Below are 55495 nucleotides of genomic sequence, written 5' to 3'. Positions count from 1 at the left end.
GACCCGTCCGGCAGGGTGGTTCGCGTTCAACCTCGGCAACCTGGTCTCCGGTGACACGGACAAGGACGGCCGCGACGACGTCTCGGTCATGTACAACACCTCCAACGGCGCGACCTTGGCCTACACGTTCAAGGCCCGTCCCGACGGTGGCTTCAACGGCCACCTGAGGAGCTGGGAGGCGCCGGCGGGCACCTGGTAGTCGGGTCCCGCACATGACGCGGCCCCCAGGACCCGTTCGGGTCCTGGGGGCCGTTCGCGTCATGCGGACCGCGGACGTCAGTCCTTGATCTCGCAGATCGTCGCGCCCGAGGTGAGGGACGCGCCGACCTCGGCCGTCAGGCCGACGATCGTGCCCGAGCGGTGGGCGTTGAGGGGCTGCTCCATCTTCATGGCCTCGAGTACGACGACCAGCTCGCCCTCCTCGACACGCTGGCCCTCCTCGACCGCGACCTTGACGATCGTGCCCTGCATCGGGGAGGCGAGGGTGTCGCCGGAGGCGGCCGGGCCGGACTTCTTGGCCGCGCGGCGCTTGGGCTTGGCGCCGCCCGCTGCGGCCGTGCGGGCCAGGGTCATGCCCAGGGACGACGGCAGCGAGACCTCGAGGCGCTTGCCGCCGACCTCGACGACCACCGTCTCGCGGCCCGGCTCGTCCTCGGTGTCCTCCGCGGCCGGGGCCGTGAACGGCGGGATCTCGTTGACGAACTCGGTCTCGATCCAGCGGGTGTGGACCGTGAAGGGTCCCTCCGCGGGGGCGAAGGCCGGGTCGACGACGACGGCGCGGTGGAACGGGACGGCCGTGGCCATGCCCTCGATCTCGAACTCGGCGAGCGCGCGGGCGGCGCGCTGGAGCGCCTGCTCGCGGGTGGCGCCGGTGATGACCAGCTTGGCGAGCAGCGAGTCCCAGGCCGGGCCGATGACCGAGCCGGACTCCACGCCCGCGTCGAGGCGCACGCCCGGACCGGACGGCGGGGCGAACTTCGTCACGGTGCCCGGGGCCGGCAGGAAGCCGCGGCCCGGGTCCTCGCCGTTGATGCGGAACTCGAAGGAGTGGCCGCGCAGGACGGGGTCCCCGTAGCCGAGCTCCTCGCCGTCGGCGATGCGGAACATCTCGCGGACCAGGTCGATGCCGGTGACCTCTTCGGTGACCGGGTGCTCGACCTGGAGGCGCGTGTTGACCTCCAGGAAGGAGATCGTGCCGTCGGTGCCGACGAGGAACTCGACGGTGCCGGCGCCGACGTAGCCGGCTTCCTTCAGGATCGCCTTGGAGGCGGCGTACAGCTCCGCGTTCTGGGCCTCGCTGAGGAACGGCGCGGGGGCCTCCTCGACCAGCTTCTGGTGGCGGCGCTGGAGCGAGCAGTCACGGGTGGAGACGACGACCACGTTGCCGTGGGTGTCGGCCAGGCACTGGGTCTCGACGTGCCGCGGCTTGTCGAGGTAGCGCTCGACGAAGCACTCGCCGCGGCCGAAGGCGGCGACGGCCTCGCGGACGGCGGAGTCGTAGAGCTCCGGCACCTCTTCGAGGGTGCGGGCGACCTTGAGGCCGCGGCCGCCGCCGCCGAAGGCCGCCTTGATGGCGATGGGCAGGCCGTGCTCCTTGGCGAAGGCGACGACCTCGTCGGCCCCGGAGACCGGGTCCGGGGTGCCGGCGACCAGCGGCGCGCCGGCGCGCTGGGCGATGTGGCGGGCGGCGACCTTGTCACCGAGGTCGCGGATGGCCTGCGGCGGCGGGCCGATCCAGGTCAGGCCGGCGTCGAGCACGGCCTGGGCGAATTCGGCGTTCTCGGAGAGGAAGCCGTATCCGGGATGGATGGCGTCCGCGCCGGAATCGGCTGCGGCCTGGAGGACCTTGGAGATGTCCAGGTAGCTGGCGGCCGGGGTGTCACCGCCCAACGCGAAAGCTTCGTCTGCCGCGCGGACGTGCAGAGCGTCCCGGTCCGGATCGGCGTAGACGGCTACGCTCGCGATCCCGGCGTCCCGGCAGGCCCGAGCAACGCGGACAGCGATTTCGCCACGGTTGGCGATGAGCACCTTGCGCACGATGGCTCCCTCCTTGAAACAAGCTGAGTTTAGGGACAGCCCACACGGCCTTACGACCCTTCCCCGGTGGTGAGCTTGCCCACACAGAGTGTGATTCGAGGTTCGCTCTACCGGGGAACCCTTATGGCGCCCCAGGTCAGGGGGATCCCCGACTGCACAGTAACCCCGTATTACAGCCCGGGTCTCTGTCATGCCGGTCAGCGGCCCCGGGTGATTCTTTGTCGAGTCCCTACGAACGGCCCACACGTTCCCCGCGTGATCCCTGTGCGCGGCCCCTCCCGTAACGAAGCGGCCCGCACCCCTTGTCCGTACGTTTACCCGTTAGTAGCCTCCAGGCGTCGAACAGGCTTGTGACGCGTGGGGGGTGGGGGCATCGTGTTGCGAAGACTCGTGGCCGGACTGGCCGCGATCGTACTGGTGGCGGAAGCGGCCGTACTCGTGTTCGTCCACATCGTGCTGGGCAGGACCACCGCCAACCAGTCGATGTCGATCGCGGGCAGCGATCCGGATGTCATGTCCAAGGCAACCTACGCCCTCGGGGCGGGCATGGGCGCCTTCCTCGTGCTGTCCGCCGTGCTCGCCGCCCTGACGGCCGTACGCGACCGCGCGCCCGGCGGTTTCGCCCGCGTCGTGCTCGTCTCGGCCGCCGTCACCCACGGGGTGCTCGGCATCCTCGCCGTCGTCCTGATCGGCTGGGGCGCCTTCGCGGCGACCACGCTGATCCTGTGCCTGCTGGTCCTCACCCTGACCCTGTACGCCGCCCCGCGCGGGGCGGGCGCGCAGGACGCCCCGCCGCCGCTCGGGGAGCTCAAGCCCACAAATCCGTGATGGACACGCCCAGTTCGCCCAGCAGGGAGCGCAGCAGCGGCATCGACAGCCCGATCACGTTGCCGTGGTCCCCGTCGATGCCCTCGATGAACGGCGCCGACAGCCCGTCCAGGGTGAACGCGCCGGCCACGTGCAGCGGCTCGCCGCTCGCCACGTACGCGGCGACCTCCGCGTCCGTCGGCTCGCCGAAGCGCACCGTCGTGGAGGCCGTCGCCGAGACCTGACGGCCGCTCACCGTGTCGATCACGCAGTGCCCGGTGCGCAGCACGCCGGCCCGCCCGCGCATCGCCTTCCAGCGGGCCGTGGCCTCCGCGGAGTCCGCCGGCTTGCCCAGCGCCTCGCCGTCCAGCTCCAGTACGGAGTCGCAGCCGATCACCAGGGCGCCCGCGGCCTCCTCCAGGGCCGCCACCACCCCGGCCTTGGCCTCGGCCAGGGCCAGCGCCAGCTCGGCCGGCTCTTCGTGGTCCAGCGTGTCCTCGTCGAAGCCGCTGACGATCACGTGCGGGGCGAGCCCGGCCTGCCGCAGCAGGTTCAGCCGGGCGGGGGAGGCGGAGGCGAGGACGAGCGGGCGCGGTTCGGCAGTCATGCCCGCCATCGTAGGGCGGCGCACGGCGGCCCCGGCAGCCGGACCGGGACCGGCATCCGGCCGCGGGCGGCGGCCGGATCAGAAGTGGCCCACGCCCAGCACGTAGACGCCCACGAGCATCGCGAGGGCGATCACCACCGTCAGCCGCCGGATCATCGCCTGCGCGTCGCGCATGTCCTTCGGCGGCTCGTTCTCAGGGTCGGACCAGAGCATGCTCCGATCCTGTCCCCGGGACGGGAGGGGCGCCTGAGTACCCGTACTCAGGCGCCACCGTCCGTTCGCGTCATATTCCGCCGTGGGGACCGGGCCGGGCCCTAGCCGGGCCAGTACGTACGGCCCCACGCGCGCGGCCCCGGCTGCGGCAGCCGGCGGCGCGCCACCCGGGCGGGCGTCGACCACTCGTCCGCCACCCGGGGCGCGCCCGGCGGCACCGAGGCCAGCGCCGCCGCGCGCGCTTGGACCACCGCCAGTGCGGCGGCCAGCTCCTCCGCGGTCGGATTGCCCTTGACGACCTTGATCACCACAGAGACCTCCTGGAGGGGCTAGAGGGGGATGTTGCCGTGCTTCTTCGGCGGCAGGGACTCGCGCTTGGTGCGCAGCTGCCGAAGCCCCTTCACCACGTGCGCCCGGGTCTCGGACGGCATGGTCACCGCGTCGATGTATCCGCGCTCGGCGGCCGTGTACGGGTTCAGCAGCGTGTCCTCGTACTCGGCGATGAGCCGTGCCCGGGTCTCCTCCACATCATCCGCCTCCGCGATGGTGCGGCGGTGCAGGATGTTGACGGCGCCCTGCGCTCCCATGACGGCGATCTGCGCGGTCGGCCAGGCCAGGTTGAGGTCCGCGCCGAGGTGCTTGGAGCCCATGACGTCATAGGCGCCGCCGAAGGCCTTGCGGGTGATCACGGTGATCAGGGGGACCGTGGCCTCCGCGTACGCGTAGATCAGCTTCGCGCCGCGCCGGATGATTCCGTTGTACTCCTGGTCCGTGCCCGGAAGGAAGCCCGGGACGTCCACGAACGTCAGCACCGGGATGTTGAAGGCGTCGCACGTCCGGACGAACCGCGCCGCCTTCTCCGAGGCGTTGATGTCCAGGCAGCCGGCGAACTGCATCGGCTGGTTGGCGACGATGCCCACCGGGTGGCCCTCGACCCGGCCGAAGCCGGTCAGGATGTTCGGCGCGAAAAGGGACTGCGTCTCCAGGAACTCCGCGTCGTCGAGCACGTGCTCGATCACGGTGTGCATGTCGTACGGCTGGTTCGCGCTGTCCGGGATCAGCACGTCGAGCTCGCGGTCGCTGTCGGTGACCTCGGTGTCGGCCTCCTCGGGGAAGGCGGGCGGCTCGGAGAGGTTGTTCGACGGCAGGTACGCGAGGAGCGACTTCACGTACTCGATGGCGTCCTTCTCGTCGCCCGCCATGTGGTGCGCGACGCCGGACGTGCTGTTGTGCGTCCGGGCCCCGCCCAGCTCCTCGAAGCCGACGTCCTCGCCGGTGACCGTCTTGATGACGTCCGGGCCGGTGATGAACATGTGCGAGGTCTGGTCGACCATGACGGTGAAGTCGGTGATGGCGGGCGAGTACACCGCGCCGCCCGCGCAGGGCCCCACGACCAGGCTGATCTGCGGGATCACGCCCGACGCGTGGACGTTGCGGCGGAAGATCTCGCCGTACATGCCGAGCGCGCTCACGCCCTCCTGGATGCGGGCGCCGCCGGAGTCGTTGATGCCGATCAGCGGGCAGCCGGTCTTCAGGGCGAAGTCCATGACCTTCATGATCTTCTGCCCGTAGACCTCGCCGAGGGCCCCGCCGAAGACGGTGAAGTCCTGCGAGAACACGGCCACCGGACGGCCGTCCACCGTGCCGTAGCCGGTGACGACGCCGTCGCCGTACGGGCGGGTCTTCTCCAGCCCGAAGGCGGTGGAGCGGTGCCGGGCGAACTCGTCGAGCTCGACGAACGAGCCCTCGTCCATCAGCAGGGCCACCCGCTCACGCGCCGTCAGCTTGCCCTTGGCGTGCTGCTTCTCCACAGCACGCGCGGATCCGGCGTGGGTCGCTTCGTCGATGCGGCGCTGCAGATCCGCGATCTTCCCCGCGGTGGTGTGCATGTCGATCGGCTCTGACGGTTGTGACATCGGGGTCGCGGCTCCCTGCGTGGTGTCAACGGCCTGGTCAATTGATTGACTACTGCTGGCTACTGGTGCGTAGCGTATCGGCGGGCATGGCGCTCGGCAGTGCGGCGTTTGACACACCTAATGTGGCTTGCATGACGCCATCAGATGCCTCAGCAGGTGCTTCCGCGGGTCGCTGGTCGAATCTGGACCGGCCGCCCCTCAACGCCGCCGCGCTCCAGCGGGCCCTCGTCACCGAAGGCGGCCTGTGGACCTCCCTGGAGGTCGTCGCCGCCACCGGGTCCACCAACACCGATCTCGCGGCCCGGGCGGGCCGGCTGCCCGAGGGGGCCGTGCTCGTCGCCGAGGAGCAGACCGCCGGGCGCGGACGCCTCGACCGGAGCTGGGTCGCGCCGCCCCGGTCCGGGCTGTTCTTCTCCGTGCTGCTCAAGCCGGGGGAGGCCGTGCCGCAGGAGCGCTGGGGGTGGCTGACCCTGCTGGCCGGGGTGGCCGCCGCGACCGGGCTCTCCCGGGCCGCGGGCGTGGACACCGCCCTCAAATGGCCCAACGACCTGCTGGTCAGCGTGGACGGCGAGGAGCGCAAGACCGGCGGGATCCTCGCGGAGCGGGTGGCCGACGGGGTCGTCATCGGGATCGGGCTCAACGTCACCCTGACCGAGGACGAGCTGCCCGTGCCCGCCGCCGGCTCCCTCGCGCTGGCCAAGGCCACCGTGACCGACCGGGACCCGCTGCTCAGGGCCGTACTGCGGTCGCTCGAGCAGTGGTACGGGAATTGGCGCGCGGCCGGGGGCGACCCCGCGTCGAGCGGCCTCCAGGAGACCTACGCGGCGGGCTGCGCGACCCTCGGCCGGCACGTCCGCGCGGAGCTCCCGGGCGGACGCACGCTCACCGGAACGGCCGAAGCGGTCGACGCCGAGGGCCGGCTCGTGATCCGTACCGCCGCCGACGAGCACGAGGCGGTGGGCGCGGGCGACGTGGTGCACCTGCGGTCGGTGCACTGACCCCCGTTCAAAGACGGGGAGGGGGAGTGAGCTACGGCACACCTGCCGTATGGTTTAGGCGATCCCGGTACTCGTGGCGATCAACCGGTTCGGCAGGGCAGTGCGCACGGAATGGACAGGAGGCGGCTCTTGACCGTCGACGACTCTACGTCCAGCGCGTCCGCCCCCGGGCCCACGGGTCCGGGCACCCCGATCGGGCGTGACCAGCACACCCCGCACCACGAGGTGGACCACACGGCCCAGCCCACCGCGGACCCCCTCGCGATCCGGCTCGAGCAGCTGATCCTGGGCGCCGAGCGCCGGTACACGCCCTTCCAGGCCGCCCGCAGCGCCGGGGTCTCGATGGAGCTCGCGTCCCGCTTCTGGCGGGCCATGGGCTTCGCGGACATCGGCCAGGCCAAGGCCCTCACGGAGGCGGACGTACTGGCGCTGCGCCGCCTCGCCGGCCTGGTCGAGGCCGGGCTGCTGTCCGAGCCGATGGCGGTGCAGGTGGCGCGGTCGACCGGGCAGACCACGGCGCGGCTGGCCGAGTGGCAGATCGACTCGTTCCTGGAGGGGCTGACGGAGCCGCCGGAGCCGGGAATGACCCGTACGGAGGTCACGTACCCGCTGGTCGAGCTGCTGCTGCCGGAGTTGGAGGAGTTCCTCGTCTACGTGTGGCGGCGCCAGCTGGCGGCGGCCACCGGGCGCGTCGTGCAGGTGGCGGACGATGAGGAGATGGTCGACCGGCGGCTCGCGGTGGGCTTCGCGGACCTGGTGGGCTTCACCCGGCTGACGCGGCGGCTGGAGGAGGAGGAGCTCGGCGAGCTCGTCGAGTCCTTCGAGACGACGTCGGCGGACCTGGTCGCGGCGCACGGCGGCCGGCTGATCAAGACGCTCGGCGACGAGGTGCTGTACTGCGCCGACGACGCGGCGACGGCGGCGGAGATCGCGCTGCGGCTGATCGAGACCATGGAGGCCGATCCGCAGATGCCCGAGCTGCGGGTCGGGATCGCCTTCGGCACGGTGACGACCCGGATGGGCGACGTCTTCGGGACCACGGTGAACCTGGCGAGCCGGCTGACGTCCATAGCGCCGAAGGACGCGGTGCTGGTGGACGGGGCGATGGCGGAGGAACTGGGCCGGACCGGGGCCGCGCCGGTCTCCGAGAAGGAGGCCGAGGCGGAGGGCGGCGGCGCGTACCGCTTCGCGCTCCAGCCGATGTGGCAGCGGCCGGTGCGCGGGCTGGGCGTGGTGGAGCCCTGGTCGCTGACCCGCAGGAAGCCCAAGAACCCCGCCTGAGGCCGCGTACGGGCTGTCCTGAGGCCGCGTACGGGCTGTCCTGAGCCGCGTACGGGCTGCCCGAGGCCCGACTGAGGCCGCGTACGGGGCTGCCCGAGCCCCGCCTGAGGCCGCGTACGGGCTGTCCGAGCCCCGACTGAGGCCGCGTACGGCCTGCCCGAGGCCGCGTACGGCCTGTCCGAGCCCGGCCGATGCCCGGACCCCGGCCGAGGCCGGGTGCCGGCCTGCCCGGGGCCCTTGACCGGACGGTTGCCCCGCGCACTAGAGTGCGGCGATAACGCTCGTTAACCGAGAGGGTCGCAGGCATGTCTGAGCAGCGCTTCGGAGAGTTCGTCGCGGTACGCCGGGAGGGCGACGGGCACGTCGCGGAGCTGGCGATGGACCGCCCCAAGGCGATGAACGCGGTGTCCACGGAGATGGCCCGGTCCATCGGCGCGGCCTGCGCGGCGCTCGCGGCGGACCCGTCGGTGCGGGTGGTCGTGCTCACCTCCACCGCGGAGCGGGCCTTCTGCGTGGGCGCGGACCTCAAGGAGCGGAACTCGCTGTCGGACGCCGAGCTGGTGCGGCAGCGGCCGACCACGCGCGGCGCGTACGGGGGCGTACTGGAGCTGCCGGTGCCCACGATCGCCGCCGTGCACGGCTTCGCCCTGGGCGGCGGCTTCGAGCTGGCCCTGGCCTGCGATGTGATCGTCGCCGACGAGAGCGCCGTGGTCGGGCTGCCCGAGGTGTCGGTGGGGGTGATCCCGGGCGGCGGCGGCACGCAGCTGCTGCCGCGCCGGGTGGGCGCGGCGCGGGCGGCCGAGCTGATCTTCACGGCGCGCCGGGTGGAGGCGGCCGAGGCGCTGTCGCTGGGGCTGGTGGACTCGGTGGTTGCGGCCGGGCAGGACAGGGCCGAGGCGCTGGCCCTGGCGGCCCGGATGGCGGCGAACTCCCCGGTGGGCCTGCGGGCGGCCAAGCGGGCGCTGCGGCTGGGGCACGGGATGGACCTGGCGGCCGGTCTGGAGATCGAGGACGCGGCCTGGCGGACGGTGGCCTTCTCCGGCGACCGGGCCGAGGGAGTGGCGGCGTTCAACGAGAAGCGCAAGCCGAACTGGCCTGGGCAGTAGCCCGCCTGCCGCGCCGTTGCCGGGGGCGCTGCCCCCGGACCCCCGCGCAAACGCCGGCGGGGCCAAGTGGTGTCGCGGCGATTATCACCAAATCGGACAAAACTCCCTAACCTGGGGTGATGGGAGTGGACGGGCGGCTGCGAGCCGTGGTGGGCCTCGCGCAGGCGATGGCCGCGGCGTGCGCGCCGCGCGACAGTGTGCGGGCGGCCGCGCGGGGAGCGCGGGTGGCGCTGGACGGCTCCTTCGCCGCGATCTCCGCGTGGGAGCGCGAGCGGGGCAGCCTGCGGGTGCTCGTGAACGAGGGGGAGCTGCGGCCGGGGGAGGAGGAGTTCCCCGAGGACGAGTCCTATCCCGTGCACGACTTCCCCGAGATCACCGAGTTCCTGCACGAGCGCTGGGTGGGCGGCGGCGGCCCGCACGCCTGGGTCGAGAGCGCGGCCGGCGACCGGCCCGGGCGGCGCGGCGAGGCCCTGCGCCGCCGCGGGCGCGGCACCTGCGTGGTCGCCCCGATCGTGCTCAGCGGGCGGGCCTGGGGCGAGCTGTACGTGGCCCGGGACGAGGGGATGCCCGACTTCGACGAGGACGACGCCGAGTTCGCGACCGTCCTGGCGGCCGTGGTCGCGGCCGGGCTCGCCCAGAACGAACGCCTGGAGGAGGCCCGCCGCCTCGCCTTCACCGACCCGCTGACCGGCCTCGCCAACCGGCGGGCGGTCGACATGCGGCTCGACGAGGCCCTGGAGGAGCACCGGCGGACCGGAGCCGTGGTCAGCCTGGTGGTCTGCGACCTGAACGGGCTGAAGAAGGTCAACGACACCCTGGGCCACGCCATGGGCGACCGGCTGCTGGAGCGGTTCGGGTCGGTGCTGAGCCTGTGCGGGGCCATGCTGCCCGGCGCGCTGGTGGCGCGCCTCGGCGGCGACGAGTTCTGCCTGGTCGGGCTCGGCCCGACCGCGGACGAGGTGGTGCGGGTGACCGAGGAGCTGTGCACCCGGGCCGCCGAGCTGGACCTGGGCGAGGGGGTGGCCTGCGGGGTGGCCTCCACCGGGGACCCGATCGGGCTGGTGAAGTCCTCCCGGCGGCTGTTCCGGCTCGCGGACGCCGCCCAGTACAAGGCCAAGGCCGCGCGCTCCCCGAAGCCCGTGGTGGCGGGCCGGGACACCGCCGTGGTCCGGCTCGCGGACGCCGCGGCCGAAGCCGCCTCGGGTGAGCGGCGCCGCTTCCGGGGCCGCCCGTGAGCGCACCCCGGGCTCCGGAGGGGCCGGATACGCGGCCCGTTCGGAAGGGGTGACATGAAGCGATTCAATCCGTAGGGTGCTGAATATGGATATGCACACTGTCGTGGTGGGGACGTCCGGGACCACCGCCGAGGACGTCATCGCCGTGGCCCGCGGCAACGCGCGGGTCGAGCTGTCCGGCGAGGCACTGGACGCCCTCGCCCGCGCCCGGGAGATCGTCGACGCGCTCGCCGCCAAGCCCGAGCCCGTCTACGGGGTGTCCACCGGCTTCGGCGCGCTGGCCTCCCGGCACATCAGCCCCGAGCTGCGCGCCCAGCTCCAGCGCAACATCGTCCGCTCGCACGCCGCCGGCATGGGCCCGCGCGTCGAGCGGGAGGTCGTCCGCGCGCTGATGTTCCTCCGGCTCAAGACCGTCGCCTCCGGGCACACCGGCGTACGGCCCTCCGTCGCGCAGACCATGGCCGACGTGCTCAACGCCGGGATCACCCCCGTCGTCCACGAGTACGGCTCCCTCGGCTGCTCCGGCGACCTCGCGCCGCTGTCCCACTGCGCGCTCGCGCTGATGGGCGAGGGCGACGCCGAGGGGCCCGACGGGGTCGTCCGCCCCGCCGGTGAACTGCTCGCCGAAGCCGGGATCGAGCCCGTCGAACTCCGCGAGAAGGAGGGCCTGGCCCTCCTCAACGGCACCGACGGCATGCTCGGCATGCTGGTCATGGCCCTCGCCGACCTCGGCAAGCTGTACACCTCCGCCGACATCACCGCCGCGCTGACGCTGGAGGCGCTGCTCGGCACGGAGAAGGTGCTCCAGCCCGAGCTGCACGCCATCCGCCCGCACCCCGGCCAGGGCGCCTCCGCCGCCAACATGGCCGCCGTCCTGAAGGGTTCCGGGCTCACCGGGCACTTCCAGGAGGAGTCCGCCCCGCGCGTGCAGGACGCGTACTCCGTGCGCTGCGCCCCGCAGGTCGCCGGCGCCGGACGCGACACCATGGCGCACGCCGCCCTGGTCGCCTCCCGCGAACTGGCCGCCGCCGTCGACAACCCGGTGGTCCTGCCCGACGGACGCGTGGAGTCCAACGGCAACTTCCACGGCGCGCCCGTCGCCTACGTACTGGACTTCCTGGCCATCGCCGCCGCCGACCTCGGCTCCATCGCCGAGCGGCGCACCGACCGGCTGCTCGACAAGAACCGCTCGCACGGCCTGCCGCCGTTCCTCGCGGACGACGCCGGCGTGGACTCCGGCCTGATGATCGCCCAGTACACGCAGGCCGCCCTGGTCAGCGAGATGAAGCGGCTCGCGGTGCCGGCCTCGGCCGACTCGATCCCCTCCTCCGCCATGCAGGAGGACCACGTCTCGATGGGCTGGTCGGCCGCGCGCAAGCTCCGTACCGCCGTGGACAACCTCACCCGGATCATCGCGATCGAGCTGTACGCGGCCACCCGTGCCATCGAGCTGCGCCACGGGCTCACCGCGGCCCCGGCCAGCCTCGCCGCGATCGGCGCCGCCCGCGCGGCGGGAGTGCAGGGTCCGGGCCCGGACCGGTTCCTCGCGCCCGACCTGGCCGCCGCCGACGAGTTCGTCCGTACGGGCGCCCTGGTGGCCGCGGTGGAGACCGTGACCGGCCCGCTGGCCTGACGGAGGGCGGCGCGGCGCACGACGCGCACGACGACGGCGAGGGGCCGCCCCGGTGGGGGCGGCCCCTCGCCGTCGTCGCGAACCCTCAGGCGGTGCGGGAGCGGCGTACGGAGAAGGCCACGAAGCCGGCCCCGACGCCCAGGCAGAGCGTGCCGCCCAGGAGGTAGGGGGTGGTGTCGACGGAGCCGGTGTCGGCGAGGGTGACGGGCACCTGCTGCGCCCGGCCCTGCGGTGCGTGGCCCGGCGGTGCCTGATCCGGCTGTGCGCGGGTGACCGTACGGCCCGCGTTCGCGGCGGCGGGCACCCCGGAGTCGCCCTGGGCGGGCCCCGGCGCGGTGGCTCCCGCCGAAGGCACGAACCAGAGGGCGGCGAGGAGGGTGGTCGCTCCGAGAGCGGTGAGCAGCGGTCGGCGTGCGGACACGGTGCGATCCCCCTTGTGGCAGCAGCGAATTGGCCGTGTGCCGTGATGCTACGGAAAGGGGCGGGTCGTGGGAAAGTCAGGGCTTCCACGGGCTTACTCTCCGTCGTATGAACCCTTCTGAGACATCACGATACGTCCGCCTTCGGGTGGATTTGGTACTCGAAGTGCAGGACGCCCAGGCCCTCACGGGAGCCGCGCTCGCGCACATCAAGGCCGACGAGTTCATGCCGGACGAGGAGCGCGGGCACGCCGAGTCCGCCGTGCGGGAGGACGAGTCGGAGGCGCTCGCCTACCTCGTCGACCCCACTGACCTGGTCGCCGACATCCCGGGCGTGGAGCTGGCGCAGGCCTCCTGGAGCAGCGAGCCCGTCGAATACGACCCCGAGTCCATGGAGTGGGACCTGGACGAGGAAGATGGTGACTTCGACGAAGAAAAAACCGACAACGCCTGACCGTGTGGTTGCCCACAATCCAGCGGAATGTGGAACCGATCCGCTGCGTTAACGCGTTGTCAGGACGAGGCAGGGGGCCATGTCCCCCTGCCCGGCCCAACCCCGGGACGGCAGCCTCGGGGTTTCCGGCAACGATGGAGTGGCGTGTGAGGACGGACAGCAAGCGGCGGAGAAGGTCCCTGGTGGCCGTATCCGCCGTGCTCGGCGGTGTACTGATGCTCTCGGCGTGCAACGGCGGGGGTGACAAGCCGAACGCGAGCGAGAGCAGCAAATCGCAGGCGGACGTCGACGCGGCGGCGGCCAAGGACACCTCCAAGGCCCGAATAGCCATCACGCCCAAGGACGGCGCCACCAACGTCGGCCTGAACGACTCGGCCAACGTGACCGTCAGCGACGGCACGCTCACCCAGGTCGAGCTGAAGACCGCCGAGGGCGCGGCCGTGGCCGGCAAGATCGCCGCGGACGGCAAGAGCTGGAAGCCGGACGCCGCCCTCAAGCGCTCCACCAAGTACGCCCTGTCGGCGACCGCGAAGGACGCCGACGGCCGCGAGGCGCACGAGAACGCCTCCTTCACCACCGTCTCCCCGGAGAACAGCTTCATCGGCTCGTTCGTCCCGGACGAGGGCCAGACGGTCGGCGTGGGCATGCCGGTCTCGATCACCTTCAACAAGCCGATCAAGGACAAGAAGGCCGTCCAGGCGGCCATCTCCGTCTCCTCCAGCAGCAACCAGGAGGTCGTCGGCCACTGGTTCGGCTCGCAGCGGCTGGACTTCCGCCCCGAGCAGTACTGGCAGGCGAACTCCACCGTCACGCTGAAGCTGGCGCTGGAGGGCGTGCAGGGCGCGCCCGGCATCCAGGGCGTCCAGAGCAAGACCGTCACCTTCAAGATCGGCCGCAGCCAGGTCTCCACGGTCGACACGAAGACGAAGAAGATGACGGTCACCCGGGACGGCGCGGTCCTCAAGACCATCCCGATCTCGGCGGGCTCCCCGGAGAACCCGACGTACAACGGCCAGATGGTGATCTCCGAGAAGTTCAAGGAGACCCGGATGAACGGCGCCACCGTCGGCTTCACGGACGACGACGGCAAGGGCGAGTACGACATCAAGGACGTCCCGCACGCGATGCGGCTGTCCACCTCGGGCACCTTCATCCACGGCAACTACTGGGGACCGGACTCGGTCTTCGGCAGCGCCAACACCAGCCACGGCTGCGTCGGTCTGAACGACGTGAAGGGCGCGGGCGACCCGAACCAGCAGGCCGCCTGGTTCTACGACAACACGCTCATCGGCGACGTGGTCACCGTGGTCAACTCCCCGGACAAGACCATCGCCCCGGACAACGGCCTCAACGGCTGGAACATGAACTGGTCGGAGTGGAAGGCGGGCGCCGCCGTCTGACGGCACGTCCGACTCCCCTCCCTCCGAGGGCGCGCAGTACATCCGGCGGACGGCCGGGAACCGCAACGGTTCCCGGCCGTCCGCCTTTTCATGCGACTCTCAGCGGCCCCTTGTCCCAGGCCCCGCCGGAGGGGGGCGCCACCGCGGCCCGGCCCCGCTTCCGGTTCGACGCCGAGGGCGAGGGCGAAGCCCTCGTCAACGGCCTGATCGGCGGCGCCCTCGGCATCGGCCTGGGCCTCGGCGCCGCCTCCGAGGGTGGCGACGATCAGACGCGGCCGGGTGACGGTGACCGAAAACGCCTGACCACAGGCCCTGGAGTCTGACTAGGGTCGGGGGATGGAGATCCAAGCCCTGCCCGTGCCCCCGACCAACACCCAGGTGGACGGCTGGTGGGCGGTCCTGGTCGCCGCCTCGGCCGCCGACCTGCCCCAGCTGCCCGCGCCCACCCGGCTGGAGGTCGCCGGGCGGCTGTGCGTGGCGCCCGCCCGCGGCCGGGCCGCGCTCTGGGCGGCGGACGGGGGACAGGGCGTGGCGGGCCTGCTGCTGTTCACCGACGAGGCCAACCGCCACACCGCGTTCCTGGACGTGCTGACGGTACGTCCGGACGCCCGCCGGCAGGGCGTCGGCACCGCCCTGTGGGAGCGGGTCCGCGAGGAACTGCTCGCGCAGGGACGGACCTCGGTCGGCACGATCGCGGACCTGGGAGGTCCGGGGCAGGCGTTCGCGGAATCGCTCGGCTTCGAGAACGTCCTGCCCATGGCCTGGTACACGCAGGACGTGCCGCCCGGACCAGCCGGCCCGGGCCCCGGGCAGAGCGCGGTCCCGGCCACGCCCGGGTACGAACTGCGCTCCTGGCACGGCCTGGTGCACGACGACTGGGCGGACGCGGTGGCCAGGGCCCACGGGGCGATGGAGGACGCGCCGATGGGGGACGTGGACGAGAAGATCGAGTCCTGGACGGCCGAGCGGCTGCACGCGGCGCACCGGCTGATCCTGGACCGGGGCGGCGAGCTGACCACGGTCGCCGCCGTCACCGCCGCCGGCGAGGTGGCCGCGTACACGGAGCTGGTGCTGCCGGACCCCGGCGGCGCCCGCGCCCTCCAGTACGACACGGTCGTCGTACCCGCGCACCGGGGGCACGGCCTCGGACGCGCGGTGAAGCTGCGCATGCGGGAGCTGGCCGCGCGGCGCTACCCCGCGCTGCGGCAGATCGCCACGACCGTCGCGGACGAGAACACGCCGATGCGCACGGTGAACGAGGCCCTGGGCTACCGCCGCGAACGAGCCGCCGCCTACTACCAGCTCAAGCTGTAGCGGCGGGGTCCCGGTCCGCCCCGGCCCCGGCCCCGGCCTCCTCGGACGGGGCGGACCACGACGACAGCAGGCGCAGCGCGTCCTCGGACGGGGAGCCCGGCGCCGCGTGGAAGGTGACCAGGAACTGCGCCGGATCGTCCGGCAGCGCCAGCCTCTCGAAGTACAGGTCCAGTTCGCCCACCAGCGGATGCCGCAGCCGCTTCAGCCCGTGCGTCTTGTCCGCCACCGTGTGCGCCGCCCACAGCCGCCGGAACTCCTCGTTCTTCACCGAGAGCTCCCCGACCAGCACCGACAACTGCTCGTCGTCCGGGTGCTGGCCCGCGTACATCCGCAGGTTGCTCACCACCTCGCAGGCCCGGCACTCCCACTCCGCGTACAGCTCGGCCGTCGCCGGGTCCAGGAACACCAGGCGCACGAGGTTGCGCTCCGCCACGGGCAGCGCCCCGAAGTCCCCGAACACGGCGGCCGCGAGCCGGTTCCAGGCGAGCACGTCCTGCCGCCGGCCCACCAGGTACGCCGGTACGCCGTGCATCGCGTCCATCAGCGTCCGCAGCTCCGGCCGGACCTGCTGCGGACGGTGGCTCTGGCGGCGCCGGCGCGCCCGCGGCCGGGCCAGATGGGTCAGGTGGGCGCGCTCCGTGCCGTCCAGCCGCAGCGCCTGCGCGAGGGCGTCCAGGACCTCCGCGGACACGTTGTGCCCGCTGCCCTGCTCCAGGCGCGTGTAGTACGCGACCGACACCCCCGCCAGCAGCGCCAGTTCCTCGCGGCGCAGGCCCGGGACGCGCCGGTGGCGTCCGTAGTCGGGCAGGCCCACGTCCCCGGGGCGCAGCCGGGCCCGGCGGCTGCGGAGGAACTCGCCGAGCTCGGCACGCTGATCACGCTGGTCCATACCGTCAGTATCACCGGACGGCCCGGCACGGCGCGGCGCTGTTCCTGACCCCGCCAGGGGTAGGTCCGCCAGTCCTAGGCAGGGCAGGGGGCTGGGTGGACGGGGCCCGGCGGGGCAGGCTGGCACGCACCGACCAGCACCACCGCCGAGGAGCCCCCACATGTCCGTGTCCGTCCCCGCAACCCGGGTCGCCGCCTACGCCGCCCCGGCTCCCAAGGCCCCGCTGGAGCGCACCACCGTCCCGCGCCGCCCCGTCGGCGAGCACGACGTCCTGATCGACATCAAGTACGCCGGCATCTGCCACTCCGACATCCACCAGGTCCGTGACGGCTGGCGCGAGGGCATCTACCCGATGGTCCCCGGGCACGAGATCGCCGGGGTCGTCGCCGAAGTCGGGCCGGGCGTCACCAGGTTCGCGGTCGGGGACCGGGTGGGCGTTGGTGTCTTCGTCGACTCCTGCCGTGCGTGCGCATACTGCCTGCGCGGGGACGAGCACTTCTGCACCGAGGGCAGCACGGGCACGTACAACGCGCTCGACCGGAACGGAGAGCCCACGTACGGCGGTTACTCCACCCGCATCGTCGTCGACGAGAACTACACCGTCCGCATCCCCGACGGCCTCGCCCTGGACACCGCCGCGCCGCTGCTGTGCGCGGGCATCACCCTGTACTCGCCGCTCCGCCACTGGCAGGCGGGCCCCGGCAAGAAGGTCGCCGTCGTCGGCCTGGGCGGCCTCGGGCACATGGGCGTGAAGATCGCGGCGGCCCTGGGGGCGGAGGTCACGGTCCTGTCCCGGTCCCTGAGCAAGCGGGAGGACGCACTGAAGCTGGGCGCCGCCCACTACTACGCCACCGACGACGAGACCACCTTCGAGAAGCTGGCCGGCACCTTCGACCTGATCCTGTCCACGGTGTCCGCGCCGCTCGGCCTGGACGCCTACCTCGCCCTGCTGAAGGTCGACGGCGCCCTGGTGAATGTCGGAGCCCCGGAGGAGCCGGTCGCGCTCAACCTCTTCTCCGTCATCGACGGCCGCAAGACCCTCGCCGGCTCGATGATCGGCGGAATCGCCGAAACCCAGGAGATGCTCGACTTCTGCGCCGCGCACGGCCTGGGCTCGGAGATCGAGCTGATCCGCGCGGAGCAGGTCAACGAGGCGTACGAACGCGTACTGGCGAGCGACGTCCGCTACCGCTTCGTGATCGACACCGCGACGATCTGACCGGCGACGATTGCGCGCGCGGGGGCCACGCCGATCGGGCAGCTGACGCCCGTGCCGCCGATGCCGCAGTACCCGCCGGGGTTCTTGTCGAGGTACTGCTGGTGGTAGGCCTCCGCCGGCCAGAACGGGCGCTCCGCCGCCGGGAGGACCGCCGTGGTGATCTGACCGTGGCCCGAGGCGGTCAGCACCTGCTGGTAGGCCTCGCGGGAGGCTTCCGCCGCCTGCTGGTGGGCGGGGGAGTGGGTGTAGACCGCCGAGCGGTACTGGGTGCCGATGTCGCCGCCCTGGCGGAAGCCCTGGGTCGGGTCGTGGGACTCCCAGAACAGCTTGAGGAGCGTGGCGTACGAGACCTGTGCCGGGTCGAAGACCACGCGGACGACCTCCGTGTGGCCGGTCTGGCCCGAGCAGACCTCCTCGTAGGTCGGGTTCTCGGTGAAGCCGCCCTGGTAGCCGGCCAGGGTGGTCCAGACCCCCGGGGTCTGCCAGAACTTGCGCTCCGCGCCCCAGAAACAGCCCAGCCCGAAGTCGGCGACCTCGAGGCCCTCGGGGTAGGGGCCGGCCAGCGGATTGCCCAGCACGGTGTGCTTCTCGGGCAGGTCGAACAGAGGCTGCGAACGGCCCTTCAGGGCCTCCTCGCGGGTGGGGAGCTCGGGCGTGCGGCGGTACGAGAACATGGATTCCCTCCTTGTATGCATGACAACGGGGACGGGCGGGTCCGGATTCCCGGCCCGGCCGTCCCGGCCCGCACGTTCCCGTTTCGTAAGATTCCGTGAACTTTCGAGGTCCCGGCGCCCCGCGCCGAAGCCGGTCCGCCCCGCGCCCCGCCCGCCCCGCGCCCCGTCAGTGCGGCAGCGTCGCCGGGGAGCCGCCGTTCGCCTCGTAGCCCGCCACCGCCAGCGCCCGGTACACCGCGTACTGCGCCGCCGGGTCCTCCGAGGCCGACCACGGCAGGGCCCCCACGTAGCCGTCCACGTGCCGGACCTGCTCCATCGCCTCCGCCCAGCGCTCCATGTTGACCAGGAACAGCAGCAGCAGGTGCCGTACGTGCGCCAGCATCGGGTCGTCCTGGCGTGCCGTGTGGACCGCGTACAGCGCGCCCTCCACCGCCCGCGTCACGACCGCGCTCTGGTAGAAGCTCCCGATCAGGACCACGTCCGGCAGGTTCTCGTACACCGCGAACAGCGGCAGCGCCGCCAGCAGCGAGCCCTGCGGGGCGCGGGCCGCGGCCGCGTGCGAGAAGGCGTCCGCGTGCTCCCGCGAGCCGTGCCACTTCCCGCACCAGTAGTGCAGGGCCGCCAGGTGCGCGCCCATGTGCGCCGGAGCCCGGTCCATGACCTTCGCCCACAGCACGTCGAACTCCGCCTCCGAGTAGGCGAGCCCCCGCGCGATCGCCAGCTCCGTGATGTACGGCACCGGGTCGCCCGGCGACAGCAGCGCCGCCTTGCGGCAGGCCTCCCGCGCCTCCTCCAGGATGATCCGGTGGTCATCCGAGCCGACCCCGCCCGAGCTCCGCCAGGCCTGCTGCACCAGCAGTTCCGCGTGCACCTGCGCGCCGCCCGCGTCCTTCTCCGCCTCCAGCCGCCACGCCTTCAGCCACTGCGCGCCCACCCCGGGCTGCTGTACCAGCTCCAGCGCCGCCGCCCCGCCGAAGGCCTGCACGCGCTGCCAGCGCTGCTCGCCGTCCTTCGGGGTCCCGGCGAGCAGCTGCGAGGCCGCCTGCCAGCGGCCGGTGCCGCGGACGTTGTCCAGGGCGTCCATCAGGTCCTGGTCCGGCCCGGGGATCCGGATGTCGAGATCCTCCTGCCGGTCGAATCCGTAGTTCGCGGGGTCGGCGGCGTCCGGGCTGCCCGGGGCGACCAGCCGGATACCGCCGCGCTTGCGCCGTATGTACGGACTGATGACGAACACGATCATGAGGATCGCGAACAGGAACAACAGAATCTCCATGCCTCAAGCGAACCAGACCGAGGGGCCCGCAGGCCAATGGCCGTCCGCGGGCGGTCCGCGGCCCGGCCGGGAGAGCGACGATCCCCAAGCGGGGCTTAGGCTCTGCCCATGAGCGACGACAGCCACGAGCACCAGAGCTTCGAGACCCGCGCGATCCACGCGGGCAACACGGCGGACCCGCTGACCGGCGCGGTCGTACCGCCGATCTACCAGGTATCCACCTACAAGCAGGACGGCGTCGGGGGCCTGCGCGGCGGCTACGAGTACAGCCGCAGCGCCAACCCGACCCGCACCGCGCTCGAGGAGAACCTCGCGGCGCTGGAGGGCGGCCGGCGCGGGCTCGCCTTCGCGTCCGGGCTCGCCGCCGAGGACTGCCTGCTGCGGACGATGCTCTCCCCGGGCGACCACGTGGTCATCCCCAACGACGCCTACGGCGGCACCTTCCGCCTCTTCGCGAAGGTCGTCTCCCGCTGGGGCGTGGAGTGGTCGGTGGCCGACACCTCCGACGCGGACGCCGTGCGCGCCGCCATCACCCCCAAGACCAAGCTCATCTGGGTCGAGACCCCGTCCAACCCGCTGCTCGGCATCACCGACATCGCCGTGATCGCCGACATCGCGCGCACGTCCGGCGCCCGGCTGGTCGTGGACAACACCTTCGCCTCCCCCTACCTCCAGCAGCCCCTCGCGCTCGGCGCGGACGTGGTCCTGCACTCGCTGACCAAGTACATGGGCGGCCACTCCGACGTGGTCGGCGGCGCGCTCGTCACCGCCGACGCGGCGCTGGGCGAGGAGCTGGCCTACCACCAGAACGCCATGGGCGCGGTCGCAGGGCCGTTCGACTCGTGGATCGTGCTGCGCGGCATCAAGACCCTGGCCGTGCGCATGGACCGGCACGCGGAGAACGCGGCCAAGGTCGCCGAGATGCTCACCCGCCACCCCAAGGTCACCCAGGTCCTCTACCCGGGCCTGCCCGAGCACCCGGGCCACGACATCGCCGCCAAGCAGATGCGCAACTTCGGCGGGATGATCTCCTTCCGGGTCGCCGGCGGCGAGGAGGCGGCGGTCGAGGTCTGCAACCGCGCGAAGCTGTTCACGCTGGGCGAGTCCCTCGGCGGCGTCGAGTCCCTGATCGAGCACCCGGGCCGCATGACGCACGCGTCCGTGGTCGGCTCGGCCCTCGAGGTCCCGGCGGACCTGGTCCGCCTGTCGGTGGGCATCGAGAACGCCGACGACCTGCTCGCGGACCTGGTTCAGGCCCTGGGCTGACCGCCGTTCCCCTGGAGGGCCGGGCTCACCAGCCCTCCAGGGGCGGTGAGACGTCCGCGGGCGGCGTGGCCCACGGCTGCGTCAGCACGGCCCAGACCGTGAAGGCCACCGCCGCCGCGAAGAGCAGCGCCCAGCCGAACCCGCGGAGCGTCCGGCGGCGGCGCAGCAGGCGGTCGCCGCGGGCCGCCGCGCCGGCCGCCAGACCCGCCGGGACCACCGGGTACGGGCCCTCCATCAGCTGCCTGACCCGGGCTTCCTTCCGGTCCGGGAACCCGCTCACCGCAGCTCCGCCACGGCCCGGTTGCACAGCACCCGCACCCGCTCGGGCGGCAGCCCCAGCTGCGCCGCCGTGACCTCCTCCGCGAGTCCCTCGTAGATCCGCAGCACGAGGACGAGCCGCTCCAGCGGGCTCAGCCGGGCCAGCACCCCGTGGCCGCCCTGGTGGCGGCGGCCGGTGCGGGCGAAGGCGGCGCACAGCTCCTGGCGGGTGAAGTCGTACGGATCGTCGCCGCGCAGCCGCTCCCAGTTCGCGTACGTACGGGCCAGCGCCCCCGCCAGCAGCCGGCGCGCGGCCTCCGGCTCACCGGTCAGCAGGATCGCGACGTGCAGCAGCCGCCCCGCCGCACCCGCGACGAAGGCCTGGAACTCCGTGTAGGAGCCCGCCCGTTGGTCAACCGCCCGCATGCCTCACATAGTGCGGGCAGCGGGTCCGTCCCGGTCAAGGGTCAGGACGCCGGGCCCGCGTCGGCGACGGCCGCCATCAGATCCGACAGCGACAGGTTGAAGCGGGTCAGCAGCTTCGTGAAGGACTCGCGCTCCTGCTCGCTCCACTCCTCCGTCACGCGCGCCATCAGCTCGCGCCGCGAGGAGCGCACCTCCTCCAGCCGCGCCAGCCCCCGCGGGGACAGCGCGAGCACCACGGCCCGCCCGTCCTCGGGGTGCGAGGTCCGCTTGACCAGGCCGCTGTCGACCAGCGGCGCGACCTGCCGGGTCACGGTGGAGGAGTCGATGCCCATGCCGCCGGCGAGCGCCTTGACGCCCATCGGCCCCTCCAGGTCGAGCCGGTTCAGCAGCAGGTACGCGGCCCGGTCCATGGAGTTGCGGGCCTGGCCGACACCGCCCAGGCGGGTCTGCTCGGCGCGCCGCGCGAAGACCGCCACCTGGTGCTGGAGCGCGTCGAGGAGACCGGCTCCGGCCGGCGCTTCGCCCGCCAAGGGCAGATCGGAATTGGCCGGGGATGAAGGCATGGCCGTGGGCTCTCTTCGCATGGGTCCGACAAGGATGGGGGACAGCGTACGCGGCCGTGCGGCGGCTCGTACGGCTCGTACGAGAACTGGTACGGCCGGTCCGCGAGGCCGCTCCGGGGCCGTCCCGGATGGCGTGATTTCGCCCCTCTCGCACCCCTCGCGCCCCGCTCGCGCAGCCTTCGCGCACCCCGCGCGCACCCCTCGCGCACCGCCGGCGCATCCCTCCCGCCCCTCCCGGGGCGTCCCGTCCGCCGCACCGAGCCCGCCCGCGCGCGTGCTGCGAGACTGGCGGCATGAACTACCGCGTGCCCGAGCCCGTCCCGCAGGTCATCCTCGACGACGTCCGGGGGGCTCAGAAGATGCTCTCCGGGGTGTCCCGGGTGACCGCGATGGAAGGCAGCCGGCACCTCTCCTCGCTCACCGGCTCCCCGGTCCACCTCAAGTGCGAGAACCTCCAGCGCACCGGCTCCTTCAAGCTGCGCGGGGCGTACGTGCGCATCGCCGGCCTGCGCCCCGAGCAGCGGGCCGCCGGCGTCGTCGCGGCCAGCGCCGGCAACCACGCCCAGGGCGTGGCGCTGGCCTCCTCCCTCCTCGGGGTCCGCTCCACGGTGTTCATGCCCCTCGGCGCGCCGCTGCCCAAGGTCGCCGCGACCCAGGAGTACGGCGCCGAGGTGCGCATGCACGGGCACGTCGTCGACGAGACCCTGGCCGCCGCCCAGGAGTACGCGGACCGCACCGGGGCGGTGTTCATCCACCCCTTCGACCACCGCGACATCATCGCGGGCCAGGGCACGGTGGGCCTGGAGATCCTCGAGCAGTGCCCCGAGGTGCGCACGATCCTCGTCGGCATCGGCGGCGGCGGCCTCGCCGCCGGTGTCGCGGTCGCCGTGAAGGCGCTGCGCCCCGACGTGAAGGTGATCGGGGTGCAGGCGGCGGGCGCGGCCGCCTACCCGCCCTCGCTGAAGATCGGGCACCCGGTGTCCATCGACAACCCGAACACGATGGCGGACGGCATCAAGGTCGGCCGTCCCGGCGACGTCCCCTTCAAAATCATCGGCGAACTCCTCGACGACGTGCGTACGGTGTCCGAGGACGCGCTCTCCAGTGCCCTGCTGCTGTGCCTGGAGCGGGCCAAGCTGGTGGTCGAGCCGGCCGGGTGCAGCCCGGTCGCCGCGCTGCTGAGCGAGCCCGAACGGTACGGCGGGGGCCCGGTGGTGGCCGTCCTGTCGGGCGGGAACGTCGACCCGCTGCTGCTCCAGCGGATCCTGCGCCACGGCATGGCGGCGGCGGGCCGGTACCTGTCGCTGCGGCTGCGCGTGGCGGACCGGCCGGGGGCCCTGGCCGGGCTCCTGGGGGTGTTGTCAGTGGTGGATGCGAACGTACTCGACGTGAGCCATGTACGGACCGACCCGCGGCTCGGGCTCACGGAGGTGGAGGTGGAGCTGCACCTGGAGACGAAGGGCCCGGAGCACTGCGCGGAGGTCGCGCGTTCGCTGCACAGCGCGGGGTACAAGGTCATGAGCTGAGGCTGGCGGCTCGCGATATAACGCGATAATGTGCGCCGGGTGGCGGGGAGGGCGGAGCCGTGTCCCCGTTGGGCCGGGCGAGGGATGTCCGGCGCCCATAAGCTTTGCCTGCGAATGACCGGATTTCAGCTGGCCGATTCACACTGGGAGAATCCATATGCCAGGCGCGATCTATGCCGAAGGCCTGGTCAAGACCTTCGGCGACGTACGGGCTCTGGACGGCGTGGACCTCGATGTTCCCGAGGGCACCGTCCTGGGTCTGCTCGGCCCCAACGGCGCGGGCAAGACCACGACCGTACGCGTCCTCACCACCCTGCTCCGCCCCGACAGCGGCAAGGCCGTCGTCGCCGGCATAGACGTACTCAAACACCCCAACGAGGTCCGCCGCGCCATAGGCCTGTCCGGCCAGTTCGCCGCCGTCGACGAATACCTCACCGGCCGCGAGAACCTCCAGATGGTCGGCCAGCTCTACCAGATGAAGGCCAAGGCCGCGAAGGCCCGGGCCGACGAACTCCTCGAGCGCTTCAACCTCTCCGACGCCGCCGACCGCACCGCCAAGACCTACTCCGGCGGCATGCGCAGGCGCCTCGACCTCGCGGCCGCCCTCGTCGTCAGCCCGCCCGTGATGTTCATGGACGAGCCGACCACCGGCCTCGACCCCCGCAACCGCCAGCAGCTGTGGGGCATCATCCAGGAACTCGTCGCCGGCGGCACCACCCTGCTGCTCACCACCCAGTACCTGGAGGAGGCCGACCACCTCGCCCACGACATCTGCGTGGTCGACCACGGCAAGGTCATCGCGCGCGGCACCTCCGACCAGCTCAAGGCCCGTACGGGCGGCGAGCGCGTGGAGGTCGTCGTCCACGAACGGGACCACATCACCACCGCCCGCGAGGTCCTCGCCGGCTTCGGCAAGGGCGAGACCACCGTCGAGGAGCACACCCGCAAGCTCACCGTGCCCGTGTCGGGCGGCGCCAAGCTGCTCGCCGAGGTCATCCGCGAGCTGGACGGCCGGGGCATCGAGATCGACGACATCGGGCTGCGCCGCCCGACCCTCGACGACGTCTTCATCTCCCTGACCGGCCACGCGGCCGACCGGAACACCGAAGAGAACGGCGACGGCGAACCGGTCGCCGACGCCAAGGGCCGCAAGGCGCCGCGGAAGGAGAAGGCGAAGTGACCATCACCTCCCCGACCCCGGGCTCCTCCCCGGTCCAGAACCTGGCCGCGCCCCGCCCGCGCGGCGGCGTGGTCCAGGGCGTCAACGACTCCCTCGTGATCGCCAAGCGCAACCTGATCCGCATGTCCCGGATCCCCGAGATGATCATCTTCGGTGTGATCCAGCCGGTCATGTTCGTCGTGCTCTTCAGCTACGTCTTCGGCGGCTCCATCAGCGTCGGCGGAAGCACCTCGCCTGCCGACTACCGCGAGTTCCTGATGGCCGGCATCTTCGCCCAGACCGTCACCTTCGCCACCGCCGGAGCGGGCGCGGGCATCGCGGACGACATGCACAAGGGCCTGATCGACCGGTTCCGCTCGCTGCCCATGGCCCGCGGCGCGGTCCTGACCGGCCGGACGCTCGCCGACCTCGTCCAGACCGCGCTGACCATCGTGGTCCTCGCGATCGTGGCCCTGATCGTCGGCTGGCGCACCCACACGAGCTTCGGCGAGGTGCTCGCCGGCTTCGCGCTGCTGCTCCTGCTCGGCTACGCCTTCTCCTGGATCGGCGCCCTGATCGGCCTGTCGGTGCGCACCCCGGAGGCGGCCACCTCGGGCGGGCTGATCTGGCTCTTCCCGCTGACGTTCATCTCGAACGCCTTCGTCCCCTCCGACAACATGCCGACGTTCCTGCGGCACATCGCGGAGTGGAACCCCTTCAGCGCCACCGTCCAGGCGGCCCGCGAGCTCTTCGGCAACCTCCCGGCGGGGTACGAGGCCCCGGACGCCTGGCCGATGCAGAACCCGGTCCTGGCGTCCGTCCTCTGGTCGCTGCTGATCATCGTGGTCTTCCGGACCCTGGCGGTCCGCAAGTACCGCTCGGCGACCGCGTAGGCCGTACCGCCCGTACCGGTACCCGTACCCGTACGCACCGATGCCCGGCCGGGGAGACCCGGCCGGGCATCGGCGTGTGAAGAGGGTGGGTGATCAGCCGGTGAAGGGCTTGACGTCAAGGATCTTGACGGAGGCCTTCTTGCCGTTCGGCAGCTCGTACTCGGCGTCCTCGCCGATCGCCTTGCCCAGCACACCGCTGCCGAGCGGGGACTGGGGCGAGTACGTCTCGAAGTCCGAGGACGCGTACTCGCGCGAGGCCAGCAGGAACTCCATGGTGTCGTCCTCGTCGCCATCGAAGGCGATCTTGACGAGCGTGCCGGGGGCCACCACGCCCTCGGCCGCGGGCGCGGTTCCGACCTTGGCGTTCTCCAGGAGCTGCGTCAGCTGGCGGACGCGGAGCTCCTGCTTGCCCTGCTCTTCCTTCGCCGCGTGGTAACCGCCGTTCTCGCGCAGGTCGCCCTCCTCGCGGGCGGCTGCGATCTTCGTGGCGATCTCCGTGCGTGCGGGACCAGAGAGGTAGTCCAGCTCTGCCTTCAGCTGGTCGTACGCCGCCTGGGTCAGCCAGGTGACGCTTTCGCTCGTCTGGGTCACGGGTGCTCCTCGTCGGTACAGGGGACTACTAGGCCGCCAGCGGCGGACGAAACCACGAGCCTAACAATTCGGGAAGAAAAGGGGGAGGACCCGCGAGTCCGATCGCCCGCCGACCGAGGTCGGGACCGTGCCTCAGCGGGCCGCCGGCTGGCAGCCGACCAGCTCGATCATCGTCGCGCGGCTGGTCGTCTTCAGCGAGACCATTTCGTCCACGCGCGCTTCGGCCTGCGGGAACGTGAAGTCCGCCCGGCCCACCTCGCCGTGCTCCTTGTCCTGCGAGCTGAGCGTGCACACCCCGGTGACCGAGGACTCCTTGCGGACCTCCAGGTGCACCTTCACCTCGTTGTCCGAGACGACCTGGAACTTGATCACCTCGGCGCTGACGCTCTGCCCGGCGATGTAGTCCCAGCCGATCCACCCGACCACACCGAGCAGCAGGGCCCCCATCACTGCCCCCACGACCTTGAGCTTCCGATCCGCACGCTCGTCCGCCGACCGGCCGTAACGGCCCTCGGGCAGCCCTTCGCGCACCGCGCTCATCGATCGTTCCTTTCCGTGGGGGCCGACGCCTGTCGGCTCCGGCCCGGTCACCTGGTAACAGGAGCATGTCACGCCCCCCGGCCCGACAAGAAGCCACCCTTCCCATCCGCCACGGACCCCCCGTGCAGTCGGTCACTCGTTCGGGTGCGGTGTCGCAGTTCCGTGGAGAGCGGCGCCCTGCCGCTCTAGGTTCGTGGCATGACGGCATCGCAGGAGGTGGGGGAAGGCGGGAGTGCCCGGTACACCTTCCGCTTGCGTGTGGCGTCGGGCGCCCGTTCGGCCCTGCTCCGTGAGTGGGACCGGTGTCGGTGGGTGTGGAACCAGTGCGTCGCGACGGCCCGGGCGGCGCACCTGGCGGGGGAGAAATGCGGGCCCGCCGGTCTCGACAGGCTGCTGACGGCGTGGCGAAGGGGCTCGCCGGTCCGACGCTGAATTACACCCGGCGCGGGTTCCGGCTCAGGGACGGGCGCCTGCAGTTGGCGGGAGGCATTTCGCTGACCGTGGTGTGGTCGCGGGAACTGCCCGCCGATCCCTCGAGCGTGCGCGTCTACCGCGACAGCCTTGGGCACTGGTACGCGTCCTTCGTCGTCCACGTCCACGTGCAACCGCTCCCAGCGAGGGGCGCCGCCGTCGGTATCGACTGGGGCGTCAAGGAGACTGCGACCACGACCAGCGACGACCACGACCTTCCGCATCCCGAGCACGGCAGGAACGCCGCTCGGAAGCTGGGCGGGTATCAGAGGATGATGGCGCGGCGGAAGCCGGCGCGTGGCCGGGCCGCCTCGAAGGGCTACCGGAGGGCGAAACGGCAGGCCGCGAAGGTGCACAAGAAGATCGCTCGACAGCGGCAGGACACCGCGCGCAAGTGGGCCAAGCGCGTCGTCACGGACTTCGACCGTCTGGCCGTCGAGGACTTCCGGCCCCGGTCCTCGCCAGGTCCGCCATGTCACGCAAGGCGGCCGACGCGGCGATCTCGGCCACGAAGCGTGAGCTGATCAACATGGCGCGCAAGCACGGCCGTGACCTGCGGCTCGTGCATCCCCGCACACCACCATGGACTGCGGACGGTGCGGAGCGAGAGCCAAGCACGCACTCCCCTTGTCCGAACGTACGTACACCTGCACGGCGTGCGGAGCCGTTTCCCCGAGGGACAAGAACTCCGCCCGCGTCATGCTGGTCCGGGCTGGTCTCGCCCCGGCTGATGCTGATCGTGGAAGACCCGGCGGGCCGCCGGGCTGCGTGAGTCAGGAATCCCCCGCGTCATCCGATTGCTGAGGGAGGAGTCAATATAGAAGCCGACTGTCACGCCGAATTGCAGAGGATCCCGTCTTGACCGAGCAGCTTCGACTGATGGCCGTCCACGCCCACCCCGACGACGAGTCGAGCAAGGGCGCGGCCACCATGGCCAAGTACGTGTCCGAGGGGGTGCCCGTGCTGGTCGTGACCTGCACCGGAGGCGAGCGCGGGTCCGTGCTGAACCCCAAGCTCCAGGGTGACAAGTACATCGAGGAGAACATCCACGAGGTGCGGCGCAAGGAGATGGACGAGGCGCGCGAGATCCTCGGCGTCGAGCAGGAGTGGCTCGGATACGTCGACTCCGGCCTGCCCGAGGGCGACCCGCTGCCGCCGCTGCCCGAGGGCTGCTTCGCACTCGCGGACGTGCACGAGGCGGCCGGCGAGCTGGTGAAGAAGATCCGCGCCTTCAAGCCGCAGGTCGTCACCACGTACGACGAGAACGGCGGCTACCCGCACCCCGACCACATCATGACCCACAAGATCTCGATGGTCGCCTTCGACGGTGCGGCCGACACCGAGAAGTACCCGGAGGCCGAGTTCGGCCCTGCGTACCAGCCGCAGAAGCTGTACTACAACCAGGGCTTCAACAAGCCGCGCACCGTCGCCCTGCACGAGGCGCTGCTCTCGCGCGGCATGGAGTCCCCGTACGGGGAGTGGCTGGAGCGGTGGAAGGAGTTCGAGCGCACCGAGCGCACGCTGACCACCCACGTGCCCTGCGCCGACTTCTTCGAGATCCGTGACAAGGCGCTGATCGCCCACGCCACGCAGATCGACCCGGACGGCGGCTGGTTCCGCGTCCCGATGGACGTCCAGAGGGAGGTCTGGCCCACCGAGGAGTACGAGCTCGCGAAGTCGCTCGTCGACACTTCCCTCCCCGAGTCCGACCTCTTCGCGGGCATCCGGGAGAATGCGTAGCTATGAGCGCTACGCAGGCAGCACTGACCCAGCTCCTCCCGCTGGCGGGTGACACCTTCGACAAGAACAAGGTGACGCCCGGCATCCTGGGCTTCCTCGTCTTCGCGGCCCTCGCCGTCGGCGTGTGGGCCCTGATGAAGTCGATGAACCGGCACATGGGACGGGTGGACTTCCAGGAGGCACCGGAGGCCGGGGCCGCCGCCACCTCCACCGGCACCGCCAAGGACCGAACCTCCTAGGCGCCGCGGCCCGGCCGCCGAAGACCGCTGTGGACCGCCGTACCGCCCCGGACCGGGCGGGGCGGCGGTCTCCGCGCGTCACGCCGGCGGCAGCGGGACGCCCATGATCTCCCGCGAGTGGAGGTTCGGCACCAGGCCCAGCCGCCACGCCTGCCAGCCCTCCGCCGGGTCCACGCCGCGGCCCAGGATCACCGCGTACGTCTCCAGGCAGTCCTCCAGCCGCCCGTCGCGCGCCGGATGCGGAGCCCCGGCCAGCCGGTCCAGCTCGGACCGCGCCTCCTCCGGAGCGCCCGGCACCGCCGGGGCCGCGGAGCCGGTGTACGGGAGCATCGTGCAGCGCAGGAACCGCGCCCAGTCCTCCCCGCGCCGGTCCCCGTACGAGATGAACAGCCGCACCGCCTCCTCGCACAGGCCCAGCGCCTGCGACACCCTGGCGTTGCCCGCGTCCACCACGGCCAGCTCCAGGCAGGTCCACGCCTCGCCGTGGGCCAGCCCGATCCGCCGGAAGTCCGCCCGCGCGTCCACCAGCAGCTGCCGTGCGAAGCCCGAGTTCTTCAGGTTGCCCGTCTGCGCCGCCCGCTGGTCGCGCGTCACCCGGCCCGAGTGGTGCCGCGCGTGCGCCAGCCCGTACACGTCCCGCATCCGCGAGAACATCGTCCGGGCCCGCTCCAGCTCCCGCACCGCCTGATCGCGCTCCCCGCCCTCCTCCAGCGCCTGCCCGAGGTAGTACAGCGTCCACGCCTCGCCGCGGGCGTCCTCCGCCTCCCGGTGCCGGACCAGCGCGTCGCGCAGCCGCTCCAGGGCCGGCCCCGGGTCCCCGTCCACCACCCGGGCGCGGCCCAGCTGCGTCAGCGCCCAGGCCTGGCCGCGGTCGTCGCGCGTGCGCCCGTACAGGTCGAGGGCGCGCCGCAGCTCCGCCTCCGCCCGTTTCACGTCGCCCAGCCGCAGGAAGACCTGGCCCAGCTGGAAGTGCGCCCACGCCTCGCCGTGCACGCTCTCGTTCTCCCGGTGCAGCTCCAGCGACCGCTCCAGCAGCGCCATCGCCTCCGCGAGGTGCGCCCGGTCGCGCTCCACGGCCGCCAGCGCGTGCAGGCCCCACGCGCGGTCGCCCGCCAGCTCCGGCGGCTCCTGGAGCACCAGCGCCTCCCGGATGCGGGCCGCGGCCTCCGGCAGGTTGCCCTGGTGGTGCAGGGTGATGCCCAGCGAGATCAGGGCCATGCCCGCCCCCGCCTCCTGGTGGGCCTCCATGTACTGGTCCACCACCGAGGTCAGCGTGGTGCGGGCCTTGTCCAGCTCGCCCAGCTGCCGCGCCGCGATACCGGTGCGCCACTGCACCGACCGCACCAGCCGCCCCTGCCGGCCGGCCTCCACGGCCTGGGTGAGCTCGTTGATCTCGCCGAGCCGGTACAGGTCCCCGCGCAGCAGGCAGAAGTCGCACAGCGCGCCCAGCAGGTCCAGTACCGCCTGCTGGTCCACGCCCTCCGAGTGCCGCAGCGCGGCCGTGATGAAGCTGGACTCGTCGTCCAGCCAGCGCAGGGCCGCGTCCAGCGAGGTGAAGCCGTGCACGCCGAACTGGTGGGCGCGCGTGGACATCTTCCCGTCGACCATCCGGATCACCGAGTCCGCCAGTTGCGCGTACGCGCGGATCAGCCGCTCGTGCGCGGCCGCCGCCTCCGCCCGGTCCTCCTCCGCCGCCAGCCGCTCCGCCGCGTACGCGCGCACCGCGTCGTGCATCCGGAACCGCTGGCCCCGGACCCGTTCGATCAGCCCCGCCTCGTACAGCTCCTCCAGCGCGCGCAGCGCCGCCTGCTCGGGTACGTCGGCCAGCGCGGCCGCGGCCGCGCCGCCGAGCGAGGCCCGCCCGGCCAGCGGCAGCCGCAGCAGCAGCAGCCGGGCCGGCGCGTCGAGGCGGGCGTCGGCGGCCCGCAGGGCCAGCTCCACCGGGTCGCCGGGGCCGGCGGCGGGCACCCGGCCCTCGCGGGCGAGCGGGATCAGCATCCGCAGGGCCAGCGGGAGTCCGCCGCCGCGTTCCACCACCGCGGCCGCGTCCGTGTCCACGGGCGGGGCTGCGGCCCGTACCAGCTCGACGGCATCGGCCCCGGCCAGCGGTTCCACCGGCAGCTGGTGCACCCAGGCCGCCAGGTCCGCGGGCAGCTCCAGCGGCTCCCGCGCCGTCACGAGCACCAGGCTGTCCGACCGCTCCGGCACCAGCGTCCGGACCTGCGCCGCGTCGACGGCGTCGTCGAGCACCACGGTCACGGGCAGGCCCTGGAGGTGCTGGTGGTAGAGCTCGCCCAGTCTGCGCACCTGCTGCTCCGCCGAGGCCCCGTCGCGGAAGAGCAGCTGCTCGCGCGGGGCGCCCAGCCGGTTCAGCAGGTGCAGCAGCGCCTCCCGCGTCGACAGCGGTGCCCCGCCGCCCGGCGAGCCGCCCCGCAGGTCCACCATGCAGGCGCCGCGGAACTGGTCCCGCAGCCCGTGCGCCGCCCGCAGGGCCAGCGCTGTGCGGCCCGCGCCCGGCCGGCCGTGCAGCACGACCACGACCGGGCGGGTCTCGGTGCTGGCGCGGGCCGCCTGCACCCACTGGGCGATCCGTGTGAGCTCTGCCTTGCGGCCGGCGAAGGGGTCCGACGGCCGGGGAAGCTGCCCGAAGGACTGCTCCAGGGCGCTGCGCCGCCGGGCCTCCGCGCTGCGGTCCGTGCCGCGCAGCTGCGGGGCGGCGCGGGGCGGGGTACGGGGGGCCCGCGCGGCCGCGGTCACCGCGCGCTGCTGCTCCAGGAAGGGCCGTATGCCGCGCACCTCCAGCGCCGACAGCCATTGCAGCCTCAGCTGCTCGGGGCCGCCCGGACGGCCGCGTTCCCCGGCCCGCCGGTTCGCCGCGGGCAGGTGCAGGGCCGTCACCTTGGCCACGGTCGCGACCGCCCCCGCGACGCCCGTCACCGCTCCCACGGTCAGTGCCGTACCGGCGGCGACGCCCAGCGCGAGGTCCGCTCCGACGGCCGCGGCTCCCGCAACCGCCGCGACGAGTAACGCCGTTGAGGTGCTGCCCTGCCGGAAGGCTTCGCCGAGCGACTGGTCCCCGGCCGCCGCCTCGTCCAGGGCCCGTACGTACGCCTCGTACTCCGGAGCAGCGCTCGCGGCGAGCGCGTCCAGCGCCTCCCGGGCCCGGGCCAGCAGCGCCGCCCGGTCCAGCGGCGCACCCGCCGCCGCCCGCCGCGCCTCCTCCTCCACAGCCCGCTCCAACAGCCGCTCGGCCTCACTGCGATGGCTGTCCCGCATCGGCTTCCCCCTCGGAGAGCTCCGGCAACGTGCCACAAGTGTCCGTCGGGACGCCCGCGAGCGCGAGGGAATCTGAGCTAGTTCAGAGGGAGTTGGCAGCCCGTGCACATGCCGTGACCATGCGCTGCCGGAGCCGCGCCGGCTGCGGCGGCCGCCTCCCGGCCCGGGCCCGGCGGTCCGCCCGCCGCGCCGGTCCGGCCCTCCGGAGCCGTGTCCGCGACACCCGGTCCCACGACCTGGCCCCGCTCCTTCGGCGCTGATCTGATCTCTTGCGGCAGGATGTCCCCATGCCGAACCGCCTCGAGAACGAGACCTCGCCGTATCTGCTCCAGCACGCAGACAACCCCGTGGACTGGTGGCCGTGGTCGCCGGAGGCGTTCGCGCAGGCGCGGGAGCGGGGGGTGCCCGTCATGCTCAGCGTCGGCTACTCCAGCTGCCACTGGTGCCATGTGATGGCCCACGAGTCCTTCGAGGACGAGCTGGCCGCCGCCTACATGAACGAGCACTTCGTCAACATCAAGGTGGACCGCGAGGAGCGCCCCGACGTCGACGCCGTCTACATGGAGGCCGTGCAGGCCGCCACCGGGCAGGGCGGCTGGCCGATGACCGTGTTCCTGACCCCGGACGCCGAGCCCTTCTACTTCGGCACCTACTTCCCGCCCGAGCCCCGGCACGGCATGCCCTCCTTCATGCAGGTCCTCGAAGGGGTGCGGACCGCGTGGGTGGGCCGGCCCGAGGAGGTGGCCGAGGTCGCGCAGCGGATCGTACGGGACCTGGCCGGGCGGGAGTTGGACTACGGGAAGGCCGGCACGCCCGGGCCCGAGGAGCTCACCCAGGCGCTGCTCGGGCTGACGCGCGAGTACGACGCGACGCGCGGCGGATTCGGCGGGGCCCCGAAGTTCCCGCCGTCCATGGTGCTGGAGTTCCTGCTGCGCAACCACGCCCGCACCGGGTCCGAGGGCGCGCTGCAGATGGCCGCCGACACCTGTGAGGCGATGGCCCGGGGCGGGATCTACGACCAGCTCGGCGGCGGGTTCGCCCGGTACTCCGTGGACCGGGAGTGGGTCGTCCCGCACTTCGAGAAGATGCTGTACGACAACGCGCTGCTGTGCCGGGTGTACGCGCACCTGTGGCGGGCCACCGGCTCCGACCTCGCGCGGCGGGTCGCGCTGGAGACGGCCGACTTCATGGTCCGGGAGCTGCGCACCGACCAGGGCGGCTTCGCCTCCGCGCTGGACGCCGACAGCGAGGATCCGGCGAGCGGCCGGCACGTGGAGGGGGCGTACTACGCCTGGACCCCCGACGAGCTGCGGGAGGTGCTCGGCGAGGACGACGGGAACCTGGCCGCCGGGTACTTCGGGGTGACGGAGGAGGGCACGTTCGAGCACGGGAAGTCCGTGCTCCAGCTGCCCCAGGACGGTCCTGCGGCCGACGCCGAGCGGATCGCGTCGATCCGCGCGAGGCTGTTCGCGGCCCGGCAGTCGCGGCCCGCGCCCGGGCGGGACGACAAGGTCGTCGCCGCCTGGAACGGGCTCGCCGTCGCCGCCCTCGCCGAGTGCGGGGCCTTCTTCGAGCGGCCCGACCTGGTCGAGCGGGCCACCGAGGCCGCCGATCTGCTGGTGCGCGTGCACATGGACGGCCGGGCCCGGCTGGCGCGGACCAGCAGGGACGGCCAGGTGGGCGCCAACGCGGGCGTGCTGGAGGACTACGGCGACGTGGCCGAGGGGTTCCTCGCGCTGGCGTCGGTGACGGGGGAGGGGGTCTGGCTGGAGTTCGCCGGGTTCCTCGTCGACCTGGTGCTGGACCGGTTCACCGCCGAGGACGGCTCGCTGTACGACACCGCGCACGACGCGGAGAAGCTGATCCGCCGCCCGCAGGACCCGACCGACACGGCCGCGCCGTCCGGCTGGACCGCGGCCGCCGGCGCCCTGCTCTCGTACGCCGCGCACACCGGTTCGGAGGCCCACCGCACGGCGGCCGAGCGGGCGCTCGGGGTGGTACACGCGCTTGGGCCGCGCGCCCCGCGCTTCATCGGGCACGGACTGGCGGTCGCCGAGGCGCTGCTGGACGGGCCGCGGGAGGTGGCGGTCGTCGGGCACCCGGACGATCCGGCGCGGGCGGCGCTGCACCGGACGGCGTTGCTGGGGACGGCTCCTGGTGCGGTGGTGGCGACGGGCCTGCCGCTCGCGGAGGACGGCAGTGGCGGGGAGTTCCCCCTGCTGGCCGAGCGCACACTCGTGCACGACCGTCCGACGGCGTATGTGTGTCGACATTTCGTCTGCGCGCGGCCTACGACGGATCCGGTCGAGTTGGCAGAGCAGTTGGGTACGGTTCGCCCCTGAAGTGCCCGGAGTGCCGTCAATTCCGGTTACCGATATGTCGATGAAGGAACCGGCTTTTTAGCTGTGCTGCGCCTGAGTGTCATGTTCGCTGTCTAATCTCGTGTCGTTCGAGAGTCACGTTTCGCGAGTCACCGTTCCGAGAGACATCGTTCCGGGAGACACCGAGATGGCGCACTGGGGGGTGCGCGCAGGGGGAAGCGGAGGCGGCGGGCCGGGGGGCCCGCCGTGAGCCTCCGGGGGGTTTCACGATCGCCGCCGGGGGTTGCGGCATGTCCGGGGGGATAATTTGTTCACCTCTGTGTTTATTTCTGTGATTTCGTTGGCACTCTTCGGGATTGCCGCCTTCACGCTCTGGTGGCAGATGCACGCCTGGCGGACGCCGGAAGTGCTCGCCTCCACCCGCTTCGACCGCCCCGACGGCGGCGGCGCGCTGGCCTTCTCCCTGCTGCTGCCCGCCCGCCACGAGCAGGCGGTGCTGGAGCACACCATCGACCGGCTCCTCGAATCGAGCCACACCGACTACGAGATCATCGTGATCGTCGGCCACGACGACCCCGAGACCGCCGCCGTCGCCGACCGCGCCGCCGCGAGGGAGCCGGCCCGGGTACGGGTCGTCGTCGACCACCACGAGACCAAGAACAAGCCCAAGGCCCTCAACACCGCCCTCCCCACCTGCCGGGGCGACATCGTCGGGGTCTTCGACGCCGAGGACCAGGTCCACCCCGAGCTGCTCGCCCACGTCGACCACGCCTTCCGCTCCACCGGCGCGGACGTGGTCCAGGGCGGGGTCCAGCTCATCAACTTCCACTCCAGCTGGTACAGCCTGCGCAACTGCCTGGAGTACTTCTTCTGGTTCCGCTCCCGCCTGCACCTGCACGCCGAGAAGGGCTTCATCCCGCTCGGCGGCAACACCGTCTTCGTCCGCACCGAGGTGCTCCGCGAGGCCGGCGGCTGGGACCAGGACTGCCTCGCCGAGGACTGCGACCTGGGCGTACGGCTGTCCTCGGTCGGCAAGAAGGTGGTCGTCGCGTACGACTCCGACATGGTCACCCGGGAGGAGACGCCCGGCTCCCTGGTGAGCCTGCTCAAGCAGCGCACCCGCTGGAACCAGGGCTTCCTCCAGGTGTACCGGAAGAAGGACTGGCAGCAGCTGCCCGGCCGCGGCCAGCGCTGGCTCGCCCGCTACACGCTGATGACCCCGTTCATGCAGGCCGCCTCCGGGGTGATCATCCCGCTTAACTTCGCCGTCGCGGTCTTCCTCGACGTACCGGTCGGCATCGCGATCATCACCTTCCTCCCCATGCTCACGGCGATGGTGACGTTCGTCTTCGAGATCGTCGGCCTGCACGACTTCGGCCGGCAGTACGGACTGCGCGTCCGCTTCGTGCACTACGTCAAGCTCGTCGTCGGCGGCCCGTTCTACCAGGTGATGCTGGCGGGCGCGGCGATCCGCGCGGTCTGGCGCGAGCAGCGCGGCCGCAACGAGTGGGAACTGACCAGCCACACCGGCGCCCACCTCACCGGCGCGCCGGCCGCCACAGCGATCCGAGAGGACAGCCGCCAGTGACCGCCACCCTGCCCACGGCCACTGATCCCCAGCCGGGCGCCATCGCGAACACGACCGCGACCGCCACCGCGACCGCCACTGCGACCGCGACCGCCACCGCCCAGGCCGCTGCCACCGCCACCTCCACCGCGACCGCTCCCCGCGGCCCCGTCCAGGGCGGCGCCCCCGGCGTCCGGCCGCCCGCGCCGCCCGTCCAGCCCGTGCGCCCGCTGGTGCGCTTCCGCTCCTCCCGCCCGGACCTGCTGCTGTGCGGGGCCCTGCTGCTCGTGATCGTCCTCGTACAGGGCTGGAACATCACCCACTTCCCGACCCTCAGCGACGACGAGGGCACCTACCTCGCCCAGGCGTGGGCCGTCCAGCAGGGCGACGGCCTCGCCCACTACACGTACTGGTACGACCACCCGCCCCTGGGCTGGATCCAGATCGCGGGACTCACCTGGCTGCCCTCGCTCTTCGTACCCGAATCGATGACGGTCGCCTCGATGCGGTTCGCGATGCTCGCCGTCTCCGCCGCCAGCGCCGTGCTCATCTACGTGCTCGCGCGCCGGCTGTGGCTGCCGCGCTGGGCGGCCGCACTGGCCATGGCCCTGTTCGGGCTCTCGCCGCTCTCGGTCGTCCTCCAGCGGGAGATCTTCCTCGACAACCTCGCGGTGATGTGGATCCTGCTGGCCTTCTGCCTGGCCGCGTCACCCAGCCGCCACCTGTGGCACCACTTCGGGTCGGGGCTCGCGGCCGCCACCGCCGTCCTGACCAAGGAGACGATGCTGGTGGTGCTCCCGGCGCTGCTGGTGACGATGTGGCGCCACAGCCACCGCGACACCCGCAAGTTCGCCGTCACCGGAGCCATCACCGCCTGCGCGCTCATCGGCCTGGCCTACCCGCTGTTCGCCCTGCTCAACGGCGAGCTGCTGCCCGGCTCCGGGCACGTCTCCCTCATCGACGGCATCACCTACCAGATGGGCCGCGAAGGATCCGGATTCATCCTCGACCCCGGTTCCGGCTCGAACGGCGTCCTGCGGTCCTGGCTCTACTACGACACCGTCCTGCCGCTCGGCGGACTCTCCGGCGCCGTCCTGCTGCTGGCCACCCTGCGATGGTCCGTGACCGCCCGCGCGCTGGCCGGCCCCGCGCTCGCCGCCGTCATCCTCGCCCTCGTCGCGATGCGGCCCTCCGGCTACCTCCCGGCGATGTACGTGATCCAGGCGCTGCCCTTCCTCGCCCTCGTCCTGGCCGGGGGCGCGGCCAGTGTCACGCACGCCGTGCTGCGCCGCCGCCGCTCGCCGGGCGAGCGCAGGCAACTGGTGTACGCGCGCTGGGCGATGATCGGCGTACTGGCCGCGGCGGCCGCCGTGTACGTGCTGCCGCGCTGGTACGAGGGCAACCGCACGGCGCTCACCGTCGACGCGAACGGCCCCTACCGGCAGGCCGCGGCCTGGCTCGGCAGCGAGGTCGAGGACCCGGCGCGCACCCGGGTGCTGCTGGACGACGCGCTGTGGCTGGACGCCGTGCACCACGGCTTCGAGCCGGGGCTCGGCGCCATCTGGTTCTACAAGGCGGACCTCGACCCGGCCGTCACCAAGACCCTGCCGCGCGGCTGGCGGGACATCGACTACGTGGTCTCCTCGCCCACCGTGCGCCGTGACGCGGTGGACCTGCCGAACGTGAAGGCCGCGCTGGAGCATTCGACGGTGGTCGCCGTCTTCGGCTCGGGCGAGGACCGCATCGAGATCCGCCGCACCGACCGGCCCGCCCCCGGCGACCTCGCCGCCCCCGGCGTCCCCGCCGCCCCCGGCGACCCCGCCGGTCCCGCCGACCGCCAGAGTGGGAGCTGAGCCACCATGAGCGAGGACCTGTGGTCCCTGCATGCCCCGATCGATCCGGACCTCAGCCTTCCGCAGGCGGTGACCGGCAGCGTCACCCTGATCATCCCGACCTTCAACGAGGCGGGGAACATCGCCGAGCTGCTGCGCCGGCTCGCCGAGGCCCTGCCCGACCCCGAGCACCTGCCCTGCGAGGTGCTCTTCGTGGACGACTCCACGGACGACACCCCGGCCGTCATCGAGAAGGCCGCCGCCGACCACCCCTTCCCGGTGTCCGTCCTGCACCGGGAGACCGCCGAGGGCGGCCTCGGCGGCGCCGTCGTCGAAGGGGTCAAACGGGCCGGCACCGACTGGATCGTCGTCATGGACGCCGACCTCCAGCACCCGCCCCACCTCGTGCCCGAACTCGTCGGCGAGGGCGAGCGCACCGGCGCCGACCTCGTCGTCGCCTCCCGCTACATCAGCGGCGGCAGCCGGGCCGGACTCGCCGGCGGCTACCGCATCGCCGTGTCCCGCGGTGCGACCTGGCTCACCAAGGGGCTCTTCCCGCGCGCCCTGCGCGGCATCAGCGACCCGATGAGCGGCTTCTTCGCGATGCGCCGCTCGGCGGTCACCGCCGAGGCGCTCAAGCCGCTCGGCTACAAGATCCTGCTGGAGCTCGCGGTGCGCTGCCGGCCCGCGAAGGTCGCCGAGGTGCCCTTCGTCTTCCAGGACCGCTACTCCGGCGAGTCGAAGTCCACCGCCCGCGAGGGCCTGCGCTTCCTGGCCCACCTGGCCTCGCTGCGCTCCGCGACCCCGCTGGCCCGGCTGGTCGGCTTCGGCCTGATCGGCCTCACCGGCTTCGTCCCGAACCTGGCCGCGCTCTGGCTGCTCACCCGGGCCGGAATGCACTACCTCCCGGCCGAGATCGTCGCCAACCAGGCCGGCGTCCTGTGGAACTTCCTCCTCATCGAGATCCTGCTGTTCCGCGACCGCCGCCGCCACCGCCACTGGGCGGACCGGATCGGCCGCTTCGCGCTCCTCGCCAACGCCGACCTGCTGCTGCGGATCCCGCTCATCGCGGTGTTCGTCGCCAAGTTCGGCATGGACGTGCTGCCCGCCACCGCCCTCGCGCTGGTCACCACCTTCGTCCTGCGGTTCGCGGCCACCGAAGCGCTCGTCTACCTGCCGCGCACCGCGCGCAAGGCAGGGCGTCACACCAGGAGTTGAGCCGCACAGAAGGGAACCTTTCCATGCGTCTGAAGATCCGGCGGCGGGCCGGGCGGCGGGCCGCCCTGCTGGCCGTCGGGGCGCTGACCGCGGGCCTGCTGCTCACCGCACCCCAGCAGGCCACGGCCGGACCGCCCAATCTGCTCTCCAACCCCGGCTTCGAAACCGCCGGCGCACCCGGCGCCGACATGCCGTCCTGCTGGTCCAAATCGGGCTGGGGCGACAACGACTTCACCTTCGCGACCGTTCCCGACGCGCACAGCGGCACCAAGGCGATGCGGGTCTCGCTCACCCGCCGGGTGGACGGCGACCGCAAGGCCCTGGTCACCGAGAACACCACCTGCGCGCCGGCCGTGGCGCCGGGCAAGCAGTACGACCTGTCGGCCTGGTACAAGTCGAACACCCCGGACGTCTCGGTGACGGTGTTCCGCCGGGAGGCCACGACGGGGACCTGGCAGTACTGGACCGACCTGCAGAATCCGCCGGTCAGTGCCGGATGGGCGCGCACGGAGGTCCGCACGCCCGTCGTCCCGCCGAACACCGACAAGATCGCGTGGGGGCTTTCGGTGTACGGGGTGGGCACGCTCACCACCGACGACTACGCGCTGGAGGAGGTGGGCGCGGCGCCGCCGCAGCCGGCCTGCTCGGGCACGGCGGAGGAGTGCGCCAAGGGCAAGTGGGAGGTGATCCCGGCCAAGAACCCGGTGCGGTCGATGCACGCGGTGGTCCTGAAGAACGGCAAGGTGCTGTTGATCGCGGGCTCGGGCAACGACATCGCCCAGTTCAACGCGGGCACCTTCACCTCGGCCGTCTACGACCCGGCGAACGGATCGTTCCGGACGATCCCGACCCCGGTCGACATGTTCTGCTCGGGCCACGTGCAGCTGTCCGACGGCCGGGTGCTGGTGATGAGCGGCAACAAGGGGTACCCGTCCGCCGACGGCACGATCGGCTACCAGGGGCTGAAGGACTCGTACACCTTCGACCCGTCGACCGAGACGTACACGAGGACGAACGACATGAACGGCGGGCACTGGTACCCGTCGGCGACGATCCTCGGCAACGGTGACGTGATCTCCTTCGGCGGCCTGAAAGAGGACTCGACGGGCAACGTGACGGCGGAGAAGTTCTCGGCCGCGCAGCACAAGTGGCTGCCGATGAACGAGGTCAACCAGACCTGGTCGTACTGGGGCCTGTACCCGTCCATGATCCTCATGCAGGACGGGCGGCTGTTCTACTCGGGCAGCCACACCTTCGGCAACGGCACCCCGGGCACGGGCGCGTCGATCTACGACTACGACGCCAACACCATCACCGACGTGCCGGGCCTGCGCAGCAAGGACCAGCGCGACGAGTCGGCGAGCGTGCTGCTGCCCCCGGCGCAGGACCAGCGGGTCCTGACCATCGGCGGCGGCAACAACGAGACCAACCCGGCGGCGAACCGGATCACCGACATCATCGACCTGAAGCAGCCGAGCCCCGCCTACACGGCGGGCCCCGACATCCCGCTGGGCCTGGTGGACACCGGAACCGGCAAGCGGCCGCAGACCGGGGCCGAGGGCAAGATGTACGCCTCGGCCGTGCTGCTGCCCGACGGCAAGGTGCTGGAGACCGGCGGCGGGCTGCACGACCGGGCCGACCCGGTGTTCGAGGCCTCGTTCTTCGACCCGGCGACCAACACCTACCAGGCGGGCCTGGCCACCGACCCGATCCCGCGGACCTACCACTCGGCGTCGTTCCTGATGCCCGACGGCCGGGTCATGTCGGTGGGCGACAACCCGGGCAACGGCACCTACAACCACAACGTGTCGATCTACACCCCGCCGTACCTGTTCAAGGGCCCGCGCCCGCAGATCACCTCGGTGATCGACACGCGCTGGGTGTACGGGGACACGCAGCGGATCACCGTGAACCGGCCGATCGCCAAGGCGGAGCTGATCCGTCCGGCCGCGGTCACGCACTCCTCCGACCCCAACCAGCGGTTCGTGGACCTGCCCATGACGGTCGACGGCAACAACATCGACCTGAACGTCACCAGCAACCCGAACCTGGCGCCGCCCGGCTGGTACATGCTCTTCGCGGTCGACGCGAACGGCGTCCCGTCGATCGCGACCTGGGTGCACCTGGGCGGGCCCTCGGCCCTGGCGGCGACGGCGGAGCCGCCGTCCGCGCACGAGCACACCTTCGCGAACAAGCTCGGGCCCCCGAAGCCGAACCCGGCCAAGCGGGACTCCGTACCCGTGGCCCCGACCGTGGCCGGCTGCGACCGGCACTACGGGACGGCCAGCGTGTGCGTCCCGACCCGCTTCCCGGCCGAGGTGAAGGAGACGACGAAGGCCCGCTGCGACTGGCTGGCCGCCCACCAGTACCCCAAGCGCATGAAGGTCAACGGCAGCGACCCGCTGCGCCTGGACCAGGACCGCGACGGCTACACCTGCTGACGCGGGCCGCCGAGACGGCGGGGCCCGGCCGCACACGGCGGCCGGGCCCCGTCCCGCGGCCCGGGTGACCGGGCCGTCCGCCGTCAGTGCTGGTAGGCGGCGAGCGAGATGCCCACGTAGTGGGCCACGAACGCCGCGAGGGTCAGGGAGTGGAAGACCTCGTGGAAGCCGAAGAAGCGGGGGGAGGGGTTGGGGCGCTTCATGCCGTAGATGACCCCTCCCACGCTGTAGAGCAGGCCGCCGACGATCACCAGGACCAGTACGGCGATGCCGCCGGTGCGCATGAAGTCGGGGAGGAAGAAGACGGCCGCCCAGCCCATGGCGATGTAGCAGGGCGTGTACAGCCAGCGCGGGGCGCCGACCCAGAAGACCCGGAAGGCGATGCCGGCCGCGGCCGCGATCCACACCGCCCACAGCAGCGTGCGCCCGGTGGAGGGCGGGAGCAGCAGGACGGTCAGCGGGGTGTAGGTCCCCGCGATGATCAGGAAGATGTTGGCGTGGTCGAGCCGCCGCAGGATGGCCTCGCCCCGCGGGCCCCAGGTGCCGCGGTGGTAGACCGCGCTGACGCCGAAGAGCAGGCAGGCCGTGAGGATGTAGACCCCGCAGGCCACGCGGGCCCGCGTCGAGTCGGTGAAGGCCATCAGCACCAGGCCCGCGACCACCACGGCGGGGAACATCCCGAGGTGCAGCCAGCCGCGCATGAGCGGCTTCTCCTCCAGGGCGGTCTCGGCCGCCTCCAGGGCCTGGACGACCGGCGAGGCATCGGCGGCCGGGACGGCGGCGGCGTCAGAAGTCATGCCCGCCATGCTACCTACGGGTCCGTAGGTTTCCGTTAGTCCTCTTTACGGAAGATTGACGGACGTGGCGATGCTCACGTGAGAGGCCCCCTGGACATATGCGCACATGCACCGGATGATCAGATGAGTGCGGTCGACACCGGATGAGCGGAGCGCGAAGCGTCCGGGTCGCAGCCCCCACGGGGCCTACACCAAACAAACCCCTCAACAAGGAGCAATCGTGGCGCGCGACAACGCGGCTCCCACTTCCATCCCGACGACGCACCAGGAGCTGATCTCCTGGGTGGACGAGATCGCAGCCCTCACGCAGCCGGACCGCGTCGTCTGGTGCGACGGCTCCGAGGCCGAGTACGAGCGCCTGTGCGAGGAGCTCGTCGCCAAGGGAACGTTCAAGAAGCTCGACGAGACGAAGCGCCCGAACTCGTACTACGCCGCCTCCGACCCCTCCGACGTCGCGCGCGTCGAGGACCGGACCTTCATCTGCTCCGAGAAGGAGGAGGACGCGGGCCCGACCAACCACTGGAAGGCCCCTTCCGAGATGAAGGCGATCTTCGCGGGGGACCAGGGCATCTTCCGCGGCTCCATGAAGGGCCGGACGATGTACGTCGTCCCCTTCTGCATGGGCCCCCTCGGCTCCGAGCTCTCCGCGATCGGCGTCGAGATCACCGACTCCGCCTACGTCGCCGTCGCGATGCGCACCATGACCCGCATGGGCAAGGCCGTCCTCGACGAGCTCGGCACCGACGGCTTCTTCGTCAAGGCCGTCCACACCCTCGGCGCCCCCCTGGAAGAGGGCCAGGCGGACGTGCCGTGGCCGTGCAACACCACCAAGTACATCTCGCACTTCCCCGAGAGCCGCGAGATCTGGTCCTACGGATCCGGCTACGGCGGCAACGCCCTGCTCGGCAAGAAGTGCTACGCCCTGCGCATCGCGTCCGTCATGGCCCGCGACGAGGGCTGGCTCGCCGAGCACATGCTGATCCTCAAGCTCACCCCGCCGGCCGGCGAGGGCGACGCGAAGTACATCGCCGCCGCCTTCCCCTCCGCCTGCGGCAAGACGAACCTCGCCATGCTCGAGCCCACGATCCCCGGCTGGACCGTCGAGACCGTCGGCGACGACATCGCCTGGATGCGCTTCGGCGAGGACGGCCACCTGTACGCGATCAACCCCGAGGCCGGCTTCTTCGGCGTCGCCCCCGGCACCGGCGAGCACACCAACGCCAACGCCATGAAGACCATGTACGCCAACACCGTCTTCACCAACGTCGCGCTCACCCCGGACGGCTCCGACGTGTGGTGGGAGGGCATGACCGAAGAGGCGCCCGCGCACCTCATCGACTGGAAGGGCAACGCCTGGACCCCGGAGTCCGCCCAGACAGAAAATGGATACAGCCCGGCCGCCCACCCCAACGCCCGCTTCGCCGTCCCCGCCGCCCAGTGCCCGACGATCGCCCCCGAGTGGGAGGACCCCAAGGGCGTCCCGATCTCCGCGATCCTCTTCGGCGGCCGCCGCGCCTCCGCCGTCCCGCTGGTCACCGAGTCCTTCGACTGGAACCACGGCGTCTTCATCGGCTCGAACATCGCCTCCGAGAAGACCGCCGCCGCCGAGGGCAAGGTCGGCGAACTGCGCCGCGACCCCTTCGCCATGCTGCCGTTCTGCGGCTACAACATGGGCGACTACATGGGGCACTGGGTCAAGGTCGGAGCCGACAAGGACCAGGCGAAGCTCCCGAAGATCTACTACGTGAACTGGTTCCGCAAGAACGACGCCGGCAAGTTCGTGTGGCCCGGCTTCGGCGAGAACAGCCGCGTCCTGAAGTGGATCGTCGGCCGCCTCGACGGCACCGCCGAGGGCGTCGAGACCCCCATCGGCATCCTGCCGACCAAGGACTCCCTCGACCTCGACGGCCTGGACCTCCCGGCCGCCGACCTCGACTTCCTCCTCACCGTCGACAAGGAGGTCTGGCGCGAGGAGGCCGCCCTGGTCCCCGAGCACCTGAACACCTACGGCGACCACACCCCCAAGGAGCTGTGGGACCAGTACCACGCGCTCGTGGAGCGCCTGGGCTAGCCGGGCCGCGCCCTGAACAAGGGCGCCGAAGAACGTGGGAGCCCCCGACCAAGCGGCGTCCCACCGCTGTGGGAGCCCCCGACCAAGCGGTTCCCACCGCAGCACATGACCTGTCAGGAGCGTCCGCGCTCCTCCAGGTAGGTCGTGTGCGTCTGCTGACGGCGGGCCTCTGCTTCACGGAGGCCCGCCGTCACTCGTTCCGCCTCGCCGTACAGGACCGACAGCTGCCGCTCCAGGTGCCGCTCCGGCGACTCCCCGCCCGGCGTCAGCCGCGTCCACCAGCGCGTCCGGTTGTACGTGTCCACGCACTCCGGCACGTCCAGCCGGATCGCCCGAGACAGCGAATGCACCGCCTCCGGATCCGCCGCCAGGGCATCGGCCACCCACCCCGGATCGAGCAGGGCCGCGTACAGCTCCACCAGCTCGGCCAGCTTCCCCCCGGCCGCCGGCGGCAGCTCCACCTCCGCCAGGTACTCGCGCAGCCGCCCGAAGTCCTCCCGTACGAGGCCCAACTGCTCGGCGGCATCCGGATACAGCGGCGGAGCCACCGTCTCCGGCGGGGCGATCAGCGCACCCGCCCCGTACAGCCCCGCCACCACCACCGGCCAGTACGAGCCGCCCACCCCGGCGAGCCCCAGACCCAGCCCGGCCACCCCGCACGCCGAACCGGCCAGGTTCTTCTTCGACTCCAGATACGTCACGAAGCGCGCACCCAGCGCCTTGCCCGCGGCCGCGCCGGCGGCCCTATTGGTAGCCACGGATCTCCTCGAAGGCTCCGTTCAGCGAACCGGTCCCGCCCGTGGCGTCGAAGAGCCGCCCGCCGGTCAGTTCGGTGATGTGGGTCAGTTCCTTGCGGTCCGAATCGCCGAACAGCACCGCGAACACCGGGGTGCGCTTGCGGTCCTCGGGCAGCGCGGCGTAGAAGGAGTCGAAGTGCCGCGCCCCCACACCCTCCGTGTTCTGGCCGTCCGTCATCAGCACGATCGAGGTGAACGCGTCCCCGCCGCCCTTGCCGAGCTGCTCGTACGCCGCCTCCAGACTGCTGTAGATCGCCGTACCCCCCTCCGGCTCCAGCGCCTTCACATCACCCCGGATCCCGTCCAGGGCCGGACCCGGATTACCGGGCTCCACCACATGCGTCCGTACCTTCTTCACCTTGGACCCGAACGGCAGGAGCGTCACCTCCTCGCGGTCCCTGAACCGCTCACCCGTCCCCGAACTCCCCGTCCCCGTCAGCTCCGTGAGCGCCGCCTTCAGCCGCCCGATCCGGTCCTCCTCGGACATCGACCCCGAGGTGTCCAGCACGTACACCGTCCGCGACGGCCGGCGCAGCTCGTTCTCGTACGAGGCCAGCAGCCCGTCCGCGACCGCCGGCGAACCCGGGAACGGCAGCTCGCGCCGCTTGTCCGCACCCAGCCCCGCAGCCGGCGCCACCCCCGCCGCGACCGGCCGGCGGAAGGTCTTCTCCGTGATCGCCCGCTGCGCCTGGGCACCGCGCAGGTACTCCGTCAGCGCCCGGCCCGACTCGCGGGCCCCGGCCGGGGCCGAGGTCAGCAGGGTCAGCGGATAGTGCGCGGTGACCACACCGTCGCGCGGCCGGATCACCGTCAGCGGGGACTTCGCGTCCCGGTTCACCGACAGCAGCACCGACTCGTAGTTCACCAGCGCGTCCACGTCCACCCGCTGGGCATAGGCGGTGGCCAGCCAGCCCGAGGAGCCCGAGGTCAGCCGCTGCCCGGCGAAGAACTCCTTCAGCCGCGGCGCCGCCGCCTTCACGTCCGCGTCCGCCAGCGCCGCCTGCGCGCCCGACAGCCCCGACGCCACCGAGACCAGCGCGGAGAAACCGGAGTTGGAACGCACCGGGTCGGTCATCCCGTACGTGAGCTTCCCGCCGGTGACCGCCTCGTGCACCGCCGACCACGTCACGTCCTCGGGCTTCCAGCCGAGCCGCGCCAGCGCCTCCGGCCGCACGCCGAGGGCCACGGGCGAGGACATCACCGGGGTCTCGTTGGCGAGCTTCCCCGCGGCCTCGGGACGCAGCCGCAGATAGTCGTTCGACGACAGCCAGATCGCGTCGTACGTCCCGTCGGCCTTCCCCGACGCCACCTGCTCGGCGGCGTCCAGCGTGCCGGACCAGGTCAGCTCCACCGTGACCCCGGTCGCCTCCCTGGCCTCGTCCAGCACCGGCTGCATATCGGCCAGCTCACTGGAGGCCAGCACCCGCAAGGTGCCCTCCTTGTACGCCGTCGGCTTCGGACCGTCGGGCGCGTCGGCGGTGCAAGCCGTCGCGGCCGCGAGCACAGCGAGGGCGAGGCCCGCCATCCACCCTCGCCGAGCACCATTCGGCCTGGCCGGCGCGGGGTCCGGGGCGGAGCCCCGGTTCCGACCCGGCTCGCGCCCGCTCACCGGGCACCGCCCTCGAGCGCACTGACACTCCGCGTCCGCGCCAGGTACGCCGACGCGGTCTGCAGCTCCCCCGTCAGCGACTCCACCGTCGCGGCCATGTTCTCCGTGGCCTGCACCTTGAAGGTGTCGATCGCGTCGAGCGTCCGGTAGATCTGCGCGAACGCCGTCCGCAAGGTCTCCGCCCCCACCGCGGGATCGGCCGCGATCCGCTGGATCTCGCCGCTCTGCGTCGACAGCATCTGCGCGTTCCCCCGGATCAGGTCCTCCGTCGTGTCCCGCAGGGTGTTGACCTGCTCGACCACCTTGCGCTGGTTGTCGAGGGCCGACGCCAGCATCACGGCGATCCGCAACGCGGACACCGTGGTGGTCGCGGCCCGGTCGACGCCCTTGATCAGCTCTTCGTTGTTGCGCCGGACCACGTCCATCGCCAGGTAGCCCTGCGCGCACACGGCCAGCTGCGTCAGCAGGTCCTGGTGCTTCTGCCGGACCGGGAAGAGCATGTCCGCGCGCAGCGCGTCCGCCCCTTGCGGATCGGAGCGCTCCGCCTCGGCGATCCGCTGCTCCACGGCCGAGTCCAGGGCCTCGGTGAGGACCGCGTACTCCTGGAGCTTGCCCATGGTCTCCCACAGGCGCGCCCGCTCGGTGTGCAGGGCCGCGTTGTCACGGCGCAGCTCGTCCTGCCCGCTGCGCAGCGCGCCCACGATCCGGTTCAAGGTCGCCTGCGAGGAGGCGTACTTGGCCACGTGGTCGCGGAACCTGTTGCAGCCCGGCAGCTTCGAGATCAGCTTGCCGAAGCCCTTCGCGGGCGTGTCGCGCGGGTCGAGGTCCTCCACCGTGCGGCGCAGTTCGACGAGCGAGCCGGCGACCCGGGCCTGGGCGTCGCCGCCGCCGTCGGAGCCCAGCGAGCGCACGGCCCGGTCCAGCATCCGGTTGGACTGCTGGGCGGCGGAGCGGATGTCGGCCGAACCGAGCCCCGCGATCTCCCCGATGCGCTGCGCGAACTCGGGGGAGCGGGCGTCGATCCCGGCGAGCGAGCCGACGTACTCCCCGGCCCGGCGGGCCATTTCCTCGCGTACCCCGTCCTGGAGCGGTACGAGTCCCGAGGCCTGCTCCTTGCGGACGGGGGCGACGGGCTCGGGCGCGGTGAGGACGAGCGGGGAGTCCTCCGGAGGTGTCAGTGTCACGGTGTGTCCCCCTGCCCCTTGGCGCGGTCGGCCAGCGCCATCAGGATCTTGACGGTCGGTGTGCCGACCTGGCGGATGCCGGTCAGCGCGGGGTTGAGGTAGGCGGCGTGCGGGGCGGTCGCGGCGGTGAACTCCGGCACGCCGTCCTGCGGGCGGAACCCGTGCCGCAGGACCAGCTCGCGCAGCTTCGGGTCGGTCGCGAGGAGCGTGCCGAGCTCCGCCGCCTTCTCGCCGAGCGGTACGAAGGTGTGCGCGGTGTTGACCGTGGTGTCCGGGTAGAGCACCACCATGTCGCCGGGATCCTGCTTCTGCAGCAGGAGGGCCGCCACCTGGGACTCGTAGACCAGGATGAGCGGTTCGCCGCTGCCGCTGATGAAGGCCCGGAACGGGTCGTCGGTGCTCGGCTCCAGCGCGCCCTGTACGGAGATCAGCTTGCGCAGCAGGGGCGCGGTGCGGGCGACCCCGGCGTCGTCGGAGACGATGTTGCCGCCGTTCGCCACGTTGGAGGCGGCGGCGAGGAACAGGGCGCCGGAGTTCGAGGTGGACGGGTCGGTGGTCTTGATGAACACCGTGCCGGTCAGCTCGGCGTGGGCGGCGGAGCCGGGCAGCTGCTGCCAGGTGCGGTCCTCGCCGGCCGCCTTGAGGAAGGCGCCCATCAGGAGGGTCCCGGAGCTCTTGCCGGTCATCTTCGCGAGGCCGTTGTCGGACAGCACCTTGGCCGCGTTGGAGCGGGCGATGACGACGAGCGGGGAGTAGAAGGTCTTGGTCTGCCGGGAGCCCTTGACCCCGGCGGCGGCCTCGACCTCCTTGGCGGGCTCACTGCTGCTGGGGAAGGCGAAGTCGAACTCCTTGAGGGCGAGCTGGTCCATCGCCCAGGAGCCCGAGGTCTCCGTCTTCACGGTGTAGCCCTTGGCGGCAAGGGCCTTGGCGACGTCCGGGTCTCGGAAGAATTCGGACTTCTCCGAGCCGATGACGCCACGCACGGTCTTCGTTGCCGGCGTTTCTGGGTCCTGCCCGTTCACGAGGGCGACTGCTGCGACGCCGCCGATCAGGAGGAGGCCCAGGACGATTCCCAGGATGCGTCTCACGGGTGCAGCCTGCTCGCGGAAACCCACATTCCGCGCGGAGTTGAATGAACGTCAGGTGTCCAGGCGGTCCCACTTCGAAATGCTGTGTGGGCTCGTGGGTGCTGGTGGGAGGGGCGGCCGCCCGGGAGGATCTGGGCATGGGCGTGAGCGCGAGCGCGTTGAAGTGGCAGGGCTGGCTGGTCGGCCTGGTGGCACTGGCCGGACTCCTGGTGTTCGCCCCGCTGGGGCTGTACGTGTGGGCCAGCGGCGGCCCGTCCCCCCACGAGGCGGCGGAGGCGGCGGTCGAGCCGGAGGCGCGCGTCACCGCCTGCCGCGTCGATCCGGCCAGCCGGCGGGTGGCGGCGACGGTGGAGGTGACCGGGCACGGCTCGTACGTCGTCACGGTGGAGTTCCGCGACCGGGAGCACCCGGGCCCGGGCACGCGCGCCGCGCAGGCCCTGGTCAAGGTCCCGGGCGTGCTGCCGGGGGCGGCGGAACGCGCCGAGGCGGTGGGCCCGGTCTGGCCGGTGGCGACGGTCCCGTGGTGCGGGGTCGCCGACGCGGTCCGGGCGGTGGAGGGTTCCGGGGCTCCGGGGGCGTCGGCGGGGCGCGGCGGACCCTGACGGGCGGGGGCGGCCGGGGCGGGCCGCCGGGGTGCGGCGGGCTGGGAGTGGCCTGGTGGGTGCGACGGGCTGGGCGCGGCCCGCGGGCTGCGGCGGGCTGGGAGTGGCCCGCGGGGTGCGGGGTGCGGCGGGCTGGGAGGGGCCTGGTGGGTGTGGGCCGGTGGGTGAGGCCCGGGGGTGCGGCCGCCGCGCAGGGCCGGGTTTCGTCCGCCGAGCCCCCCCGCAGGGGTCGTGGCGCCCGGTCCGGAGCCTCCGCGGCCCCGGACCGGGGCCGTCAGAGGGCGCCGGCCAGGTCCTGGGACGTGAGGGCGGCGGCGTGCGCGTCCATGCGCTCGGCGGCGAGGATCGCGACGGTGGTGTCGGCGCGGGACGCGGCGACGAGGAGGGCGCGGGCCGCGAGGTCGTGCGCGCGCTGGTGCAGGTGCGTGCTGTCCGCGGCCTCGTCCGACCGGTGCGCGCGGGCCGGCTGGGCCCCGCGCAGCCGCGCGACCTGCGTGGCGATGCGGGCGGCGGCCTCGTCGAGGCCGAGCTCGTCGGTGACGGCGAGCAGGGCCGCGAGGTGCCCGGCGAGCTGCACGTCCAGGGCTTCGCTGCGGCTGCGGTGCGGGTAGTCGACGGTGGCGGCGCCCATGCGGTGGACGACCGACTTGGTGCGGCTCGGCTCGTACATGAGGTGGCCTCCTGCCAGGGTCAGGAGACCATCCTACATTGGAATCGTTCTAAAGTTGAGCTGGATCCTGGAGCTGCTCGAGCGCGGCACCGGGACCAGGGGGTATGGCCGGAGGCCGGGGCCCCTTAGGGCTGGCCGTAGCCGTCGAGGAAGTTCCCGATCCGGGTGACCGCGTCCCCCAGGTCCTTGGCGTTCGGGAGCGTCACGATCCGGAAGTGGTCGGGCTCGGGCCAGTTGAAGCCCGTACCGTGCACCACCATGATCTTCTCGGCCCGCAGCAGGTCGAGGACCATCTGCCGGTCGTCCTTGATCTTGTAGACGGCGGGGTCGAGCTTCGGGAAGAGGTACAGCGCGCCCTTGGGCTTCACGCAGGTGATGCCGGGGATCTGCGTCAGCAGCTCGTAGGCCGTGTCGCGCTGCTCCAGCAGTCGCCCGCCCGGAAGCACCAGGTCGTCGATCGACTGCCGGCCGCCGAGGGCGGTCGCCACGGCGTGCTGCGAGGGCATGTTCGCGCACAGCCGCATGTTGGCCAGGATCGTCAGGCCCTCGATGTACGACGAGGCGTGCTTCTTGGGGCCGCAGACCGCCATCCAGCCGGCGCGGTAGCCGGCGACGCGGTAGTTCTTGGACAGCCCGTTGAAGGTCAGGGTGAGCAGGTCCGGCGCGATGGCGGCGGTGTTGGTGTGGGTCGCTCCGCCGTACAGGATCCGGTCGTAGATCTCGTCCGAGCAGACGACCAGGTTGTGGCGGCGCGCGATGTCCGTGAGCCCGCGCAGCATCTCGTCGTCGTAGACGGCGCCGGTCGGGTTGTTCGGGTTGATGATCACGATGGCGCGGGTGCGGTCGGTGACCTTGCGCTCGATGTCGGCGAGGTCCGGCATCCAGTCGGCCTGCTCGTCGCAGCGGTAGTGCACGGCCGTGCCGCCGGCGAGCGAGACGGAGGCGGTCCACAGCGGGTAGTCCGGCGCGGGGACGAGGACCTCGTCACCGTCGTCGAGCAGGGCCTGCATCGACATCTGGATCAGCTCGGAAACGCCGTTGCCGAGGTAGATGTCCTCGACGTCCAGGTCGATGCCCTTGGTCTGGTAGTGCTGCATGACCGCGCGGCGCGCGGAGAGCAGCCCCTTCGCGTCCCCGTAGCCGTGGGCGTTGCCCAGGTTGCGGAGCATGTCCTCAAGGATCTCCGGCGGGCACTCGAAGCCGAAGGCCGCGGGGTTGCCGGTGTTGAGCTTGAGGATGCGATGACCTGCTGCTTCGAGCCGCATCGCCTCTTCGAGCACGGGGCCGCGGATCTCGTAGCAGACATTGGCGAGTTTCGTTGACTGGATCACCTGCATGACGGGAGCTTACGGGCCCGGGGGCGGGCGTGGCGCGCCATTTGGGCGGGCGGGGCGGGGAGTGATATGTCCCGTTTCGGGCAATGCCCGGGTGCCGATGCGGTCCACCCTTGGAATCCGGGGCCGCGGTCGCGTCCGAACCTGCGGAATGGGTGAGGCCCGGGCCGCCGGGAGGCCGGCGGTGTTGCGCTCGTCACGGTGATGGGCGCTGACCATGGGGTTGCCGGGCGGGGGATGGGGGCGGGGCTGGGGACGGGGCTGGGTCAGGAGGCTGAGTACGGGGGCTGAGTACGGGGGCTGAGTACGCGGGCTCATGTGGCGGGCCGGTGGTGGGGGAGAGGGTGGGGAGGGGGCGCGGATGCGGATCAGGAACGGCGGCCACCGAGTGGCGAGTGGCGAGTGGCGAGTGGCGAGTGGCGAGGGTGAAGCGGTGAGGAGCGTGGGTCAATGGAGTTCGTAGTCGGTGACATGGCGATCACCACGGTCGGCCTGGACGGCGACGACCGGGCGATCGAATTCCTGGTCTCCGGCCCGACGGGCACGGACCAGGGCTGCTTCGCCATCCACCGCGAGCACGGCCAAGGCTGGGAAACGGCCCGCCTCACGATCCCCCCACAGGCGGGCAGCGTCCCGGTGGCGGCGGTGGAATGGGCGGTGGAATTCGCCCGGGAGTACCTCTGAGGGGCGGGCGGGGGAATCAGGCCCTTCAGTCCCCGAAGCCCAACCCTCCCTGCCAGTGGTCCCGCGTATCTTTTCGGGTATGAAGCCGATCAGGGTCATCGCCGGGGATGCGACGAGTCCGCAGGCCAAGGGGCCCAAGGTGATTGCGCATGTCTGCAATGACATCGGGGGCTGGGGCAAGGGGTTCGTGGTAGCCCTGTCGCGGCGGTGGGCGGAGCCGGAGGCTGAGTATCGGGCCTGGCATCGGGGGCGCAGCGGGAACGACTTCGGGCTGGGGGCCGTGCAGGTGGTGCGGGTGATGCCCGACGTGTGGGTGGCCAACATGGTCGGTCAGCGGGGGATACGCACCGGGAGCGCGGGTCCGCCGATCCGGTACGACGCCGTTGCGCGCTGCCTCGCCGCGTTGGCCGATCACGCCGTCGAGTTGGGCGCCGGGGTGCACATGCCGCGCATCGGGTGCGGGCTGGCCGGCGGGAAGTGGTCACGCATCGAGCCGCTCATCACCGACGCCCTGTGCGCGCGAGACGTGGAGGTCACCGTCTATGACCGCGTATGACCGCGCGTGACGTCCGGGACGGTGACGGTGACGGTGATGACGGTGACGGTGCCAGCGCCGGTATCGGCGCCGGCCCCGGCATCGGCACCACCCCACCGCCGACCTAACCCCCCGCCGGCTGGCATCGCCCCCCGCTAGTGGTCGTAGTGGCCCGGCCAACCGTTTCTGCTGTCGATGATCACCAGCGGGATCACGCGGGGGGCCGCCGCGGCCTGGTCGTCTTCGAAGGCCGGCCACAGGCCCGTCATCATCTCCCAGTACGTCTCCCGCTCCACCGGCGTCGCCGTGCGCGCCGCCGCGCGCGAGACGGTGGCGCCGACCTGGACGCGGACCTCCGGGTCCGCGGTGAGGTTGCCGTACCAGGCCGGGTGCTCGGGGGCGCCGTACGCGGCGGCCACCACGATCAGGCGGTCCGCGTCCTCGCCGTAGATCAGCGGCGTGCGGACCGGGCGGCCGGTGGCGCGGTCGATCGTGGTGAGCAGCAGGGTGGGCACCCCGTGCCACAGGTGTCCGTCGGCGCCCGCCGTGCTGACGTACGCGCGGACGTGGTCCAGCCGCGGGCCGGGGCGTGGGTCCGTGGGGTGGTCCCAGTCGACATCGAGAGCTTGCATTCACCTGTCCTTAGGGTCGAGGCCCCCGGACCGCTAACGAGCATTCATCAAGTCTGGATGCGGTCCGGCCCGGCCGCACCCCGGCCGCACCCCGTACGTGCCCCTGTACGCACCCCCGTACGCAGACGACCCCGGCCCGAGGGGCGACCTCGGGCCGGGGCGTCAGCAGCGCCTTGTACGGCCCACGCGCGCGCACGACCTGCGGCGCGTGCACCGCGCGTACGGAGCGTTACGGCAGGTACCGCTCGATGACCTGCGGGCCCTCCTTCTCGATGAGCTGGCGTGCCTTCTCGATCCGCTCCGGAGTCGGGTCGTGGCCGGTCGCCATCACGAGGTCCTCGGGGTCGTACGGTCGCTCCCCGCCCGTGAAGAGCCGGTCCGACCGTGTGGGCTGCTGGTCCGATTCACTGTCCATCGCGTACCTCCTCCGGTGTCCCCCGGTGTCCCCCGGTATTCCCTGGCCCCATCCTCCGGCGGCAGCTCCATGAACGCACGTTGACCCGAACGGCCGACGTCAGAGCCGAGAGGGCCCGACCCGTCAGGCGATGATCGTCGCCACGGAGCCGAGGGCGACCAGCAGGCCGCAGATCCACAGGTTCACGGCCCTGTGCTCCCAGAACACCGCGACGAATTCGCGGATCGTGGCGCTCGGCCAGAAGTACCTCGCCGTCGGCGAGCCCAGCACCTGCCCGTTCACCCCGGCCTTCCGGGCCATCATCGCCGCGCGGAAGGCGTGGAAGTTGTTGGTGACGACCACGCACCGGTAGCCCGGGTCGTCGGTCAGCATCAGCTCCCGGGAGAAGAGCATGTTCTCCTCCGTCGTCCGCGACCGGTCCTCCAGCCGGACGTGCTCCGCCGGAACCCCGCCCTCCGCGATCAGCCAGTCCGCCATCGCCCGCGCCTCGGAGACCCGCTCGTCCGAGCCCTTGCCGCCCGAGACCAGCAGCACCGGCGGCCGGCTGCCCCGGGCCAGCTGGGCCTCGTAGATCTCCTGGCCCTTGCGCAGCCGCGAGGCCAGCAGCGGCGGCACCCGGTCGCCGCCGACCAGGCCCGAGCCCAGCATCACCACGTGGTCGACGTCGCCGCGCACCTTGATCCGCCCGTACAGGTAGGCGTACCCGAGGAAGCACATGAAGACGAAGGAGACGTAGGCGACGACCAGGGTGAGGGTCGCCGCGATGCCGTGCGCCACCGTGGAGCCGTACCGGCCCACGAGGAGCAGCAGCGCGATCATCCCGAAGATGCCGAGCCCCGCCGCCATCGACAGCAGGTTGGGCGGGCGGGCGCCCTCCTTGCGGACCATCGTCAGGCCGTTCGCGACGAGGAAGACGCCGAGCGCCAGGATGCCGAGCGTGGGGACCGCGAAGACGAGCACGAGCACCGGCACGGCCAGCCACTGCGGCAGCGCGGGCAACTGGAGGAGCAGGGCGAAGGAGGAGGTGATGAAGGTCAGGCCGAACAGCACTGCGTTGCGGAAGCGGCGGCGGTCCTTGCGGGCGCTTATGCAGAAGGTGAGGAAGAACAGGGCGGCGAGGGCGAAGGCGACCATCGGTTCATCGTAAATGTCCCGGTCGCGGGGGTGGCCGCGTCTGCCGTCGACGGCAGACGCGGGGCCCCGGGGGGGGCGCGGGCGCGGCCCCGGAGGGTAATAACAACAACCACCCCCCCAAACCAAACCCGCATAGGGATT

Annotated in this window: 52 protein-coding genes and 1 pseudogene (1 of these 53 cut by a window edge); 28 read left to right on the top strand and 25 right to left on the bottom strand. The window is 72.2% G+C overall.

Going from position 1 to position 55495, the window contains the following annotated elements:
* Window positions 1–199, top strand: the final stretch of a protein-coding gene (locus tag ACFWP3_RS05820; protein WP_384216572.1) for an FG-GAP-like repeat-containing protein. 4733 nt of this gene lie to the left of the window's left edge; 199 of the gene's 4932 nt are visible here — the last part of the coding sequence; its start codon lies off the left edge, out of view; it ends in the stop codon at window positions 197–199.
* 77 nt (window positions 200–276) lie between these two features.
* On the opposite strand, the gene ACFWP3_RS05815 is transcribed toward ACFWP3_RS05820, so the two are convergent.
* Window positions 277–2037, bottom strand: a complete 1761-nt coding sequence (locus tag ACFWP3_RS05815) for an acetyl/propionyl/methylcrotonyl-CoA carboxylase subunit alpha (protein ID WP_384216570.1) — start codon at window positions 2035–2037, stop codon at window positions 277–279.
* 375 nt (window positions 2038–2412) lie between these two features.
* On the opposite strand from ACFWP3_RS05815, the gene ACFWP3_RS05810 reads away from it, so the two are divergent.
* Window positions 2413–2865, top strand: a complete 453-nt coding sequence (locus ACFWP3_RS05810; RefSeq protein ID WP_384216568.1) for a hypothetical protein — start codon at window positions 2413–2415, stop codon at window positions 2863–2865.
* Here ACFWP3_RS05810 and ACFWP3_RS05805 read toward each other — a convergent pair.
* The 4 genes from ACFWP3_RS05805 to ACFWP3_RS05790 form a co-directional block, all read right to left on the bottom strand.
* Window positions 2846–3451, bottom strand: coding sequence for a Maf family protein (locus ACFWP3_RS05805; RefSeq protein ID WP_384216566.1), 606 nt, complete (start codon window positions 3449–3451; stop codon window positions 2846–2848). The two genes, ACFWP3_RS05810 and ACFWP3_RS05805, sit on opposite strands and share 20 nt — an antisense overlap.
* A 78-nt stretch (window positions 3452–3529) precedes the next feature.
* Window positions 3530–3664, bottom strand: a complete 135-nt coding sequence (gene mmpB, locus ACFWP3_RS05800) for a morphogenic membrane protein MmpB (protein WP_384216564.1) — start codon at window positions 3662–3664, stop codon at window positions 3530–3532.
* A gap of 101 nt (window positions 3665–3765) precedes the next feature.
* The gene (locus ACFWP3_RS05795; RefSeq protein ID WP_384216562.1) at window positions 3766–3975 is read right to left on the bottom strand and encodes an acyl-CoA carboxylase epsilon subunit; all 210 of its coding nucleotides are present in this window, start codon (window positions 3973–3975) and stop codon (window positions 3766–3768) included.
* Window positions 3976–3993: 18 nt separating this feature from the next.
* On the bottom strand, window positions 3994–5580 hold the full coding sequence (locus tag ACFWP3_RS05790; protein ID WP_384216560.1) for an acyl-CoA carboxylase subunit beta: 1587 nt from the start codon (window positions 5578–5580) through the stop codon (window positions 3994–3996).
* A 131-nt stretch (window positions 5581–5711) separates the two neighbouring features.
* Between ACFWP3_RS05790 and ACFWP3_RS05785 the strand changes: the two genes are divergently transcribed.
* The 5 genes from ACFWP3_RS05785 (at window position 5712) to hutH (ending at window position 11833) form a co-directional block, all read left to right on the top strand.
* Complete coding sequence (locus tag ACFWP3_RS05785) at window positions 5712–6578, top strand: biotin--[acetyl-CoA-carboxylase] ligase (protein ID WP_384216558.1); 867 nt, start codon at window positions 5712–5714, stop codon at window positions 6576–6578.
* Window positions 6579–6707: 129 nt separating this feature from the next.
* Window positions 6708–7859, top strand: coding sequence for an adenylate/guanylate cyclase domain-containing protein (locus tag ACFWP3_RS05780; RefSeq protein ID WP_384216556.1), 1152 nt, complete (start codon window positions 6708–6710; stop codon window positions 7857–7859).
* A gap of 305 nt (window positions 7860–8164) precedes the next feature.
* Entirely contained in the window at window positions 8165–8965 is an 801-nt protein-coding gene (locus ACFWP3_RS05775) for an enoyl-CoA hydratase/isomerase family protein (RefSeq protein WP_384216554.1), read from the top strand.
* 119 nt (window positions 8966–9084) lie between these two features.
* Window positions 9085–10200 (top strand): diguanylate cyclase domain-containing protein, encoded by a 1116-nt coding sequence (locus ACFWP3_RS05770; RefSeq protein WP_384216552.1) that lies wholly within the window; start codon window positions 9085–9087, stop codon window positions 10198–10200.
* A 91-nt stretch (window positions 10201–10291) separates the two neighbouring features.
* Window positions 10292–11833, top strand: a complete 1542-nt coding sequence (gene hutH / locus ACFWP3_RS05765) for a histidine ammonia-lyase (protein ID WP_384216741.1) — start codon at window positions 10292–10294, stop codon at window positions 11831–11833.
* Between the two features lie 85 nt (window positions 11834–11918).
* Here the strand turns inward: hutH and ACFWP3_RS05760 are convergent, their stop codons facing one another.
* The gene (locus tag ACFWP3_RS05760) at window positions 11919–12254 is read right to left on the bottom strand and encodes a hypothetical protein (protein WP_384216550.1); all 336 of its coding nucleotides are present in this window, start codon (window positions 12252–12254) and stop codon (window positions 11919–11921) included.
* Between the two features lie 164 nt (window positions 12255–12418).
* Between ACFWP3_RS05760 and ACFWP3_RS05755 the strand changes: the two genes are divergently transcribed.
* The 4 genes from ACFWP3_RS05755 to ACFWP3_RS05740 all read left to right on the top strand — a co-directional run bounded on the left by ACFWP3_RS05755 (window position 12419) and on the right by ACFWP3_RS05740 (window position 15420).
* On the top strand, window positions 12419–12706 hold the full coding sequence (locus tag ACFWP3_RS05755; protein ID WP_384216548.1) for a hypothetical protein: 288 nt from the start codon (window positions 12419–12421) through the stop codon (window positions 12704–12706).
* A gap of 134 nt (window positions 12707–12840) precedes the next feature.
* On the top strand, window positions 12841–14106 hold the full coding sequence (locus tag ACFWP3_RS05750) for an Ig-like domain-containing protein (protein ID WP_384216546.1): 1266 nt from the start codon (window positions 12841–12843) through the stop codon (window positions 14104–14106).
* Window positions 14107–14216: 110 nt separating this feature from the next.
* The gene (locus ACFWP3_RS05745) at window positions 14217–14429 is read left to right on the top strand and encodes a hypothetical protein (RefSeq protein ID WP_384216544.1); all 213 of its coding nucleotides are present in this window, start codon (window positions 14217–14219) and stop codon (window positions 14427–14429) included.
* Window positions 14430–14442: 13 nt separating this feature from the next.
* Window positions 14443–15420, top strand: a complete 978-nt coding sequence (locus tag ACFWP3_RS05740) for a GNAT family N-acetyltransferase (RefSeq protein ID WP_384216542.1) — start codon at window positions 14443–14445, stop codon at window positions 15418–15420.
* Here ACFWP3_RS05740 and ACFWP3_RS05735 read toward each other — a convergent pair.
* Window positions 15410–16309 (bottom strand): helix-turn-helix transcriptional regulator, encoded by a 900-nt coding sequence (locus tag ACFWP3_RS05735; protein WP_384216540.1) that lies wholly within the window; start codon window positions 16307–16309, stop codon window positions 15410–15412. The two genes, ACFWP3_RS05740 and ACFWP3_RS05735, sit on opposite strands and share 11 nt — an antisense overlap.
* A gap of 160 nt (window positions 16310–16469) precedes the next feature.
* Here ACFWP3_RS05735 and ACFWP3_RS05730 point away from each other — a divergent pair, with 160 nt between their 5' ends.
* Complete coding sequence (locus tag ACFWP3_RS05730; protein ID WP_384216537.1) at window positions 16470–17528, top strand: NAD(P)-dependent alcohol dehydrogenase; 1059 nt, start codon at window positions 16470–16472, stop codon at window positions 17526–17528.
* Here ACFWP3_RS05730 and msrA read toward each other — a convergent pair.
* Both msrA and ACFWP3_RS05720 read right to left on the bottom strand, forming a co-directional pair.
* On the bottom strand, window positions 17495–18202 hold the full coding sequence (msrA, locus tag ACFWP3_RS05725; protein ID WP_384216536.1) for a peptide-methionine (S)-S-oxide reductase MsrA: 708 nt from the start codon (window positions 18200–18202) through the stop codon (window positions 17495–17497). The two genes, ACFWP3_RS05730 and msrA, sit on opposite strands and share 34 nt — an antisense overlap.
* A 166-nt stretch (window positions 18203–18368) precedes the next feature.
* Complete coding sequence (locus tag ACFWP3_RS05720) at window positions 18369–19475, bottom strand: hypothetical protein (protein ID WP_384216534.1); 1107 nt, start codon at window positions 19473–19475, stop codon at window positions 18369–18371.
* Window positions 19476–19583: 108 nt separating this feature from the next.
* Here ACFWP3_RS05720 and ACFWP3_RS05715 point away from each other — a divergent pair, with 108 nt between their 5' ends.
* Entirely contained in the window at window positions 19584–20741 is a 1158-nt protein-coding gene (locus ACFWP3_RS05715; protein WP_384216532.1) for a cystathionine gamma-synthase, read from the top strand.
* Between the two features lie 25 nt (window positions 20742–20766).
* On the opposite strand, the gene ACFWP3_RS05710 is transcribed toward ACFWP3_RS05715, so the two are convergent.
* Genes ACFWP3_RS05710 through ACFWP3_RS05700 form a run of 3 tightly spaced genes read right to left on the bottom strand, consistent with a single transcriptional unit; the run spans window position 20767 to window position 21988 of the window.
* A complete protein-coding gene (locus tag ACFWP3_RS05710; RefSeq protein WP_384216530.1) occupies window positions 20767–21021 on the bottom strand; it encodes a hypothetical protein in 255 nt (84 codons plus the stop codon).
* Entirely contained in the window at window positions 21018–21425 is a 408-nt protein-coding gene (locus ACFWP3_RS05705; RefSeq protein WP_384216528.1) for a sigma factor-like helix-turn-helix DNA-binding protein, read from the bottom strand. The genes ACFWP3_RS05710 and ACFWP3_RS05705 overlap by 4 nt, the downstream gene beginning before the upstream one ends.
* Window positions 21426–21466: 41 nt before the next feature.
* Complete coding sequence (locus ACFWP3_RS05700; RefSeq protein ID WP_384216526.1) at window positions 21467–21988, bottom strand: MarR family winged helix-turn-helix transcriptional regulator; 522 nt, start codon at window positions 21986–21988, stop codon at window positions 21467–21469.
* 293 nt (window positions 21989–22281) lie between these two features.
* Between ACFWP3_RS05700 and ilvA the strand changes: the two genes are divergently transcribed.
* From ilvA to ACFWP3_RS05685, 3 genes are all read left to right on the top strand, one after another.
* On the top strand, window positions 22282–23514 hold the full coding sequence (gene ilvA, locus ACFWP3_RS05695; RefSeq protein WP_384216524.1) for a threonine ammonia-lyase: 1233 nt from the start codon (window positions 22282–22284) through the stop codon (window positions 23512–23514).
* A gap of 157 nt (window positions 23515–23671) precedes the next feature.
* Window positions 23672–24694, top strand: a complete 1023-nt coding sequence (locus tag ACFWP3_RS05690; protein ID WP_384216522.1) for an ATP-binding cassette domain-containing protein — start codon at window positions 23672–23674, stop codon at window positions 24692–24694.
* Window positions 24691–25566, top strand: a complete 876-nt coding sequence (locus tag ACFWP3_RS05685; protein WP_384216520.1) for an ABC transporter permease — start codon at window positions 24691–24693, stop codon at window positions 25564–25566. Before ACFWP3_RS05690 ends, ACFWP3_RS05685 begins: the two co-directional genes overlap by 4 nt.
* A gap of 93 nt (window positions 25567–25659) precedes the next feature.
* On the opposite strand, the gene greA is transcribed toward ACFWP3_RS05685, so the two are convergent.
* Window positions 25660–26157, bottom strand: a complete 498-nt coding sequence (gene greA, locus ACFWP3_RS05680) for a transcription elongation factor GreA (protein WP_069921688.1) — start codon at window positions 26155–26157, stop codon at window positions 25660–25662.
* 132 nt (window positions 26158–26289) lie between these two features.
* Entirely contained in the window at window positions 26290–26697 is a 408-nt protein-coding gene (locus ACFWP3_RS05675; protein WP_384216518.1) for a DUF4307 domain-containing protein, read from the bottom strand.
* A gap of 198 nt (window positions 26698–26895) precedes the next feature.
* On the opposite strand from ACFWP3_RS05675, the pseudogene ACFWP3_RS05670 reads away from it, so the two are divergent.
* The 3 genes and pseudogenes from ACFWP3_RS05670 to ACFWP3_RS05660 all read left to right on the top strand — a co-directional run bounded on the left by ACFWP3_RS05670 (window position 26896) and on the right by ACFWP3_RS05660 (window position 29147).
* Window positions 26896–27972: pseudogene (locus tag ACFWP3_RS05670) on the top strand (RNA-guided endonuclease InsQ/TnpB family protein).
* A gap of 54 nt (window positions 27973–28026) precedes the next feature.
* A complete protein-coding gene (gene mca / locus ACFWP3_RS05665; RefSeq protein ID WP_384216516.1) occupies window positions 28027–28908 on the top strand; it encodes a mycothiol conjugate amidase Mca in 882 nt (293 codons plus the stop codon).
* A gap of 2 nt (window positions 28909–28910) precedes the next feature.
* Window positions 28911–29147 carry a hypothetical protein gene (locus ACFWP3_RS05660; protein ID WP_384216514.1) on the top strand — a complete coding sequence of 79 codons (237 nt, stop codon included), beginning with the start codon at window positions 28911–28913 and terminating at the stop codon, window positions 29145–29147.
* A gap of 78 nt (window positions 29148–29225) precedes the next feature.
* Here the strand turns inward: ACFWP3_RS05660 and ACFWP3_RS05655 are convergent, their stop codons facing one another.
* On the bottom strand, window positions 29226–32423 hold the full coding sequence (locus ACFWP3_RS05655) for a tetratricopeptide repeat protein (RefSeq protein ID WP_384216512.1): 3198 nt from the start codon (window positions 32421–32423) through the stop codon (window positions 29226–29228).
* A gap of 287 nt (window positions 32424–32710) precedes the next feature.
* On the opposite strand from ACFWP3_RS05655, the gene ACFWP3_RS05650 reads away from it, so the two are divergent.
* The 5 genes from ACFWP3_RS05650 to ACFWP3_RS05630 all read left to right on the top strand — a co-directional run bounded on the left by ACFWP3_RS05650 (window position 32711) and on the right by ACFWP3_RS05630 (window position 41802).
* Window positions 32711–34765, top strand: coding sequence for a thioredoxin domain-containing protein (locus ACFWP3_RS05650; RefSeq protein WP_384216510.1), 2055 nt, complete (start codon window positions 32711–32713; stop codon window positions 34763–34765).
* Window positions 34766–35051: 286 nt separating this feature from the next.
* The gene (locus ACFWP3_RS05645; protein ID WP_384216508.1) at window positions 35052–36332 is read left to right on the top strand and encodes a glycosyltransferase; all 1281 of its coding nucleotides are present in this window, start codon (window positions 35052–35054) and stop codon (window positions 36330–36332) included.
* Entirely contained in the window at window positions 36329–38164 is a 1836-nt protein-coding gene (locus ACFWP3_RS05640) for an ArnT family glycosyltransferase (protein WP_384216507.1), read from the top strand. The genes ACFWP3_RS05645 and ACFWP3_RS05640 overlap by 4 nt, the downstream gene beginning before the upstream one ends.
* Before the next feature lie 6 nt (window positions 38165–38170).
* Window positions 38171–39361, top strand: a complete 1191-nt coding sequence (locus ACFWP3_RS05635) for a glycosyltransferase (RefSeq protein ID WP_384216505.1) — start codon at window positions 38171–38173, stop codon at window positions 39359–39361.
* 23 nt (window positions 39362–39384) lie between these two features.
* Window positions 39385–41802: a galactose oxidase-like domain-containing protein gene (locus ACFWP3_RS05630; protein ID WP_384216503.1), complete on the top strand. Its 2418-nt coding sequence runs from the start codon at window positions 39385–39387 to the stop codon at window positions 41800–41802.
* A gap of 83 nt (window positions 41803–41885) precedes the next feature.
* On the opposite strand, the gene ACFWP3_RS05625 is transcribed toward ACFWP3_RS05630, so the two are convergent.
* A complete protein-coding gene (locus ACFWP3_RS05625; protein WP_384216501.1) occupies window positions 41886–42599 on the bottom strand; it encodes a hemolysin III family protein in 714 nt (237 codons plus the stop codon).
* A 220-nt stretch (window positions 42600–42819) separates the two neighbouring features.
* Between ACFWP3_RS05625 and ACFWP3_RS05620 the strand changes: the two genes are divergently transcribed.
* A complete protein-coding gene (locus ACFWP3_RS05620; protein WP_384216499.1) occupies window positions 42820–44670 on the top strand; it encodes a phosphoenolpyruvate carboxykinase (GTP) in 1851 nt (616 codons plus the stop codon).
* 113 nt (window positions 44671–44783) lie between these two features.
* Here the strand turns inward: ACFWP3_RS05620 and ACFWP3_RS05615 are convergent, their stop codons facing one another.
* From ACFWP3_RS05615 to ACFWP3_RS05600, 4 genes are all read right to left on the bottom strand, one after another.
* Window positions 44784–45428: a hypothetical protein gene (locus ACFWP3_RS05615; RefSeq protein ID WP_384216497.1), complete on the bottom strand. Its 645-nt coding sequence runs from the start codon at window positions 45426–45428 to the stop codon at window positions 44784–44786.
* Window positions 45415–46992 (bottom strand): substrate-binding domain-containing protein, encoded by a 1578-nt coding sequence (locus tag ACFWP3_RS05610; RefSeq protein ID WP_384216496.1) that lies wholly within the window; start codon window positions 46990–46992, stop codon window positions 45415–45417. Before ACFWP3_RS05610 ends, ACFWP3_RS05615 begins: the two co-directional genes overlap by 14 nt.
* Before the next feature lie 80 nt (window positions 46993–47072).
* Window positions 47073–48260 (bottom strand): toxic anion resistance protein, encoded by a 1188-nt coding sequence (locus ACFWP3_RS05605; RefSeq protein WP_384216494.1) that lies wholly within the window; start codon window positions 48258–48260, stop codon window positions 47073–47075.
* Complete coding sequence (locus ACFWP3_RS05600; protein WP_384216492.1) at window positions 48257–49348, bottom strand: hypothetical protein; 1092 nt, start codon at window positions 49346–49348, stop codon at window positions 48257–48259. The genes ACFWP3_RS05605 and ACFWP3_RS05600 overlap by 4 nt, the downstream gene beginning before the upstream one ends.
* Window positions 49349–49485: 137 nt before the next feature.
* Here ACFWP3_RS05600 and ACFWP3_RS05595 point away from each other — a divergent pair, with 137 nt between their 5' ends.
* Window positions 49486–49950, top strand: a complete 465-nt coding sequence (locus tag ACFWP3_RS05595; RefSeq protein ID WP_384216491.1) for a hypothetical protein — start codon at window positions 49486–49488, stop codon at window positions 49948–49950.
* 274 nt (window positions 49951–50224) lie between these two features.
* Here ACFWP3_RS05595 and ACFWP3_RS05590 read toward each other — a convergent pair whose 3' ends face one another.
* Window positions 50225–50620, bottom strand: a complete 396-nt coding sequence (locus ACFWP3_RS05590; protein ID WP_384216489.1) for a hypothetical protein — start codon at window positions 50618–50620, stop codon at window positions 50225–50227.
* 125 nt (window positions 50621–50745) lie between these two features.
* Window positions 50746–51957, bottom strand: a complete 1212-nt coding sequence (locus tag ACFWP3_RS05585; protein ID WP_384216487.1) for a pyridoxal phosphate-dependent aminotransferase — start codon at window positions 51955–51957, stop codon at window positions 50746–50748.
* Between the two features lie 447 nt (window positions 51958–52404).
* Between ACFWP3_RS05585 and ACFWP3_RS05580 the strand changes: the two genes are divergently transcribed.
* On the top strand, window positions 52405–52638 hold the full coding sequence (locus ACFWP3_RS05580) for a hypothetical protein (protein ID WP_384216485.1): 234 nt from the start codon (window positions 52405–52407) through the stop codon (window positions 52636–52638).
* Between the two features lie 79 nt (window positions 52639–52717).
* The gene (locus ACFWP3_RS05575) at window positions 52718–53194 is read left to right on the top strand and encodes a macro domain-containing protein (RefSeq protein WP_384216483.1); all 477 of its coding nucleotides are present in this window, start codon (window positions 52718–52720) and stop codon (window positions 53192–53194) included.
* 134 nt (window positions 53195–53328) lie between these two features.
* Here ACFWP3_RS05575 and ACFWP3_RS05570 read toward each other — a convergent pair whose 3' ends face one another.
* The 3 genes from ACFWP3_RS05570 to ACFWP3_RS05560 all read right to left on the bottom strand — a co-directional run bounded on the left by ACFWP3_RS05570 (window position 53329) and on the right by ACFWP3_RS05560 (window position 55354).
* Window positions 53329–53805 (bottom strand): nitroreductase/quinone reductase family protein, encoded by a 477-nt coding sequence (locus ACFWP3_RS05570; protein ID WP_384216481.1) that lies wholly within the window; start codon window positions 53803–53805, stop codon window positions 53329–53331.
* Between the two features lie 229 nt (window positions 53806–54034).
* Complete coding sequence (locus ACFWP3_RS05565; protein WP_362310556.1) at window positions 54035–54220, bottom strand: hypothetical protein; 186 nt, start codon at window positions 54218–54220, stop codon at window positions 54035–54037.
* 123 nt (window positions 54221–54343) lie between these two features.
* A complete protein-coding gene (locus ACFWP3_RS05560; RefSeq protein ID WP_384216479.1) occupies window positions 54344–55354 on the bottom strand; it encodes a YdcF family protein in 1011 nt (336 codons plus the stop codon).
* Window positions 55355–55495: the final 141 nt, after the last annotated feature.

Source organism: Streptomyces sp. NPDC058525 (assembly GCF_042719495.1).
Lineage (GTDB): Bacteria > Actinomycetota > Actinomycetes > Streptomycetales > Streptomycetaceae > Streptomyces.
Note: the sequence above shows the minus strand (reverse complement) of the source record. Positions and strands in the feature narration are given on the sequence as shown.

Coding starts and splice junctions, on each gene's coding strand:
- mmpB (WP_384216564.1), bottom strand. CDS start 3,664: ATGCTCTGGTCCGACCCTGAGAACGAGCCGCCGAAGGACATGCGCGAC.
- ACFWP3_RS05770 (WP_384216552.1), top strand. CDS start 9,085: ATGGGAGTGGACGGGCGGCTGCGAGCCGTGGTGGGCCTCGCGCAGGCG.
- ACFWP3_RS05635 (WP_384216505.1), top strand. CDS start 38,171: ATGAGCGAGGACCTGTGGTCCCTGCATGCCCCGATCGATCCGGACCTC.
- ACFWP3_RS05610 (WP_384216496.1), bottom strand. CDS start 46,992: ATGGCGGGCCTCGCCCTCGCTGTGCTCGCGGCCGCGACGGCTTGCACC.
- ACFWP3_RS05660 (WP_384216514.1), top strand. CDS start 28,911: ATGAGCGCTACGCAGGCAGCACTGACCCAGCTCCTCCCGCTGGCGGGT.
- ACFWP3_RS05785 (WP_384216558.1), top strand. CDS start 5,712: ATGACGCCATCAGATGCCTCAGCAGGTGCTTCCGCGGGTCGCTGGTCG.
- ACFWP3_RS05560 (WP_384216479.1), bottom strand. CDS start 55,354: ATGGTCGCCTTCGCCCTCGCCGCCCTGTTCTTCCTCACCTTCTGCATA.
- ACFWP3_RS05575 (WP_384216483.1), top strand. CDS start 52,718: ATGAAGCCGATCAGGGTCATCGCCGGGGATGCGACGAGTCCGCAGGCC.
- ACFWP3_RS05740 (WP_384216542.1), top strand. CDS start 14,443: ATGGAGATCCAAGCCCTGCCCGTGCCCCCGACCAACACCCAGGTGGAC.
- ACFWP3_RS05565 (WP_362310556.1), bottom strand. CDS start 54,220: ATGGACAGTGAATCGGACCAGCAGCCCACACGGTCGGACCGGCTCTTC.
- ACFWP3_RS05595 (WP_384216491.1), top strand. CDS start 49,486: ATGGGCGTGAGCGCGAGCGCGTTGAAGTGGCAGGGCTGGCTGGTCGGC.
- hutH (WP_384216741.1), top strand. CDS start 10,292: ATGCACACTGTCGTGGTGGGGACGTCCGGGACCACCGCCGAGGACGTC.
- ACFWP3_RS05735 (WP_384216540.1), bottom strand. CDS start 16,309: ATGGACCAGCGTGATCAGCGTGCCGAGCTCGGCGAGTTCCTCCGCAGC.
- ACFWP3_RS05675 (WP_384216518.1), bottom strand. CDS start 26,697: ATGAGCGCGGTGCGCGAAGGGCTGCCCGAGGGCCGTTACGGCCGGTCG.
- ACFWP3_RS05700 (WP_384216526.1), bottom strand. CDS start 21,988: ATGCCTTCATCCCCGGCCAATTCCGATCTGCCCTTGGCGGGCGAAGCG.
- ACFWP3_RS05775 (WP_384216554.1), top strand. CDS start 8,165: ATGTCTGAGCAGCGCTTCGGAGAGTTCGTCGCGGTACGCCGGGAGGGC.
- ACFWP3_RS05655 (WP_384216512.1), bottom strand. CDS start 32,423: ATGCGGGACAGCCATCGCAGTGAGGCCGAGCGGCTGTTGGAGCGGGCT.
- ACFWP3_RS05750 (WP_384216546.1), top strand. CDS start 12,841: ATGGAGTGGCGTGTGAGGACGGACAGCAAGCGGCGGAGAAGGTCCCTG.
- ACFWP3_RS05630 (WP_384216503.1), top strand. CDS start 39,385: ATGCGTCTGAAGATCCGGCGGCGGGCCGGGCGGCGGGCCGCCCTGCTG.
- ACFWP3_RS05720 (WP_384216534.1), bottom strand. CDS start 19,475: ATGGAGATTCTGTTGTTCCTGTTCGCGATCCTCATGATCGTGTTCGTC.
- ACFWP3_RS05730 (WP_384216537.1), top strand. CDS start 16,470: ATGTCCGTGTCCGTCCCCGCAACCCGGGTCGCCGCCTACGCCGCCCCG.
- ACFWP3_RS05790 (WP_384216560.1), bottom strand. CDS start 5,580: ATGTCACAACCGTCAGAGCCGATCGACATGCACACCACCGCGGGGAAG.
- ACFWP3_RS05625 (WP_384216501.1), bottom strand. CDS start 42,599: ATGACTTCTGACGCCGCCGCCGTCCCGGCCGCCGATGCCTCGCCGGTC.
- ACFWP3_RS05705 (WP_384216528.1), bottom strand. CDS start 21,425: ATGCGGGCGGTTGACCAACGGGCGGGCTCCTACACGGAGTTCCAGGCC.
- ilvA (WP_384216524.1), top strand. CDS start 22,282: ATGAACTACCGCGTGCCCGAGCCCGTCCCGCAGGTCATCCTCGACGAC.
- ACFWP3_RS05590 (WP_384216489.1), bottom strand. CDS start 50,620: ATGTACGAGCCGAGCCGCACCAAGTCGGTCGTCCACCGCATGGGCGCC.
- ACFWP3_RS05585 (WP_384216487.1), bottom strand. CDS start 51,957: ATGCAGGTGATCCAGTCAACGAAACTCGCCAATGTCTGCTACGAGATC.
- ACFWP3_RS05690 (WP_384216522.1), top strand. CDS start 23,672: ATGCCAGGCGCGATCTATGCCGAAGGCCTGGTCAAGACCTTCGGCGAC.
- ACFWP3_RS05715 (WP_384216532.1), top strand. CDS start 19,584: ATGAGCGACGACAGCCACGAGCACCAGAGCTTCGAGACCCGCGCGATC.
- ACFWP3_RS05805 (WP_384216566.1), bottom strand. CDS start 3,451: ATGACTGCCGAACCGCGCCCGCTCGTCCTCGCCTCCGCCTCCCCCGCC.
- msrA (WP_384216536.1), bottom strand. CDS start 18,202: ATGTTCTCGTACCGCCGCACGCCCGAGCTCCCCACCCGCGAGGAGGCC.
- ACFWP3_RS05570 (WP_384216481.1), bottom strand. CDS start 53,805: ATGCAAGCTCTCGATGTCGACTGGGACCACCCCACGGACCCACGCCCC.
- ACFWP3_RS05580 (WP_384216485.1), top strand. CDS start 52,405: ATGGAGTTCGTAGTCGGTGACATGGCGATCACCACGGTCGGCCTGGAC.
- ACFWP3_RS05650 (WP_384216510.1), top strand. CDS start 32,711: ATGCCGAACCGCCTCGAGAACGAGACCTCGCCGTATCTGCTCCAGCAC.